Here is a 57,671-nt window from a genome sequence, read left to right as displayed (position 1 = left end):
TGTGAGGAGAGAGGCGCCCGGTTCTGGCCGTGGCGAGAAGGCTCGATATGGCGAAGGGCCAGGTGGCTGCAAGGGCGGCGCGCCCTGCCGAGACCGACCGTGATGCCCTGCTGGCTCGCTTCCGTGCTGTCCGTGACGAGACGATGGCTCTCGCTGCGCACCTTCATCCTGAAGACATGCTCCTTCAGGCGATGGAGGACGCGAGCCCGACGCGCTGGCACCTCGCGCACACGAGCTGGTTCTTCGAAGAATTCCTCCTGCAGCGCTTCGAGGACCACTTCACACCCTTTGACGATCAGTACCGGTATCTTTTCAACAGCTATTACGAGGCTGTTGGCGCGCGCTGGCCGCGCATGAACCGGGGGCTCCTCTCCCGACCGCGGGTGAGCGAGATCGTCCGTTACCGCGAAGCGGTGGACCAGCGAATGGACGCCCTCATCAGCACGCTGGACGCGGCAAGGTTCGCTGAGGCTGCACCCCTGATCGAGCTGGGCCTGCACCACGAACAGCAGCACCAGGAGTTGATCTGTACCGATATCAAGGCGGCGTTCGGACTCAACCCCGTCTTCCCGGTCGCCTTTCCCCTGCCCGGAAATCACCCCGAAGAACCAGAGGCGACCACGGCTGCGAATGAGCGCTGGGTTTCCTTCGAAGGGGGGCTGCACGAGGTCGGGTTCGAGGGCGCGGGGTTCCATTTCGACAATGAGGGCCCGCGGCATCGTCAGTACCTGGAAGACTTTGCGCTGCACGGAACGCCCGTTACGAACGGACAGTTCCTCGACTTCATCGAGGACGGCGGATACCAGACGGCCTCCCACTGGCTTTCCGACGGGTGGTCCTGGGTGCAGGCAGGGAACATCGCTCATCCGCTCTACTGGCACGAAATCGACGGCGCCTGGTTCGAGTTCTCACTACACGGATTGATCCCGCTGCGGCGTGACCGGATTCTCAGCCACGTCAACGCCTATGAAGCCATGGCCTTCGCGAGCTGGGCCAAGGCCCGGCTACCGCGGGAGGCGGAGCTTGAGATCGCGCTTCGCGAGAGCGATCCTGGCGAAGGGCAGTTCCTTGATCCCGGCGGTTTCGTCCATCCCCATCTCGCCGGAAGGGACAAGGGCCTTGGCTCTGCTTTCGGGACGGTGTGGGACTGGACTCAAAGTCCCTACACCCCCTATCCGGGCTACCAGCCCGCCGAGGGGGCGATCGGCGAATACAATGGCAAGTTCATGTCGTCGCAGCTCGTCCTCAAGGGCGGGAGCTGCGCAACGCCGAGGGGCCATGTTCGCGCAAGCTACAGGAATTTCTTCCCGCCGGACGCGCGGTGGCAGTTCACTGGTATCAGGCTGGCGCGGGACCTCTAGGAGACAATCCCGACGGCCAGCTCGATCCAGACCAGAACGGCGGCGAGCAGGATCACGATGCCGCTGACCTTCCTGATGGCACCGCCGCTGCGAAAGATCAGCGACGCTCCCAACAGGCCGACGGCGACAAGGACAACCGCCGCTGCGAAGTCATAAGCGTCCCAGTTCATGGTGCACCTTCCTTACGGGCGCTCTTCAGTCCTTCAGCTCGCCCTTCTTCAGCATGGGGAGGATGACGGAGAAATCCATATCGGGATGCATCTCCGCCGCTCTCTCATAGATCCGCCTCGCATGTTCCCCGAGCGGGATGGCCGAGCCGGAACTCTCCGCCGCGTCATGGGCGAGGCCAAGGTCCTTGAGCATCATCGGCACGGCGAAGCCCGGCTTGTAGCCCCGGTTCGACGGCGCGGACTCGACCGGTCCCGGCGCCGGGCAGTAGCTCGTCATCGACCAGCACTGGCCGGACGCCCGGGACGAGATATCGAAGAAGGTCTGCGCGTCAAGGCCCAAGCGCTCGGCGAGGTTGAAGGCTTCGCAGGTGCCGATCATCGAGATGGCGAGAAGCATGTTGTTGGCAATCTTCGCCGCCTGTCCGTTGCCATTGCCGCCCGCATGGAAGATGTTCTTGCCCATGGCTTCGAGAATGGGCTTGGCCATCTCGAAGTGCTGCTTCTCGCCGCCGACCATGAAGGTCAGCGTGCCCGCCTGCGCCGCTGCAACACCGCCGGATACGGGTGCGTCGACGGCCGCATGACCGCGTTCGCGGGCAATCCTGGCAAGATCGCGCGCAGTTTCGACATCGATGGTCGAGCAGTCGATCATCAGTGTTCCTCGCGGCAGGGTTTCAGGTAGCCCTTCCGTATACACCTGTTTCACATGCTTGCCGGCGGGAAGCATGGTGACGATGGCTTCGACTTTTGAAGCGTCCATGTCGGTGAGGGAGCTGACAGGGTGTGCGCCCGCCTCTTCCGCTGCCTTCATCGCGGCGTCGGAAAGGTCGAAGGCGTGGACCTTGTGACCGGCCTTGACGAGGTTCGCGCACATGCCCGAACCCATATTGCCGAGGCCTATGAAGAGAATGGTCTTGGTCATGATGGTTACCGCCTGTTGTCGCTCATCAGCTTGCGGGAGATGATGACCCGCATGATCTCGTTGGTGCCTTCGAGGATCTGGTGAACCCGCAGGTCACGGACGATCCGTTCCACTTCGTATTCGGAAAGATAGCCGTAGCCACCATGGATCTGGAGGGCGTCGTTCGCGACTTTCGAGCCCATATCGGTGACGAAGCGCTTGGCCATCGCGCAGGCCGATGTCGCGCCGGGATCCCCTGCATCGAGCTTGCGGGCGGCAGCGTAGAGCAGCTCTCGCGCAGCCTCGATCTCCGTGGCCATGTCGGCGAGCTTGAACTGGGTCGCCTGGAAGTCGGCAATGGCCGTGCCGAACTGGGTGCGGTCCTGGGCATAGGCGATGGCGCGGCTCATCGCCTCCTCGGCCCCGCCGAGCGAGGCCGCCGCGATGTTGAGGCGCCCGCCGTCGAGGCCCTTCATGGCGAAGGTGAAACCCTCGCCCTCTTCGCCGAGGCGGTTCTTCACGGGGATGCGGCAGTCGTCGAACATCACCATCCGGGTCGGCTGGGCATTCCACCCCATCTTGCGCTCGTTCTTGCCAAACTCGAGGCCGGGGGTTCCCTTCTCTACGAGGAAACAGCTGATGCCTTTCGGGCCTGCGTCCCCCGTCCGTGCCATGACGATGTAGACGTCCGAGAACCCGGCGCCGGAGATGAAGACTTTCGAGCCATTGAGGACATATTCGTCGCCGTCGCGCTTCGCGGTCGTCTTCAGGCTCGCCGCGTCAGAACCCGACCCCGGCTCGGTCAGACAGTAGCTGCCTATCAGGTCGCAGGACGTCATGCGTGTACCATATTCCTGACGCAGATAATCCGAACCAAAACTGTCCACCATCCAAGTGCACATGTTGTGGATCGACAGGAAGGTGGCGTGACTAATATCGCCCTTGGAAAGCTCCTCGAAGATCAGGACGGCATCGAGGCGGGAGAGGCCCGAGCCGCCGATGTCCTCGCGGGCGTAAATCCCGCCGAATCCAAGCTCGCCCAGCTCCTTCAGGACCTCGCGCGACATCTCTTTCGCTTGTTCCCATTGGGCCGCATTCGGACGAAGGCGGTCGCTCGCATATTGCGCCGCCGTTTCGACAATCATCTGCTGTTCTTCGGTCAGGGTAGCCATTCTCATCCCATTATTATTGCGCCGCAAAATAACCGCGCTGCCCGTCAGGGACTGATAGGCTAAACACACCGAAAGGGCAAAGACCCTGCGGGCTTCAGGCGTTGAGATAAGCCGCGAGACGCTCGCGCTCCGGCTCGGTGAAGACGAGGCCCAGCTTGGTCCGCCGGGTGAGGATGTCGTTCACGGTGCGCGCCCATTCATGCTCGCGCAGCCACGCCACTTCCCGCTCCGTCAGGCCATGGCCGAAGTCCTCGCCCAGGTCGGCCATGCTCTCCGCATCGCCCAGCAGATCGGGCAGGCGCGTGCCGTAAGCCATCAGCATACGCTTCATCACGGCATCCGGCAGGAAGCCGAAGCGTTGCCGCATCTCTTCTTCGAAGCGTGGCCAGTCCTCCAGCGCGACATCCCCGCCGGGCAGGCGCGCCTCCTCGGTCCAGGCTTCGCCCATCTCGATCCTGTCCGAAAGCTTCTCCAGCGCATGCTCGGCCAGTTTGCGATAGGTCGTGAGCTTGCCTCCGTAAACGGAAAGAAGTGGCGCCTCGCCTTCTTCCCCGTCAATGTCGAACGCATAATCCCGTGTCACCGCCGAAGCACTCTTCGCTGAAAGATCATCATAGAGCGGACGAACGCCCGAGAAAGTGCTGGTGATGTCGCTCCTGGTCACCGGACGCCGGAGATAGGCATTGACGCTGTCGAGAAGGTAGTCGGTTTCCTCCTCGCTGATCGCCGCCTTGGCCGGCGGCCCCTCATAGGGCTCGTCGGTGGTCCCGATCAGTGTGCTGTCATTGACCCAGGGGATGGTGAAGACGATCCGCTTGTCCGGGTTCTGGAAGATATAGGCGTGATCCCCGTCATAGACCCGGCGGGTGACGAGATGGCTGCCCTTGACGAGGCGCAGGCGTTTCTTCGGCTCGGCGCCCTTGATGCCGGCAAACAGGTCAGTGACCCACGGTCCGGCCGCATTGACCAAGGCCCTGGCCCGGACAGGCTTGACCTCGCCTTCGATCATCGCCTCCCAGCAGTCGCCTTTACGCTCGGCCGAAATGAACCGGGTCCGGACACGGATGTCCGCGCCGTGCTCTCTTGCGTCGATGGCATTGATGACGACGAGCCGGCTGTCATCGACCTGGGCATCGGAATAGGCGAAACCGCGGGTGAACTGTTCTTTGAGCGCCCTTCCCTCCTTCGCCTTGGTCAGGTCGAGCGCGCGGGAGCGCTCCATCGTGCCCCGCCCGCCGATGTGGTCATAGAGGAAAAGGCCCGTACGGATCAGCCAGACCGGCCTCTGGTTCCGGTCATGGGGCAGCACGAAGCGCAGCGGGCGGACCATGTGCGGCGCCGCGCGCAGCAGGACCTCGCGCTCCCGGAGACTCTCGGAGACGAGCCGGAACTCGTAATGCTCGAGATAGCGGAGCCCGCCATGGATGAGCTTGGTCGACCAGCTCGAGGTGTGGCTGGCGAGGTCGTCTTTCTCCACCAGGAGAACACGCAGGCCCCGGCCCGCCGCGTCGCGCGCGATGCCGACGCCATTGATGCCGCCGCCGATGACAAGAAGGTCGTAAGTCATGCTTTCACCCTAGCGGCAAACCGCTGCGCAGGGATGCCGCATTCTCACCCGGCCGCAAACGCCTAGTTACAGCATATGTCCGAACTGACGGTTTACTATGACGGCGCCTGCCCCCTCTGCGTGAGGGAAATCGCGCTCCTCCGCCGCCTCGACCGGCGGAACCGGATAGCTTTCGAGAATGTCGCGGAGCCTGATGCGCCCGTGTCCTGCCCGGTCGACCGGGAGAAGCTCCTGGCGCGTTTCCATGTGAAGCTGCCCCAGGGCGAGATCGTGGACGGGGCCCGTGCGTTTACCGAGGCCTATGCCCGTGTTCCGGGGCTCGCCTGGGTGCGTCACTTCGGCCGCTGGGGTCCGAGCCGCGTGGCGCTCGATGCCCTCTACGCCCTCTTCCTGAAGCTGCGTCCCGCCCTCCAGCGGATCGCGGGCAAGGGCGCCTAGACGGCATTCCCTGCTGACGAGGGTTTCAGCGCGGCGCGAGATGCCTATTGTCAGGCCATGACCGACGCCATCCTCGCCATCGACCAGGGCACCACCTCGTCCCGCGCCATCATCTTCTCTCCGAAGGGGGACATCCTCGCCACCGCGCAGGAGGAGTTCGAACAGCTCTATCCCGGTGAAGGCATGGTCGAGCACGATCCCGAGGCTATCTGGAGCAGTGTGCTGAGGACTGCGCAGGCCGCCTTCAAGGAGGCACACGCGGCAGGGCACACGGTGCTCGGCATAGGCATCACCAACCAGCGCGAGACGATCATTGTCTGGGACCGGAAGACCGGTGAGCCGATCCACAACGCCATCGTCTGGCAGGACCGCAGGACGAGCGCCTTTTGCCGGAAGCTCGTCGAGGCCGGCCATGAACCGATGGTGCAGCAACGGGCGGGCCTCCTGCTGGACCCATACTTTTCCGCGTCCAAACTGGCCTGGCTTCTCGACAATGTCGAAGGGGCGCGGCAACGGGCCGAGGCCGGCGAGCTGGCGGCGGGCACGGTGGACACATGGCTGCTCTGGAAGCTGACGGGAGGCCGGCACCACAAGACCGATGCGACCAATGCCTGCCGGACCTGCCTCTTCAACCTGGCCGCGCAGGACTGGGACGACGAGCTTCTCAAGCTGTTCGGCGTGCCGAAGGCACTTCTGCCGCAGGTCGAGGACTCCGCAGCCGATTTCGGCTTTGCATCGCCGGAGCTTTTCGGCACTCCCCTGCCGATCCTGTCCATGGTGGGCGACCAGCAGGGGGCGACCGTCGGCCAGGCCTGCTTCCGGCCCGGCGACATCAAATCGACCTATGGCACGGGCTGCTTCGTCCTCGTGAACACGGGCGAGGAGATCAAGCAATCCAAGAACCGGCTGCTCTCGACCGTGGCCTATCGCATTGGTGGCAAGCCGACCTACGCGGTGGAGGGGTCGATCTTCATCGCAGGCGCGGCGGTGCAGTGGCTGCGTGACGAACTCCGCCTACTGAAGAATGCTGCCGAGACGGCCGAACGGGCCGAGCGCGCGCAGGCTGACGCCGAGGTCGTGATGGTCCCCGCCTTCACGGGCATGGGCGCGCCCTACTGGTCGCCTGATGCCAGAGCGGCCGTCTTCGGCATGACCCGTTCGACCGGGCCAGACGAGCTGGCGCGCGCGGCCCTCGAAGGCGTGATCTACCAGACCCGCGATCTCGTCGATGCCATGGCTGCTGACGGCCTGCCGGTGGCGGCGCTCAGCGTCGATGGAGGCATGGCGGCCAATGACTGGTTCGTGCAAAGACTGTCTGACATTCTCGACCTGCCGGTGGATCGCCCGAAAGTGCTGGAGACGACAGCGCTCGGCGCCGCCTATCTCGCCTTCCTGCAGGCGGGCACGTTCGGCTCGCTGGACGAGGTGGCGCAGAACGCCGTTCGGGACCGCAGTTTCGCGCCGAAGATGGAGGCGGAGGATCGTGAGCGCCGGCTCCGCCGCTGGCGCGCCTGCGTGGAAGCCGTGCTGATGGTTGCGAAGGCCGGTTAGAGCCTGTAGCTCAGAAGCCCGCCATAGGGCGGAAGGATGATGCCCCCGTCCTCGCGATAGGCCAGAAGCCCGGTTTCGAGCGGCTTGCCGGCTCGCACAGCGATGCCATCGGGCAGGGCCGCCTCTACCGACGACAGGTTGAAAACGCACAGGATCGCGTCCTCACCGGATTTACGGGTGAAGGCCAGCACGGGCTCCGGGGCATCGTGGAAAGTGATGCTCCCCGACTGCAAGGCCGGTTGGCCCTTCCGCAGCTCCAGGAAATTGCGCGTGAAATGGAGGACGGAGTCCGGGTCCGCCTCCTGGAGGTCCACGGCAAGGAGCTTGTGCCGGGGGTCGATCGGCAACCAGGGCACGCCTAGCCCGAAGCCGACATTCTCCGCCTCCGAAACCCAGGGCATGGGAGTGCGGCAGCCGTCGCGGCCTAGATTATCCGGCCAGAAACGAATGGCCTCGGGATCCTTCAGCATTTCATAGGGAACGTCCGCCTGCGGAAGGCCAAGCTCCTCGCCTTGGTAGATGAACGCCGTTCCCCGGAGGCAGGTCAGGAGCGCGATCAGCATCCTCGCGCATTCAGGCGGCGCGTCCTCTCCGCCCCACCGGGTCAGGACCCGAGCGACATCATGGTTGGAAAACGACCAGCTCGGCCACGCCTCGGGGCTCGTCCATGCTTCGAGGGCAGAGCGGATGAGCCCGGCCGACATCTCTTCGGCATGGAGGAAACTGAAGCTATAGGCCGTATGCAGGCGCTTCGGCCCTTCCGTATACTCCGTGCTCCGCTCGATCGGTTTGTCGCTGAAGACTTCAGCGACAGCCATCTTCGCGTCATGGCTATCGAGAAGCGTCCGGAACCGCTCGATGAACTCGAGGTTCTCCGGGCGCGAGCGGTTATAGACATGCCTCTGGAAGTCGTAAGGCCGCTTGGGCGCTTCTGCCTTCGACGGGGGGTTGTCCCTGAGCTGGTCGTCGTGGAGATAGTAGTTCGCGACATCGAGGCGAAAGCCATCGACGCCCCTCTCCAGCCAGAATTTCGCTGTCTCGAGGATCTCTTCCTGCACCTCCTCGTTATGGAAATTGAGGTCCGGCTGCTCGCGCAGGAAATTATGGAGGTAATATTGCCGACGCCCGGTATCCCATGACCAGGCCGGTCCTCCGAAAACGGACAACCAGTTGTTCGGAGGCGTGCCGTCCTCTTTCGCATCCGCCCAGACATACCAGTCGTCCCGGCCATTCCGGCGCTGGCGGCTGTCCCTGAACCACGGATGCCGGTCCGAGGTATGCGAATAGACCTGGTCGATAATGAGCTTCAGGCCGCGGTCATGCGCCTCTGAGAGCAGCGTATCAAAATCCTGCAGGGTGCCGAAGACGGGATCGACATCGCAATAATCGGCGACGTCATAGCCGAAATCATGCATGGGCGAGGTAAAGAAAGGCGAGAGCCAGATCCCGTCGACCCCCAGGTCGGCCACGTAAGGCAGCTTCTCGATGACACCCTTGAGATCGCCCACCCCGTCACCATTGGTGTCACGATAGCTGCGCGGATAGATCTGGTAGATCACGGCGCCTTTCCACCACAGGTCAGCCATGCTCGCTCCTTCAGCGCACGTCCGGGTAACGGTCCCCCAGCCGCTTGCGCGCGCCGAGGCCCCATCGGATCCCGACATTGAGATACACCCAATTCGCTTTCAGACCACCCCAGGCCGCCACGCGCCGGTCATCGGTCCGCACGATGCGGTCGATCAGCCGGACACGGCCGCGGGAGGTCATCTTCACGCACAGATCGGCCTCCTCCATCACCATCATCTCCGGGTCGCAGCCGCCGACGGCGAGAAAGTCCTCCCTGCGGAAGAACATGGCATGGTCCCCGAAAAGGAGCCTGCAACCTTTCAGGAAAAGATGGGGCCGGAAGATCGCGGGCGCGTACCAGGTCTTCGCCCAGTTGTGCAGCGACGTGAGCCAACGCGTCTGCTGCTCGCCTTCGAGGATCGCCGTGAAGCCGGCAAGCACGGTTTTCTCGTCGGCCATCACCTGGCTGATGATGCTGACCGCATCGTCGGGCAGGATCGTATCGGCGTGAAGGATGCAGACGAGAGGGTGCGCCGCCTCCTCAACCCCCCGGTTGATCTGCCGTGCACGACCTTTCGGGTCTTGGTGGATGACACGGAAGCCTGCTTCTTCCGCGAGAGCGACAGTGCCGTCCTTGCTGCCGCCGTCGACGAGGATGACTTCATCGGCTTGCGGATCAAGCGCATCGAGCGACCGGATGAGCCGGGGGAGCGCACGCTCTTCGTCCAGCGCGGGGATGACGATGGAAAGACCGGTCACGACAGAAGCTCGGGCCACCGTTCGAGGTCTTCAGGGCGATCAAGGTCGTGGAGGGTTTTCAGGACCTTCGGCTTGATGTCCTTGCCGGCCATCCGGGCGAGCGTCGTGTTGTAGACCTTCTCCGTCCCCCAGGGCATGTCCCGGAACAGCGCCTTGCAGGCATGGGGCAGGCCGATGGTCCAGTAGCCGCCGTCATGGGCCGGGCCGATCACGAACCGGTCCTCTTCGAGATGCGCCGCGGCCATGCGCAGATGCTTCGGCTTGAAGTCGGGACAGTCCGTACCGAGAAAGATCACGGGATAGGGATCCGCCGCGGCGAGAAGGCGCTCGCCGAGATCGCCCTCGGGTTGCTCGCGGAACCTGACCGGCCCGAGCCATTTCTTGAACTGCTTTTTCGTGCCGCCCGTGCCCCAGAGCTCGACCATCAGGCCCGAAGCCCTCGCCTTGTCGAGCGTTCTTTCCGTCAGCTTGCGGTGCAACTCCGCCGCGCCTTCTTCACCGAGGGCCGGGATCAGGCGCGTCTTGCATTTACCCGGTTCGGGGTACCGCGCGAGGATAGCGACCCGGACCGTCATGCCGCGCCTTTCTTCTTTCGTGCGCGGATGAAGCCGGCCGCAATGGCATAGGAAACGATCCTTTCCCACCACTCTTCATTGGTGGGCGGACAGCCTTCCCCTGCAAAGGCGCGATAGGCCCTGTCGTCAAATTGCGGGTTGCGCGTAAAATAGCGGGCATAGACCTCGGCGCCGCGCTGGAAGAAACGCCGTTCGGAGGGCGGCAGGCTCCCGATATCGAAGCTTTCGGGGTCCACCCACGCAGGCGACGAGAGGCCGTCGAACTTGAGCAGCGTCTCGGGGAAAGCACGCAGCGGCGTCGGTCGCCCCGAGACCAGGTGGAAGACCTTTCCCTCTGCCTCGTCGAAGCGCCCCGCCATCTGGACGATACCTTCGCAGACATAGTCGATGGGCACGAGGTCGAGGGTCGCATGCGCCGCCGCGGGCATCGTCTTGACCCAGCCCTCGGCAAAGACCTTGAGGATCGGATAGATCGTGTCGAAGCTCCGGGTGCGTCCGTTCGGATGGTCGCCGAGCACGATACCGGGCCGCGCGATGGCCCAACGAACATCGCTTTCGCGGACCAGCTTCTCAGCCCGGAACTTCGTCGCCTCATAGCCATTGGTGAAGCCCTGGCCCTCGTCGAATTCGGTTTCGAGGATCTCCCCTTCCCGGTCGCCAGCGACATAGGCGGTCGAGATGTGAAGGAGTTTCGCGCCAGCTTTCTTGGTCAGCTCAAGGACGTTTTTTGTGCCCTCGACGTTCACGGCACGGTGGAGGTCCGTTTCCTCGGTGAAGTCCGTGACGGCGGCGGAATGGACGATGAAGTCGATATGCGAGGAGAGACCGTCCCATTCCTCCTGGGACAGACCGAACCTTTCTTGCGTGATATTGCCCCTCACCGTCGCGATACCCTCGACAGGTGCATTGTCATTGCGCCGGATGTCGGGGTTGCGGTTGACGAGGCCAATCACCTCCCACCCCGCATCCTTCATGCGGCCGGTGACCTCGCCACCGAGAAGGCCCGCAGAGCCTGTGATCAGGACACGTCCCATGGGTCAGCAGCAGGCGCCGCTCGTCGCCGCGGGATCGGCTTCGGGGCCCTGGAAGGGGATCGACGTCCCGCAGCCGGGGAAGATGCCGTAATGGCGCGAGAAGTCGCCGATGAACTCGAAATGCTCCGCAAACCGCGTGTCGTGCAGCATCAGCCAGGTATTGCCGCAGACCGGAAAGACGCGGCCGGTTTCGATGAAGTGATGGTTGTCGAGAGCGAAGGCATCCTCGAAGCCGGGGATCGTGCCCTTGTAGCGCACGGCCTGTCCATAATCCTCGCATTGGGGCTCGAGGCCCTCGAGCTTGAACAGGCGGTAGGTGGCCGAATAGAAACGGAAGCCCTGCACCTTGGCGAGCTGCACCGGGTCGCCGATGTTCAGTGGGCGGTCCTTCACGAGCCGAGGGTCCGGGAAACCGCATTCCTTGGCAATCCGGTCGAAGTCGCCCCAGTAAAGAGCGCCCGAGATGCACTCGCCATGAAGGACCGGGTCCTCCTGCAGCGCCTTGGGGATCCGGCGGTCGGCATAGACGTCGGAGAAATAGATCTCGCCGCCGTTCTTCAGCAGGCGGTGCGCCTGGCGGAAGACCGCAGCCTTGTCCTGGACAAGATTGATGACGCAGTTCGATACGATGATGTCGAAGCTGCCGGGCTCGAGATCGAGTTCGTCGAGCCTTTCGATATCGCCTTTCAGGAATTCGACATTGGCGAAGCCGAAGCGCTCCGCATGCCAATCCTTGTGCCGGTTGGCGACCTCGAGCTGCTCGGGCGTGGCGTCGACACCGACGATCCGGCCCTGCGGCCCGACGAGCTGCGCGAGCACATAGGCGTCCTGCCCCGAGCCCGAGCCGAGATCGAGGATCGAGGCACCCGCGAGGCATTCAGGCGCGACGAGGCCGCAGCCATAGTAGCGGCTCGTGACCTCCTCATGGACATTCGCCAGCGCCTTCCGGATCGCCGGCGGCGGCGCCTCCGCGGTGCAGCAGGCGTCCGTCAGCAAGTCCTGCGACCCCTGCAGGACCTTTCCGTAATAGTTCTGCGAGTTCTCGATATTCATGTCAGCCCCGGCAGCGACCTTGCTGCGAAAAGATGTTCTTTGACAGCTTCGCGAGGTGGGCTTCAAGGTTACACCGCAAAGTAACTCCGCGGGCAGGCGCGGCGAAGAGTTCTCCATGGTGCAGTTCCCCGATCCCGCTCAGTCCCCCTTCCGCCGTGGTGGCCAGTCCCTCGAACGGGGCAAGTTCGACAACCCCCTCCTGACCAAGGATGGCAAGGAGCGCGCGGTGGTGCCCCTGGCCGGGCTCGATACGCTCTGGTTCAACACCGGCACGCTCTGCAATCTCGCCTGCGCGACCTGCTACATCGAAAGCTCGCCGACCAATGACGCGCTGGTCTACCTCACCGCGCAGGAGGTCGACCGCTATCTCGACGAGATCGAGACGGAGCGGCTCGGCACCCGCCAGATCGGCTTCACCGGCGGCGAGCCCTTCATGAACCGCGACATGATCCCGATGATGAAGAGCTGCCTCGCGCGGGGGTTCGAGGTCCTTGTACTGACCAACGCCATGCGCCCGATGCGCCGGTTCGAAGCGCAGCTGCAAGAGATCGCGGCGCAGCATTCCGATCGTCTCCTGATGCGGGTGAGCCTCGATCACCATACCAAGGACGCCCATGAGGCCGAGCGCGGCGCGGACACCTGGGACAAGACTATTGACGGCCTGCTCTGGCTGCACCGCAACGGCTTCCGCCTTGCCGTTGCCGGGCGCCAGCTCGCCACCGAGACGATGGAGGAGGCGCGGGATGGCTATGACCGGCTCCTCAAGGCAATCGGCATCGAGCTTGACCTTTCCGATCCTGAGCGTCTGGTCGTCTTCCCTGAAATGGATGCGACGCTGGACACGCCGGAAGTGTCCGAAGCCTGCTGGGGCATCCTCGACCTGCCGAAGACGGCCGTGATGTGCTCGTCCTCGCGCATGGTGGTGAAGCGCAAGGGCGAAGCGACGCCGCGCGTCGCCGCCTGCACGCTCCTTCCGTATGACGAGGAATTCGACCTTGGCGAGACCCTGGCAGAAGCCTCCGGGCCCGTCAGGCTCAATCACCCGCACTGCTCGCGTTTCTGCGTGCTCGGCGGGGCGAGCTGCAGCGCCTGACGTTCACGCTTCTTTGCTTTTCTCGTCGTCTCTCAGCTCGTTGGGGCCGCGCTCGCCGGCTTCTTCTTCCTCCAGCTCCTGCTGCACCTGCCCATAGGCCAGGAGCGCGAACAGGAACGTGCCGCCGATAATGTTGCCAAGGAGGGTTGGCAGCCAGCGGAAGACCGCCATCTGCAAAGCGTCATGCTCCCCGGCGAAGACGACAAGGAACAGCTCCACCGTGCCGACAATGACATGCGTGAAGTCTCCAAGAGCGATCATGTAGATCATGATGGTGATGACAGCGACCTCGGAACCCTCCGAGGACGGAAGCATCCAGACCAGCGCCGCGATGAGGAATCCCGCGGGGATCGCCCGGGCAAAGCTCTCCTGGGCGGAAAGCTCGGCCACATGCGCCCCGATCGACAGCGCCGCTTCGAGGATCTCCGGCGGAACCACCCTGCCATGGAGGATCACGAGCGCCGCGATCCCTGCGCCGACCACGTTGAAGAGAAGGCTGAGCCCCCAGAGCTTCGTTGTGCCGAGGATGGTCCTGCGGCAGGGGTCCTTCAGCATCGGCAGCACCGCGGTGATCGTGTTCTCGGTGAAGAGCTGCAGGCGGCTCTGGATGACGATCAGGAAGCCGACCACATAGCCGAAATTCTCGACGGTCGGGCGCCAGGGCGCATCGGGAAGGTAGGCGCGCAGGGCCGCCTCGGCGATCATGGAGAACGAAATCGCGAGCCCCGCCGCCAGCGCCGACCAGACAATGGAGACAGTGGGCCGGAGAAGCTCCGTCCTACCCTCCTCGGCGATGATGGCGTAGACCCTGCTCGGCTCCGAGCGCGGCGGGGACCAGCGGTGCCTCTCTTCGAAATCTGCCACGCGAAGCCTTTCGTTGCGCGAATGACGACAACAGCGCGGGGGGGCCAAGGTTCGCGAGGCGCGGCGTCGTGGACCGCCTACCAGTAGAAACCGAGCGAGAACGCGGTTTCCAGCGCCTCGTCGTAGGCGGTCGAGACCCGCACGTCCCATCGCTGCCCTGCTCCAAGGCGGAGTTCCGCCTTGCCGAACAGGCGGCTTTCGTCATCTTCGTCGAGCCCCTGCAGGATGCCGCCTTCGATCTGGAACGCTGCCGCGCGGCGGTTGATCACGAACCCTGCGGCGGGGCGGATATGGGCGAGGCTCTCGGAGTGACGCCCCGCCTCGATGCGCCCCGAGACGAGACCATAGAGGGCCACGCCCTCGGCAAGCTCATAAGCCTTGCCCACACCGAACTCGCCATAGCCCAAAAGGCACTGGTCACAGGCAAGGTCCCGGTCCTCGGCACCGAAGCGGACCCGCCAGGCAAGGCCGCCCGCATCTGGGGCATCGGCAGTCCGTGGGCTGAGATTCGTCACCCGAACAGCCTCGAGGCTCCTGAGATCCACCTTGCCGTCACGGATCACCAGCCGCGTGTCCGCCATCGCCAGCTCGCTATAGGGAACCGTGCCGACCGTGGCAGAGAGAAAGTCGAAATAGGCCGGCCTGATCCGCAGCTCCGTCCCCTCCCCCAGCGTGTCATTGGCAAGCGCGGATACCTGCACCAAGGATGGCCGCTGCCCCGTATGCGGAGGGACCTGGCGCTCCGGCACAGGAGCAGTGGACGGCGGAAGCTTGAAACGCTCGATCGTCACCTCTTCTAGACGCGCATCTTCTTCCGGCGTATCGGCAGCATAGGCGTAGTGGTCGAGAAGGACGTTGTAGGCCGCAGACGGATCATCGAGCGGCGCCTGAGCCAGTGTCGCTCTCACCGAGACATCGGGTGCAGCGATGACACGATCGACAAAGGCCCGCCCGTCGGCCTCCAGCGCGCGGTAGCCTTCGAGGAACAGCGTCTCGCGCGAGGCGAGGCGCTTGAAGTCCGCGATCTCGTCTCCGCCATCCGCCTCATCGCCGGTCAGCTGGTGGAACACGTCGATCGGCGTCACCCAGAGCTTCGTATTCGGAACGAGATCGCGATCGACCACAAGCTCCAGCGTCTCCGCGATGCGGTAGGCGCAGTTCTGGCGCATGAAGTAATAGCGGTTCTCGCTCTTCAGGAGCTCGTAGACATGGGCCGTGACCAGCCGCGTTTCCTCCGGCGTCAGATCGAGGCGGTATTGCCATATGGTCCGGAGCTCGATCTCGCGGTAGCGCTGCGCCTGGTGGTAGAACTGGATCGTCGAATAGGTCGACTGGTAACCGCCGAACAGGCCCTTCACGAGATAGGGCAGCAAAGCATCGTCCTCGGACGATGCGGCGCCATAGTTGATGGCGCGGTCGAGGACATTCTCCACGGGCTCGTCATCCCCTGCGCTATGGAAGCGCATGAGAAGGTGCCCGAACGCAGACCCTGGGTTCGACAGGTAGCCTGAAATGAACAGCACCGAGACGCTGTCCGTCGCACCGCCGTCTAGAAACTCCGAGAACGCCGGACACTGATCGAGAGGATCGGCAACGGCCAGCCCCTGTTGCCGCAGGAACGTCGCCCGGCCGGGGTAGCGGCAGAGGACGTGTGCCTCCGGCTGCTCGGTCATCGGCGCCGCAAGCCCGGCGAGCGTGGCCCGCAGCTCGGCTTCGGGGTTCTTCCGTCCGTCCTCGGCAAGGAAGAAGCCATCAGAGATGATATCGCTCTTCACGCCGCCAAAGGCGCCGCGCTTCCAGCGGCCCAGGATCCGCCACTCTTCGGACTCCGAAATCCGCGTGATGTCCGCCGCGCTGGCGGCGAGTTCCGCACGCGCGGCACCGGACATGGCCAGAGCCAGCAAGAGAATCAGAACGAAGCGCCCACCCATTCGCCGACCTTGCCCTGCGTTGTGCTTGAAGAGGAGTCGAAAAAGGGCGCGGCCGACGCCGCGCCCCGCATCCTTACACGGATAGTTTCTCGAGGCTTACGACTTCGCAGCTTCGAGGGCCGCGAAGTAGAGCGCCTGGGATTTCTCTTCCGAAGCGAGGACAGCGCCCATCTCGGCACGCAGGGCCGCGGTGAAGGCCGCTTCGTCTTCGGCACCGACCATCGTGGCAAGCGCTGCAATGTTGTCGCCATACCCCTTGGCCAGCTCGGCTTCGAGGGTCGGGTAGGTCCGCTCGATGAACACCGCCATGGCGACGTTCGACGTGCCTGCACAGGTATCCGGCGACGAGGCGGCCGAGATCACGGCGGTGGTGCCCAGATCCCAGATGATGTTCGAGATGCCGGCGCCAACCTCGAGATTGTCATCCGGGAAGATCATCGCGCCGATGCCGCAGTCGAGCCACGGATTTGGAGCGTCGCGCATTTCCTGCGCTTGGGCTGCATTGAACGTCAGGGCAACGGCAGCGGCCGAAGCGATAGTCAGAAGGCTTTTCATCAGTGTTTCCTCTGTTCCTGCCAATGACACGCACAGGACATCAGAACCGGGAACCGGCCTCCCCCCGCACGCGCATCTGGCGTAACATGAGCCGGATATTCCGCCATGGGTTTTCTGTATTTCGATGTGCAGAATGTCGGAACCGCCATTCCGATAGGAAACGCCTATCGCGACCATGGGAACCGTTAGGGGCTATTGTATGGAAACACCTTTGGGCTACTTCTCTGGGCGATAGGTTTGACCGCGGTGGGCGGCCGGGCCTTTTTTTGCTGAGGAGCATCCCGCTTGGCTATCGAGCATAGTTCACCGCCGTCCGCCCGGCACATCATTTCCCTTGTTGTCGAGATCCTGAAGGGAGAGCGCAGTTTCCTCGCCCTTGCCGTGATCTACGGGATCGGCATCTCGCTGCTGTCTCTGGCGACGCCGATCGCGGTGCAGGTGCTCATCAACTCCGTCGGTTACACCGGCCTGACGATCCCGCTGATCGTCCTCTCAGGCACGCTCTTCGGCCTCCTTCTCGCTTCAGGCCTCCTCAATGCGCTGCGCGTCCACCTGATGGAAATCTTCGCCCGTCGGTTCTACGCGCGGATGACCTCGGAGATCGCCCTGCGCGCGCTCTATGCCCAGAACCCCTTCTTCCAGGACGAGGGCCGCGGCGCCCTCTTCAACCGCTATTTCGACATCATGCTGGTGCAGAAAGCGGTGCCGGTGCTCATGATCGGCGGCTTCACCGTCATCCTGCAGGCCGGCGTCGGCTTCGTTCTGACGAGCTTCTACCATCCGCTCTTCCTCGCCTTCAACGTGGTGGTGATCGCGCTCATCTGGCTGATCTGGCTCGTCTGGGGGGCGTCTGCCGTGCGAAGCGCGGTGCAGCTCTCCCATTCCAAGCACCAAGCGGCATCTTGGCTACAGGGGCTTGCGAGCTCGAATGGCTATTTCAAGTCCGACCAGCACGTTGCCTATGCCCTTCAGCGTACGGACAGCATGACCGGGGACTATGTCGAGAAGCATTGCCGGCATTTCCGTCGGCACTTTGCCCAGACGGTCAGCTTTCTCGTTCTCTACGCCCTCGCCAGCGCGGCGCTTCTCGGCCTCGGCGGCTGGCTCGTGATCCAGGGCCAGCTCACCCTCGGCCAGCTCGTCGCGGCGGAGCTTGTCCTGTCGGTGGCCTTCTTCGGCGTCAGCCAGCTTGGCAGCTACCTCACCTATTTCTACGACCTCTGCGCCGCCTGCGAGGAGCTGTCCCTGTTCTGGACCATCGACCAGGAGGAGCCCGCGGGCGTCGAGCAGCCGAGCCACTCCGATGCGTCCCTTGTCTTCGATGGCGTGCGCGGTGAAGCGCGAGGCCGGGAAGCCTGCTTCAATCTCGAGATCGCCTCGGGCACCAAGCTGCAGGCGGCCGCATCGACCCACGGGACCCAGCGCCTCTTCACCAACCTCCTCAAGCGCTTTGTCGAACCGAAGGGGGGCGTCCTCACCCTTGGTGGCGACGACATACGCGCCATGGAAGTCCATGCCCTGCGGCGCGAAGTGGTGGTCCTTGACCGCCCGAACCTCGTGGAGATGCCGATGCGTGAGTACCTGCGTCTTGCGAACCCCGATGCCTCCTCGGCGGAGATGCTGCAGGTCCTGCGCGACGTGGGCCTTCTCGATTCGATCGAGGATCTGGACAACGGTCTCGATACGGAGCTCTCGGCTACCGGATGGCCGCTTTCGACGGCAGAGGCGATGCGCCTGAAGCTTGCTGCGGCGATTCTCTCCCGGCCTTCCGTTCTTGTCCTCAACCAGCTCTTTGACACGATGCCGAAGGATGTCCTTTGCCGCGCGCTCGCCAATGTCAGGACCGATGGCGGCACCCCTTCCACCGTGATCGTCTTCACCTCCCGTGGCGAGGACCTCGGCATTGGCAGCTATCTCTATCTCGAGCCGGAACGCCAGAGGGTCTTCGAGGATCACCGGAGCTTCTACGATGCCATCTCCAGCAGGCCCCGGCCGGTTCCGCTCGAGCCTGTCAGCAGGGAGGTCTGACGATGCCTTTCCGTGAACGCCATATCCGGCACTTCAAGACCCTGGATTCCATCCGCGTGCCCCGCATCATGCGGGTTGTCGCGGGAATGCTGGTTTCTGCCGTCCTGGCCCTGGTCCTGTTCCTGGCATTTGTCCCTTGGGTCCAGACGACATCCGGGCCGGGGGTCGTGACCGCGCTCGATCCCAATGACCGGGTACAGGAAATCAACGCCCTCGTCTCAGGCCGGATCGACAAGTGGTATGTTCGCGACGGCTCCCATGTGAAGGCTGGCGATCCGATCCTCCGCCTCGCCGACAACGACCCGAACCTGATCGAACGTCTCAATGCGGAGCAACAGCAGCTCGTCCAGCAGCGCGATGCCGCAGCGGCGGCTCTGGCCACCGCCGAGATCGACCTCAGGCGGACCGAGAGCCTTTTCAGGGAGGGTCTCGCCTCCCGCCGCGACTTCGAGCAGGCGAGCATCAGGGTCGACGACCTGCGCGCGCGCCTCGCCTCCGCCGAAGCAGCCCTGACGCGCCAGGCGGTCGAAGCCTCGCGCCAGTCGCAGTTCCTGATCCGTGCACCGAGGGACGGGACGATCCTCCGGCTCGACGCTGGCGATACGTCGACCTTCATCTCCGCTGGCCAGACCGTCGCGACTTTCCAGCCGGACAATGCCGAGCGCGCTGTCGAGCTTTACATCGACGGCCGCGACGTCGCCCTTGTCTACCCCGGCGCGCCCGTGTCCCTTCTCTTCGAGGGCTGGCCAGCGGTCCAGTTCTCCGGCTGGCCGTCCATCGCCCGCGGGACCTTTGAAGGGGAGGTCATCTCCGTCGACCCCACCGCGCAGCCCGATGGCCAGTTCCGGGTCCTCGTGGGCCAGGCCCCTGATGCCGAGATCCCTTGGCCCGACGCCAGCTTCGTCCGCTTTGGCGCCACCGCCCGCGGCTGGGTGCTGCTGGAGACCGTGCCGCTCGGCTACGAGCTCTGGCGGCAGCTCAACAATTTCCCGCCGCGCTACACCCAAGGCGTGAACGGTCAGCAGGCGGAGCCTTCGGCAAGATGATGGCGCTGCGTCTTGTCCTTTTCCTGTCGCTCCTGCTCGGGCCCTCCCTCGCGCAGGAGCCTCTGCTCCCGTACATGGTCAGCCAGTCCGCCCGCACCCACTATCCTGCCGTGCTCGCAGCCGAAGCCGAGCGGAGGTCTGCCGAGGGTTCGCTCCTCTCCGCACGCGGCTCTTTCGACACCCGCGTGGAGAGCGAGGCGCGCGCCCGTCTCGAAGGGTTCTATTCAGGCGACATCCTGACCACGACGGTCAAGCGTCCGCTCGGCCCCCTCGGCGCGGAAGTTTATGGCGGCTACCGTATCTCCGACGGCGATTTTCCAACTTACGAAGACTATTATTTCACCAACCGGGCCGGAGAGGGAAAGATCGGCATCCTCTTCTCCCTCCTTCGCGACCGCAGCATCGACGCCCGGCGCTTCGGCGTGGCGCAGGCGGAGCTGGGGCTCGAGCTTGCCGAGCTCGACCTCCTCCTGACGCGGATCAATGTCCAGCGGGAGGCCCTCATTGCCTATTGGCGCTGGGTCGCCGCCGGGCGCGAGCTTGCCGCCTATCGCTCGCTTCTCACCCTCGCTGAGGAGCGCGACCGGGCCCTGCGCCGCGAGGTGGCATCCGGTGCCCGGGCGGAGATCTTCCTGACCGAGAACGCCCAGAACCTGACCCGCCGTCGCGAACTCGTCCGTCAGGCCGAGCGGGACCTCGCGCTGGCCGCCAACCGGCTGTCACTCTTCCTGCGCAGCGACGACGGCACGCCGATCATTCCGGACCCGGATCGCCTGCCGGAGAGCTTCCCGCTCACCCCGGCCGTGCCGAGCGCCGATGCCTATGCCACCCTCGCCATGCGGCCCGAGCTTCGTGCCCTCGCGCTCGAGCGCGACCTGGCGGAAAACGAACGCCGCCTCGCCCGGAACGACCTGCAGCCGCGCCTTGATGCCCGGATCGAGGCCCTCAACGACTTCGGCGATATCGGACCCGGTGGCGCAAGCCGTGACCCGGCCGAGCTGGTTGCAGGCGTCACCCTCTCCGTCCCGATCGGAAGGCGCGAGGCCAGGGGCCGCCTTCGGTCCGCAGAAGCCGAGATCGAGGCACTCGAACAGCAACGCCGCCTCCTCCGTGACCGGATCGAACAGGAACTCAGCGACATCATCATCACGCTGAACACCGCCCGTGACGTGCTCGCCCTTTCCCGTCAGGAAGTCGAGCAGGCCAGCATCATGGCGCGGTCGGAGAACGAGCTTTTCCGCGGCGGCGCCAGCGACATCTTCCGCATCAATCTGCGCGAGGAGGCCCTTGCCGACTCCCGCGTCCGGCTCGCCCGTGCCGAGTTCGCCTTGGCGTCAGCCGATGTCACCTACCGGGCGGCGGTGCTGGACATTGACAGTCTCGGCCTCGGCGAGCGCTGAGCAGTTCGGTTGCGGGCTGCCCTCCCGCCGGCTTACTGTTTCTCGGTAACAAGAGCAGACGAGGGAGAACACTCGTGAGGAAACGCCTGACAACCAGCGCCCTGGCCCTGACCCTTATGGCGGGCGCCGCCCATGCCGAGACCCTGCTGCTCGGTGACCCGGCGATCAGCGGCGACAGGATCGCCTTCACCTATGCCGGGGATATCTATGTCGCAGACCGGGACGGGCAGAACGCACGGCGCCTGACATCCCATCAGGGTTCGGAGCATACACCCCATTTCTCCCCCGATGGCTCGATGATCGCCTTCACCGGTGACTATGACGGCAATCAGGACGTCTATGTCGTCGATGCCGATGGCGGCGTGCCGAAGCGGCTGACCTGGCACGGCGAGGACGACATCGTGCAGGGTTGGTCCGCAGACGGATCGGCTGTCGCCTTCTCCTCGCCGCGTGAGACCAATCATGGCCGCTCGGACCAGCTCTACCATGTCAGCCCAGAAGGCGGGATGCCGGTCCGCCAGATGGATGCCCGCTTCGTCATGGGCGACTGGCACGAGGACGGCGAGGTCATTGCCTATATCCCGACCCGTGTGGCTTACAACGGCCTGTTCGGCGGCTCTTCCGGCTGGACCGGTTACAGGGGCGGCGCCAGCCCGTCGATCATCGTTCTCAATCCCGACACTGAAGAAATGACGGAAATTCCCGGCGACAGGACAACCGAAATCTTCCCGATGTTCCATGGCGACGATATCGTGTTCCTCTCCGACCGCGACGACAGCAAGCGCTTCAATGTCTATCGCTGGGATGCAGCCAGCCAGGAGGTCGAGCAGCTGACGGATGAAACCGACTGGGACATCATCGCCGCCGACATCCACGGCGACACGCTGATCTTCGAGCGTGGCGGCCGCCTTGCCCTGATGGATCTCGACAGCGGAGAAGAGACCCCCCTCCAGATCACGCTGAACGCTGATCTCCCCCAGCTCCAGCCCGGTTTCAAGGACGCCACCCGCAACATCGAAACGATCGCTATTTCTCCCACCGGGAAGCGGGCCATCGTGACCGCGCGCGGGGATGTCTTCACCCTTCCGGTCAAGGACGGCTCACCGCGCAATCTCACCGCGGAAGGCGGCGACCGTGCCTATTCCGGCCTTTGGTCCCCCGATGGCCAGCGCGTGGCCTATGTCCACGACGATGGCGAAACCCAGAGGCTCGTCCTGCGCAGCCAAGTCTATGACGGCGAGGCGGAAAGCCCCGGCCTGTCCGACGGCATCGCTTTTATCCGTTCCCTGATTGAGGGTGACTCTGCCGAGGCGAAGAGCTTTGACCTCGGTGATGGCTTCCACCAGCTTCTCGCCTTCACGCCCGACAGCGAGAGCATCATCCTCCAGGACGACCAGCTCCGCCTGCGGAGGATCGACCTCGATGACGGCGACAGCGACACCCTCGCCACCCATGAGCGCCGCGCGGGATTCGAGGTCTCGATCTCCCCGGACGGCCGCTGGCTTGCCACGTCGGTCGAGAAGGAGAACTTCATGCAGGACCTCGTCCTGATCGACCTCGAAAGCGGTCGCAGGCGTCAGGTCACGGTGTCTGACGGCATGGCCGACACGGGCGCTCCGGCGTTCAGCCGTGATGGGAAGTATCTCTACTTCACCGCCTCGACGAACTCGGGCCCGGCCCAGGTCGGCCTGGATCTCTCTTCGCAAGAGAAGCCCTACCGCGCCGGCATCTATGTCGCGGTCCTCTCTGACGAGGGCATGTCCCCGATGGCTGAAGGAAAGGGCGACGAGCCTGCGAAGCCTGGGAGAGACGACGAAGAAAAAAACGGCGAAAATGGCGAGGAGGATACTGGCGAGGAGGTGAAGACCGATCTTGACACGGATGACCTCATAACGAGGATCGTCGCCCTCCCCGTTCCCGAGGCGAGCTACTACAACATCCGCACTGTTGACGGCGGGGACCTCCTCTACCTGATGGCCGAGCAACCGGGGGCCGCGGTGAATCCTCCCGGTACGCCCTTTGCTGCCGGCACGAAGATGATGCGCTTCAGCTTCGATGACAAGAAGGCGTCCGAAGTGACAAGCGGCGTCTTCGGCTTCGAGGTCAGCCATGACGGCAAGCATATGATCGCCGTGAAGCCCGGTGGCCAAATGCTGGTCGGCGAGACCAAGCCGGGCGCCGAGCTCAAACCGCTCGACAGTTCCAGCATGCGCGTCATGGTCGACCCGCGGCAGGAGTGGGAACAGATCTTCGACGATGTCGTCCGCATGGAGGCGAAGTATTTCTACGACCCCGACATGCATGGCCTCGACTGGCAGGCCATGGCCGAGAAATACCGCCCCTTCCTGGACCATGTCGGCCGACGCGAAGACCTCAACACGGTCCTTGTCCAGATGATTGCCGAAATGCAGGTCGGACATAACCGTGTGGGTGGCGGCGATGTCTGGCGGGGCGAAGGTCCCGGCGTCGGCCTTCTCGGGGCTGACCTTTCCCCGGCTGGCGAAGGCGTCAGGATCGACCGCATCTATTCGGGCGAAGCATGGAACCCGTTCCTTCAAGGCCCGCTGGCCGAGCCCGGCCTCGATGTCGAGGAGGGAGACTTCATCCTCACCGTCAACGGCAAGCCGATTGGCGAAGACGGCAACATCTTCATGCATCTTCAGGGTACGGCAGGCCAGCAGGTGGTGCTCGGCGTTGCCGACAACCCTGAAGGCCGCGGTCTCCGCCCTGTGACCGTCAAGCCCGTCGGTGGCGAAGGGCTCCTGCGCCTGTGGTCCTGGGTCGAGGACAACCGCCGGATGGTCGAGGAGGAAACCGACGGTCGGGTCGGGTATGTCTACCTTCCGAACACGGCGGGTGCTGGCTACACCTTCTTCAACCGTATGTTCTTTCCGCAGTCGGGGCGCGACGGCATGATTATCGACGAACGCTCCAATGGCGGTGGCCAGGCTGCGAATTATATCACTGATGTCCTTGGCCGGAGCTATCTCGCCGGCTGGAAAGACCGCGTCGGCGCCGTTTTCAACACACCGGGCAGCGCGCATTACGGGCCGAAGGTGATGCTGATCGACCAGGACGCGGGTTCGGGCGGGGATTTCCTACCCTACGCCTTCCGCGAGGAAGAACTCGGCACGCTGATGGGTACCCGCACCTGGGGCGGCCTGATCGGCATCTCCGCCAACCCGTCGCTGATCGACGGCGGCTTCCTCACCGTCCCCTATTTCCGGTTCTTCGACGCCGACGGGGAGTGGTCGGTGGAGAATGAAGGCGTCGCCCCGGACGTCGAGGTCAAGCTCGACCCGGTCGCCACGAACAAGGGCGAAGACAGCCAGCTCAACGCCGCCATCGACAAGGTCATGGAGGACCTCGAAGGCTGGGTCGACCCGGTCCCGGACGAAGCGCCCGCCTATCCGACCGAGCTTGGCCAGTAAGGCCCCGCTCTTTCCAGAGCTCCAGCACAAAAAAAGGGCGGCCTCCGGGCCGCCCTCTCTTTTTCTTTGCCGCTGCGGGCTAGCGCTTGTCGATCGGGACGAATTCGCGCTGGCTTTCGCCGGTGTAGGCGCTCAGTGGACGGATCAGCTTGTTGTTACCAAGCTGCTCGATCACATGGGCGGTCCATCCGGTGATCCGGCTCATGACGAAGAGAGGCGTGAACATCGGGATCGGGAAGCCCATCAGGTAATAGGCCGGGCCCGCCGGGAAATCGAGGTTGGGGTAGATACCCTTGGCTTCGACCATGGTATCGTCGAGAATCCGGCTCATCTCCCAGTACTTCTTGGCCTCGTCCGTGCCCGTCACTTCGACCATCTTCTTGAAGTACTCGGTCATGGTCGGAACGCGGCTGTCGCCGGAGCGGTAGACCCGGTGGCCAAAGCCCATGATCTTCCGCTTCTCCTTGAGTGCCGTGAGCATCCACTCGCGCGCGTTTTCCGGCGAGCCGACTTCCTTCAGCATGTGCATCACGGCCTCGTTCGCGCCGCCGTGGAGCGGGCCCTTCAGCGCGCCGATGCCGCCGACGCAGGCCGAGTACATGTCTGATGTCGTCGAGGCGATCACACGCGCCGCGAAGGTCGAGGCGTTGAAGGAGTGCTCCGCGTAAAGAACCATTGAAACATCGAAGCACTTGACGACTTCCGGTGCCGGCACCTCGCCAAAGCACATGTGGAAGAAGTTTTCCGACCAATTGAGATCCGGGTTCGGGGCAATGGGGTCCTTGCCCTCGCGATGGCGGAACTCCGCCGCGACCATCTCCGGGATCCGCGCATACATCCGCACGGCGAGATCATAGAGCCCCTGCTGATTGAAGCCCCCCTCGTCCATGCCGGATCCGACATTCGCGTCCTTGTCTTCCTGCCCCGCGAAGGAAAGCGAGGTCCGGATCATGTCCATCGGGTGCGCGTCTTTGTTGTACTTCCGGATGACATCGTGGAGATCCTGCGGAATTCCGCGCTCGGAGCGTTCCTTGGCCCGGAACTCGTCCAGCTGTGCCTTCGTCGGAAGCTCGCCGTTCCAGATCAGGTAGGCAGTCTCCTCAAAGCTGCCATTCACCGCGAGATCCTGCACGGCATAGCCGCGATAGGTCAGCGAATTGGTCTCCGGCACAACTTTCGAAATCGCGGTATCGTCGGCAAGGACTCCCGCGAGGCCGTATTTCACTTCATCGGACATCGAACGTTTCCCTTGCTGTCATTCGGTCGGCGTGTCGCCGACCTCGAAATTGAAGATGTTCTGGTCAAACTTCGAATACTCTTCATACCGAAGATATTCATAGAGCGTCTTGCGGTGCTGCATCTTGTCGAGGATCGCGTTCTGGTCGCCTGCCTCGAGGATATGGTCGAGGCCGCGCTCCACTTCGCCCATGGCGAGGCGGAAGGTCGTCACCGGATAGATCACGATGTTGAAGCCGAGGTCTTCAAGCTCTTTCCTCGTCAGGAGGCGCGACTTGCCGAACTCGGTCATGTTGGCGAGGATCGGCACATCGATCGCTTCACGGACGGCTTCGAATTCCTTCTCGGACTTCATGGCCTCAGGGAAGATCATGTCCGCGCCTGCATCGACATAGGCTTTCATGCGGTCGATCGCCGCGTCGAGGCCCTCGACAGCGCGCGCGTCGCTCCGTGCAATGACGACGAAATTGGGATCGCGCTTGGCATCGACGGCGGCGCGCACCCGTTGCAGCATCACGTCGGTCGGCACGATCTCCTTGCCGTCGAGGTGGCCACAGCGCTTCGGCATCACCTGGTCTTCGATGTGACAGCCGGCGATGCCCTTTTCTTCCAGCATACGGACAGTCCGCGCTGCGCTCATCGGCTCGCCGAAGCCTGTATCGACATCCATGAAGGTCGGCAGGTCGGTGACACGGGCGATCTGCTCGGCGCGGTCGGCAAACTCGGTGAGTGTCGCGATACCGATATCGGGCAGGCAGAGATCCGCCGTCAGCATGGCCCCGCCGACATAGACGGCGTCATAGCCCTTGTCCTCGATCATCCGCGCCACATAGGGGCTGAATGCGCCAGGCACCTGGTGCAGCTTGCCGTCGTTCAGGATCCTGCGGAAGTCTTCGCGCTTTTCCGCCGCGTTCTTCTTGGTAAAGAGCATTCTCTAGCCTTTCTTCATCGCCGCCATCTGGTCCCCGATACGGGCACCCATTTCGGCAGCCAGCGCCTGCAGGCCGCTCATCGGGCGGATCATCACTTCAAAATCGATGATCTTTCCGTCCGCATCAAGACGGATAATATCGACGCCTTTGACCTGTTTATCGCCCACCTTCGCGGAGAATTCGAGGACGGCGGAGCCATTCTCCGCATCCTCGAACTCACGGTGATAGGTGAAGTCCTCGAAAACCTCGATCACCGTGGACAGCGCGAGGCAGAGGGCAAATGCCCCCGGATAAGGCGTATGCGCCACCGGAGAGCGAAAGACCGCCTGCGGATGAACGATATCGGCAAGCGCCTCCATGTCACGGGTCGCGACAATCCGGTGCCATTGCTTGATCGTCTCGCGGGCGGCCTCGTTCATCAGAAAATGCCTTTCCGGAGGTTTTCCTCCAGATAGCCCTGCGGCGCGACCGGGTTGAGGGTCAGGATCTCTTCCGGGGACAGGTCCGGCAGGCGCTGGACCAACTCGAGGAAGCGGTCGCTCTCGGACTTGTCGAGAATATCTTCCGTAAGCGTCACGAACTTCCTGATATACTCCTCGCGGCCGAAGGGGCGGGCGCCGTCCGGGTGGGCATTGGCAAGGGCTTTTTCATCCTCGAGCACCGTGCCGTCCTTCATGGTGACCACGACCTTGGCGCCGAAGGCTTTCTCTTTCGGGTCTTGGCTGTGGTAGCGGCGCGTCCACTCCGGGTCCTCGGTGGTCGAGATCTTGTGCCACAGCTCCACCGTATCGGGGCGCTGGGCACGTTCGGGGGCATACGAACGGACATGGTGCCACTCACCGTCCTGGAGGGCAACGGCGAAGATATACATGATCGAGTGGTCGAGCGTCTCCCGCGAGGCGTGGGGGTCCATCTTCTGCGGGTCGCCCGAACCGGTGCCGATCACGTAGTGGGTATGGTGCGACGTGTGCAGAACGATTGACTCGACATTCTCGAAGCCGCCAGCATCGCGGATGCGCGGCCCCATGTCGAAGGCGAGGTCGATCAGCGCCTGGGACTGGTACTCGGCCGAATGCTCCTTCGTGTAGGTCTCGAGGATGGCGCGTTTGCTCTCACCGGCGCCGGGCAGAGGCACGTGGTAGGTCGGCTCGTAGGGCGACTTGCCCTGGTCGCGCGCCGTGCGGCCGTTCAGGATGAAGCTGATGATCGAGTCCTCGCCCTCATAGATCGGAGACGGAGCACCTTCGCCGCGCATGCAGCGGTCGACGGCCTCGATGGCCTGCTTGCCGGCATAGGCCGGGGCGAAGGCTTTCCATGAGGAAATTTCGCCCTTGCGCGATTGCCGTGTGCTGATGGTCGTATGAAGGGCCTGCTGGATCGACTGGAAGATGACTTCCTTGTCGAGGCCGAGCAGCGTGCCGAGGCCGGCCGAAGCCGAGGGGCCGATATGGGCAATATGGTCGATCTTGTGCTCGTGCAGGCAGATGCCTTTGACGAGGTTGACCTGGATTTCGTAGCCCGTGGCGATGCCGCGGATGAGGTCCTTGCCGCCCTTGCCCATCTGCTGGGCCACGGCGAGGATCGGCGGGATGTTGTCGCCTGGGTGCGAATAGTCGGCCGCCAGGAATGTGTCGTGGAAATCGAGCTCGCGCACGGCCGTGCCGTTGGCCCAGGCTGCCCATTCGGCGCACACGCGGGTGTCGGTGGGCAGGCCGAAGAGGGTCGCGCCGCCATTGCGCAGATGCGCCTTGGCCTGGGCGCGCGCCGTCTTGATCGGGCCGCGGTTGAGCGAGGCGATGGCCACCGAGGCGTTATCGATGATCCGGTTGATGATCATCTCGGTAACATCGTCGTCGACCTCGACCGGGTCGGCGGCCACTTCGGCCATCTTCCATGCGAGCTGGTCTTCGCGCGGCAGCTTATCCTTGGACGGATGGGCGCGAACGTCGTGGATTTTCATAATCAGTCAGTCTTTCGTCTTCGTGCGGGCGGCGCCTGAGCGCCTGTTCAAATGATATATCTTTTGCGCCAATACCCCGCTATCACTGGCGGGGCGAATGAGCAACGCGGCTACTGCATCGTCGGGATGATGAAGCTCTGGTCGCCGATATCCCCTTCGGGCCAGCGCTCGGTGACGGTCTTGATCTTGGTCCAGAAGCGGACGCCCTCGGGCCCGTGCTGGTTCACGTCACCGAAGGCCGAGCGCTTCCAGCCGCCAAAGGTGTGATAGCTGACGGGCACCGGGATCGGCACGTTGATGCCGACCATGCCGACCTGCACCTTGGAGGCAAACTCGCGGGCAGCAGCGCCCGAGCGGGTGAAGATGGCCACGCCGTTTCCGTACTGATGTTCGGAAGGAAGGCGGGCGGCTTCTTCGAGGCTCTCGGCACGGACGACCTGCAGAACCGGGCCGAAGATCTCCTCCTTGTAGGACCGCATTTCCGGCTTCACGTGATCGAACAATGACGGGCCGATGAAGTAGCCTTCCTCATGGCCCTGCAGTTTGAAACCGCGGCCATCGAGCTTGAGATCGGCGCCCTCGTCCACACCCATCTGGATGTAGCTCTCGACCCTTTCTCTGTGTGCGGCGGAAACGACGGGGCCGTAATGGGCGTCGGGGTCGGTGGAGATGCCGACGCGCAGTTTCTGCGCTTCTTCCATCATCGCCTCGACGAAGGTGTCGGCCGTCTTCTGTCCCACGGGCACGGCGACGGGAAGGGCCATGCAGCGCTCGCCCGCCGAGCCATAGGCGGCACCGACGATGTCCTTGACGACCTGGTCCATATCGGCGTCCGGCATGATGATGCCGTGGTTCTTCGCGCCGCCCATGGCCTGGACGCGCTTGCCGTGCTCCGCACCCTGCCTGTAGACATAATGCGCGATATCCGAAGAGCCGACGAAGCTGACGCCCTTGATATCAGGGTGCTGAAGGATTGCATCGACCGCCTCCTTGTCGCCATTGACCATGTTGAGGACCCCGCCCGGCGCCCCCGCTTCCATGAACAGCTCGCAGAGCCTCAGCGGGACCGAAGGGTCCTTCTCGGATGGCTTGAGGATGAAGGTGTTCCCGCACGCCACCGATACGGCAAACATCCAGCAGGGGATCATCGCCGGGAAATTGAAAGGCGTGATGCCCGCCGTCACGCCAAGGGGCTGGCGCATGGAATAGACATCGATGCCCGGACCTGCACCCTCCGTGTACTCCCCTTTGAGGAGGTGCGGGATACCGCAGGCGAACTCGACCACGTCGAGGCCGCGCTGCACGTCTCCCTTGGAGTCGGAGATGACCTTGCCGTGCTCGGAGCTCAGGAGCTCCGCCAGCTCGTCCATGTTCTCTTCGACGAGGCGCTTGAAGTTGAACAGGACCCGCGCGCGACGCTGCGGGTTCATGGCCGACCAGCCGGGAAGAGCCGCCTTGGCGGCTTCGACCGCGCGACCGACCTCGTCCGTGGTGGCGAGGGCGACACGGCCCTGCACCTGGCCCGTGTTGGGGTCGTAGATATCGCCGAAGCGGCCGGACTGGCCCTCGACCCGTTCGCCGTTGATGAAGTGCGTGACCTCGCGCATGGCGTTTCTCCCTGGTATTTTTGTTTTCTGAGCGCGCCTTTAGGCCACCAGCTCGGTCAGCGCGACCCCTGCATCAGCGATCCGGTCGCGATCCACCGAGGCGCGATCACCGATGAGTTTCCGGGCCATAACGAAGTCCCTAGGCGCGTTGACAGCATCCACAGCAAGAAGCTGCGCGCCTTTCAGGTAGACGACTGAGAAGGCGCGGGTACCAGGGTCTCCGCGCACGATCGTGCTATCGTAGCCGTGCAGGAGGCCGGCTGTTTGCAACTTGAGGTCGTACTGGTCGGACCAGAACCAGGGCACCTGGTCATAGGGTTTTTTCTCGGCAGCGATCGCCCGGGCCACGGTCATGCCCATGTCGTTGGCGTTCTGGACGCTCTCGAGCCGGATCTCGCGGCCTCCGGCATAGGCGTTCCGGTGCAGCGCGCAGTCGCCGATCGCGAAGACATCGGGCAGCGAGGTCTGGCAGAACGCGTCCACCCGGACGCCGTTCCCGCCTTCGGCGCCGGCCTCGAGAAGCGGTTCGACAGCGGGCGTGATGCCGATCCCGACGATGACCATCTGGGCCGGAATGACGGACCCGTCGGCCATACGAACGCCCTCGACCGCTTTCCCGCCGAGGATGCAGTCCACCTGCGCCGCGAGCCCCAGGTCCACCCCCTGCCGCCGGTGCTCGTTCTCGAAGAAACGGCTGAGCGGTTCTCCGGCAACCCGTGCAAGGACCCGGTCCTGGGCTTCGAGCAGCACAACCTTCTTGCCGAATTTGCGCAGCACCGCCGCAGCTTCCAGCCCGATATAGCCGCCGCCGATGACCACCGCCTGATCGAGCGCGCCGATCTCGGACATCATCCTGTCCGCATCTGCGCGGGTCCTGACTGTGTGAACCCCCGGCAGGGCCTCGCCATCGCAGGACAGCCTGCGTGGATTGCCGCCAGCGGCCCAGACGAGCCTTCCGTAGCCGATGACTTGCCTGTTCGCCGTTGTGACCTCCCGCGCCTCCGGATTTACGGAATTCACTGTTTCACCGAGGAGAAACTCGACCTCGCGCTCGGCCCAGAAGGTTTCGGGCCGGATCAGCAGACGGTCGAAACTCTTCTCCCGCGCAAGGTACTCCTTTGACAGGGGCGGGCGCTCATAGGGCAGCTCCGGCTCCGCCCCGATGACGAGGACAGAGCCCTCGAACCCCAGCTTGCGCAGGTTGGCGGCACAGGACGCGCCGGCATGGCCAGCCCCGACGATCACGACATCTGCAGAACGCACCATCACTCATCCTTCGGTCTTGGCCGCCGTCTAGACCAACCACCGGGGCTTGTCGCCATGACCGCGATGCAATCGTGCACCTGCAGCAGGGCGCTGACTCAGGTTGCATTTTCGTGCATAAAAGCAGGGTCAGGGGAGACATCTGCCATGAAGCGCGCAATCTTATCCGCTTCGGTCGTCGCATTGGCCTTGCTTGGGCAAGCCCATGCCTATACCGGCCCGGGGCTCGGCCTCGGCACCATCATGGTGGTGCTCGGGTTCATCGGTTCCATCTTCGTCGCGATTTTCGCGGCCGTCTGGTATCCGATAAAACGGATGTTGCGGAAGAAGAAGACCGCCTCCGCCGACCAGCCGGCCGCCGTGAGCCCCCTCGCCGCAGGCGAGCCTGCCAAGATGGACGAGCCGCCGCGCGACCAGGCGACCGCTCCGGGCACCGCCGAATAGATGCCGGCCTCCTTGGTGGTGGCCGTCCTGACGGTCATCTCTGTCGAGCTTTTCCTCCGCCTGCCGATCCTCGCCACCATCGGCACGGTGTCGGGTTCTGCCCGCCGCTCCTTCGAAGTGATCCGGGCGAAGGCGATCTCCGACCATTGGAAAGAGCAGGTCCTGCCCGCCTATTCGGGCCGGATGATGGCGGGAACTGTCAGGCTCGCTGTCCTCCTTGTGCTGATGTTCACGCCGTTCATCCTTGCTGGCATCCTTTCCTCGCTGGGCGGTGGTGAGCTTTACGCCTTCATGACGAGCCTTCCCGGCATCGCCCTCTCGGTCGTGGTCGCGATGGTCTACGGTTTCGCGCGGAGGCGTTTTGTCCGCCACTGAATACAGCCTTCTCGACAGGTGGTTCCACAGGCTGACGCTGGCGGGCAACGCCGCGCCGAGCGCGCTCTTCGACGTGGAGAAGACCCTTTTCGGCAAGGACCTTCCCGACGTGACGTCCGGGCACCATGTCTTCGTCGCAGGCCTTGCGCGCGCAGGCACGACGCTCCTTATGCGGACGCTTTACGAGACCGGCGCCTTTGCCTCCCTGACCTACCGCGACATGCCCCTCGTGACCGCGCCCAATCTCTGGCAGCGGCTTTCAGGACGCGCACAAAAGGAAGGCGAGGAAGCCGAGCGCGCCCATGGCGACGGTATGCTGGTGGATTTCGACAGTCCCGAGGCTCTCGAAGAGGTCTTCTGGCGCAGCCAGGTTCGTCCGTCCTATATCGGCGGCGAAGCGCTGCGGCCCGTGACCGTCAGTGGCGAGACGATTTCGGACTTCCGCGTCTATGTCGCGCTCATTCTCCGGCGCTACGGGCGCCAGCGCTATCTCGCCAAGAACAACAACGCGATCCTCCGCCTGCCCGTGATCGCCGCCGCTTTCCCGGAAGCGACGATCCTCGTCCCCTTCCGCGACCCCGTCGCCCAGGCCCGGTCGCTGCTGACCCAGCACCGGCGTTTCCTCGAAACCCACGCAGCAGACCGCTTCTCGCGGGACTATATGGGCTGGCTCGCGCACCATGAGTTCGGCAGCGATCACAGGCCGTTCGTCTTCTCTGCGACTGCCCCTCCGCCGCCTACGGACGAAGCCGAGAGCCTTGATTACTGGCTGGCACGGTGGAACGAAGCCTACCGTTTCCTTCTCAGCCAGGCAGAGGGCCTTCCCGGCAGGGTCCGGTTCTTCTCCTACGAGCGGTTCACAGACGATCCGGGAGGGGTAAGGGACAGGCTCTTCGACCTCCTCGGCCTCCTCGCGCCGTCGCAGCCCATGGAAGTCCGAAAGCCTGCGCCGGTCGTGGTGGACGGCAGTCCCCCGCACCTTCCAGCGGCGCAGGCGACCTATGCCGAGCTGAACGACCGGGCGCTCTGACCGCCAAGCCAGCTCTCCAACAGCCGCTCCCTCAGCACGAGATCCGCCACTGCCGCCTCCGGCGTCTTGAGGAAGAAACGGACCTGCGAACGCGGCGTGATCTGGCCCAGCAAATAGGTGTCCACCGTCGCGACCGAGAGGATGCGTGCGTAGCCGCCCGTGGTTTGCGCGTCCGGGCCGAGGATGATCGGCTCACCACCCTCAGGGCACTGAATGGTTCCGGGAAAGACTGCCGCGCTATTCATTGGCGGGGCTGGGCGAAGGGAGACAGGGTTGTCCTTGAGCCTGATGCCCATGCGATCGATCTGGGTCCCCGCCATGAAGGGCTTTTCGAAGATCTCCCTCCGCGATTTCGCCGTGAGGCGCTCGAACTCCGCAGACGGAACGACACGCAGGATCGTGCTCGTTCCAAACACGGAACGCAGCTCGGCCGGGGTCGCGTCCCCCTCATGCGCTGGCCCTTGTCGGCCAAGCGCCAGTCGGTCCCCCTCACGCAGGGCGCGGCCTTCATGGCCTCCGAAACCGCCAGGCAGGTAGGTCGAAGGCGAGCCGAAAGCAGTTTTCACATCAATCCCGCCGCCTGTGGCAAGATAGATCCGCATACCGCGCTGGGCAGGCCCGATCGCGACACGCTCACCAGCCCCCACCCGGAGGGCGCGATGCATAGCCTGCGGACGTCCGTCGATCGTGACCGAGGCATCAGCACCGGTCACGGCGACCAGCCTCTCCTCCGTGAACAGGCATTCAAAGTTCCCAAAAGTCACTTCCAAGCCCGGAGCACGAAGGTCATTCCCGCACAGACGGTTCGCCATCGCAAGGGAGAGGGGGTCCGCAGGCCCCGACCAGGGCATGCCGAAATGCCTGAGGCCGGTGCGCGGCGAGCCCTGAACCGTGGTCTGGACGCCGGGTTTGAGAACATTGAGGGTCATTGCGGCACGAACCTCACCCGCCTGCCAGGTTCGAGCACGAAAGGCTGTTCGGCGTCGGCATCGAAGAGCGCCATGCCCGTCCGTCCAACCAGCGGCCAACCGCCCGAGCCATCCAGCGAGTAGATTCCGGAAAAACTGCCGCCGATCCCCACCGATCCCGCCGGGACCCGCAGCCTCGGCTCGGCCAGCCTCTCGGTGGCAAGCCTCGGGTCAAGACCGCCGAGATAGGCAAAACCGGGAAGGAATCCGAGAATTTCGACCGTGTACTGGGCACCTGAATGAAGCGCGATCACCTCGTCCGGCGAAAGGTCGCACGCCCTCGCCACCCGGCCAAGGTCAGGGCCGTCCTCGCCGCCATAGCGCACCGGGATCTCCACGAGCGGCGCTGCGCGCTCGTCGATCGGCGTGCTCCGGCCTGCGAACTCTTCGAGAACCCGCCCGGCTTCCTGCAAGGTCTTTCGCAGGGGATTGACGAGAACCGACACGCTGTCGAGGCCGGGCACGACCTCCTCGAACATGACCTCCTGCCGCAGGCGTTCGGCAATCCCCCGCGCCTCGGCAGCGCTCGCGACGCCAATCGTCAGGGCCCGGTCCGAAAGGATGGTAACGCGGCGATCAGCCATAGGGCGCCCTCACCTCGACGCCCTCCTCCTCAAGCAGCGAACGGACCGCACGGGCCGTCTCCAGGGCGCCGTCCGCATCCCCATGCAGGCAGATCGTCTGGACCCTGAGGGCGAGGGTCCCTCCGCCGGGCAGCTCCATCGGCAGCCCCTTGGCAAGGCGGAGCGCTTGCTCCGCGCGCCGGGCCTGGTCCGCGATCACCGCTCCCTGCTCGCTCCGCGGAGTGAGACTGCCATCCGGCCGGTAGCTCCGGTCGCAGAAACCCTCGGCAACGAAACGGATCCCGGCCTCCGCCGCCGCACGCGCAAGCTCTGACGACGGAGGGCCGACCAGCGCGGCCCCCTCAAGGTCGCCTGCGGCCACCGAAGCGAGAACAGCGGCAAGCTGCGCCCTTTTGGCCGCGTCATTGTATAGCGCGCCGTGGGGCTTGAGATGGGTCAGCGTCACGCCTTCCTCCGAGGCAACACGCGCCAGCGCCCTCACCTGCTCCGCCAGGCTGTCCGTCAGCTCACGGATCCCGATGTCGAGGCTCCTGCGACCAAAGCCGTCGCGATCGGGATAGGACGGGTGCGCTCCTGCGCAAACACCCGCCTGTTTCGCCGCGCGCAGGGTTGTCCGCATGCTGTCCTCGTCGCCTGCATGGCCGCCACAGGCGATGTTGCAGCTTGAAAGATACCGCATCATCGCCGCGTCGCTCGGCACCCCCTCCCCAAGGTCCGCGTTCAGGTCGATCGTCGTCATGGCCAGACCCCGAAAGCGCGCGCGACGCCCCTGAGCCCGAAGAACAGCGTGATGAGGACCACGCCACCGCCAAGGACATTGCTCAAGGCCCCGTTGGCGTGTTCGCCCAGGAGCGTGCGCCTGTTCATCATCACAAGGAGGAACACCCCGACGATGGGCAACAGGAGACCGTTCGCCGCCTGCGCCAGCAAGATCAGCGTCTCCGGCCTGACGCCGAGGGAGCCGGTCACCGCGCCCGCGGTCAGGACCACAAGGGCAGTCACCCGGAAGATCGTCCGTGTCCGCGCGTGGATGCCACCGCCGAACAGCTCCCCGGCCACATAGCCCGCCGCCATCGGTGCTGTGATCGCCGAGCTGAGCCCGGCGGCGAGAAGACCTGTCCCGATTACCCAGCGGCCCGCCGCCCCGAAGGCAGGCTCGAGAGCCGATGCAAGTCCTGGAATGCCCCCATCGGAACCGCTCGACGCCGCCCCACTGACAAGGATCGCGGCGGATACCAGCCCGCCAAGTCCCACCGCCAGCACGGTGTCGCGGCGTGCGGCCCGGACGGCACCCGCTCCCTCGAACCGGCGCTTCGCTGCAGCCGCGTGGAGAAAAAGGTTATACGGAACGATTGTCGTCCCAAGCAGCGCGATCAGCGGCAGCAATGCTCCATCCGGCACCCGCGGCACGAGGCCCTTTGCAATCGCGGTCGGCCCCACCCCTGAAAACAGCGCAGCGATCAGGAAAGCCGTCGCCATGATCATGACAAAGACGATCAGCACGCCCTCGACGAGCTTGTATTTCCCCGGCAGCAGGATCCCCGCCGCCACCAGCGCCAGGGCCGGAACCACGACCCTCCGGTCCAGCTCGCCCAGAAGGCTTTCCGCGCCTAAGGATGCCCCGACAAGGTTGCCTCCTTCATAGGCGATGTTGCCGATGACGATTGCCGTCAGGACGAGCCCGAGCGCGGCAAAGCGCAGGCGGCCCTTGCCCGAGGCCGAGGCCAGCGCCTCGCCCAGCCCGCTGCGCGCGCCGGCGCCCAGCCTTGCCGCCATCTCCTGCAGCACGATCGTCGCGACCGTCGCGAAGACCAACACCCACAGGAGCACCGTGCCGAAACCCTGCCCGGCCAGCACGCAGGTCGTGACGGTGCCCGGCCCGATGAAGGCCGCTGCGACGAGCACGCCGGGACCGAACCCCTGCCTCGCTGTTTGTCCTTGGTCGCCCATCGGGAAGAGTTAGCCGCGACGCACCGGGAAGTCCAAAAAGGCGGCAGCGCTAGCGAAAGCTCTTGAGGGGCAGGTCGTTGTCCGCCGCAAGCGCGTCGACTTCGGCCACCGTCTTGCCCGAGAAAAACTGCCTCGGATCGTCCCCTGCCAACGCTGCGAAACGCATCGCGAAATGCGGCTCGATCGCGGCACAGGCGACAAAACCGTCTTTGAGCGGATAGATCGCATAGGCGTTGAGCGCGCCGGAGAGAACGCCGCCGTCCACCGTCAGGCCGTGGCGCACTGGCTGGGCGAAGCGCTCGGCAGCCTGCTTGAGGCCGACCACCGCGTGCCGGGCGGCTTTCCCGCGCTCCCGCGCCAGGAGCAGCGACAGGCTCGCGGCCACCGCATCATCCGCTCCGGCCATATCTGCAATGACCGTGCGCGGCATGGCCGTCCCGTCCACCAACCCGACCTCCGCCTGGTAGGTCAGGTCGTGGCCGGGCACATCGGGATTCTCCGTGTCCCCCACGATCTCGACCCAGCAGAGGCCCGGATTGAGGCTTGCCAGCGCCTCCTCCGTAATGCCGAGGCGCTGCAACCCGCTTCGCCTGTGGCTCGTGATGAGGAGATCGGCATCGCGAAGATGGGCGTCGAAGCGCTCCCGGTCTTCGGATGCGCGCAGGTCCAGTGATTCAACCGCTGCGGATGCTCCGCACACTTCGTCATACCACGCCTTCGCGCCCATGGAGAGAAGGTCCCCCGACGGCGGCTCGATCTTGAGCACATCCATGCCGAGCGCAGCCAGCCGAACGGTGGCGACCGGGCCTGGAAGGTTGGTGGCAATTGACACCGCGCGGAAGCCGGACAGCGGCAAATCCTCTGACTGGGGCACCCCGAAACCTCTCGACAAACCTGCCCTGAGCTTGACGTCCGCCCGGCCTCCCGTCAACATGTTGAACGTTCATCATGTAATTGCAGCAGGGATCACGCCATGTCCGCCAGCGAGAAAAAAGAGGCCTTCAACCCTGTCCCGGAGGTCCAGCCGCTGATCGGGCGGACCCTGTTCAACGAGACCCATGAGGCGTTCCGCGAGACCGCGCGCCGCTTCTTCGAGCGCGAGGTGGCCCCCAATCACAGCCGCTACGAGGAACAGGGGCATGTCGACCGCGATCTGTGGAACAAGGCCGGTGAGGCGGGGCTTCTCCTGACCGCCATCCCGGAGGAGTATGGCGGCCTTGGCGGCGACCGGATCGTCAGTGCCGTGATCATGGAGGAGCAGGCGCGAGTCGGTGCTTCCGCGGTGGGCTTCTCCCTCCACTCCGACATCGTTGCGCCCTATATTTTCAATTTCGGCACGGAAGAGCAGAAGCAGAACTACCTTCCGAGAATGGCCTCCGGCGAGCTTGTCGGCGCCATCGCCATGACCGAGCCCGGCACGGGCTCCGACCTGCAGGGCATCAAGACGCGTGCCGAGGACAAGGGCGACCACTGGCTTCTCAACGGCTCCAAGATCTTCATTACCAATGGCTATCTCTGCGACATCGTCATTGTCGCGGCGAAGACCGGCAATTCCGGCCAGGGCAGTGCCGACACCAGCCTCTTCATCGTCGAGGCTGGCCTTGACGGCTTCACCAAGGGCACGCCGCTCAAGAAGATCGGCATGAAGGGCCAGGACACCTGCGAGCTTTTCTTCTCCGACGTGAAGCTGCCGAAAGACGCCATCCTCGGGGCACCGGGCACGGGCTTCGGTATGCTGATGAAAGAACTCGCCTGGGAGCGGCTCCTGATCGCGATCCTCGCCCAGGGCGCAGCCGAGTTCGCCTTCGAGCACACCCTCGACTACGCCAAGAATCGCCAGGCGTTCGGCCGCCCCATCGCGAGCTTCCAGGTCCAGCGGCACAAACTCGCCCAGCTCGCCTCGGAGGTCAGTCTCGGTCGTGTTTACACGGATGAATGCCTGCGCGCGGAGGTCGAAGGCCGCCTCTCTCCTGCCGGGGCCGCTTCGGCCAAGTGCTGGGTGTCGGAGATGTGCAGCCGCGTGATCGATCAGTGCGTGCAGATTCACGGCGGCTATGGCTTCATGTGGGAGTATCCCGTGGCGCGCGCCTTTGTGGATAACCGTGTGCACCAGATCTACGGCGGAACCAATGACATCATGCGTGAGCTGATCGCGCGCAGCCTGTGAGCGCAAGCACAGCGCGACCCGCGCGGCGGCGGCAGGCCGACCGAAGCGAGGCGATGCGCGCCCGTCTGGTCGAGGCGACGCTCGACTGTCTTGCGACGAATGGTTACGCCCGCCTTACGATCAGCAGCATCGTCGAGCGGGCTGGCGTTTCGCGCGGCGCGCCGCTCCACCATTTCCAGTCCAAGCAGGCCCTCATCGAAGCGGCAGCCGACCACCTCTTCCGCCGCGTCTCCCGCAAGGTGTCCTCGGCCTATGAGGACGCCGTGGGCGCCGAAGATCCCGTCAGCGCCTTCCTTACCCGGCTCTGGCGCGACATCTTCACCGCTCCCGAAGGCGCGATGCTCGCCGAACTCAACCATGCAAGCCGGCACGAGCCCGACCTCCAGTCGATCATGTCATCGCTCTGGACACGGATTTATCGCATCGCCTCCAGGGTTTCGGCGCGCTACGTCCGTACCCGGCAGGGGACCGTCCCACCGGAGCGGATCGCGCTTCTCACCCAATGGCTGATGCGGGGGATGGCGCAGGATTTCCACCTCGGCGCACCCGACGCCCTTTTCGAGCGCTATCTCGAACACTGGCGCGCGCTTCTCGACAGCGCCCTGCCTAGGCAAGCTGCTCGCAAGACTTGAAACTGATCCACATCAGGAGCAGGCGTTCGCGTCAGGGAACCCCTCACAGGGGATGTCGCTGAAGGTTTCGCCGTCGAAGACGCTGCATGATGGCGTCAGGTGGGAGGGGACGGCATCGCTTCCGAAATAGGTCAGCTCCGCAGGCGGATTGGCGATGAAGAGCGCACTGTCTTCGCGCCAGTCCCCGCCGTGGCCGGTCGTTGGCCCACTGACCATCTTTCCGCCATCGCCATTGACGACGACATGCGCCTGGCACTCCGTGCCGCAGCCGAAGCTGACGAGGATGTAGCCCCCAGCGAAATTCACGGCCTCCGGACCCGGCAGTTCGCGGCCCAGCTCTCCCAGCAGCGCGGCCGCATCATCAGCCAGAGGCTGCGTCACCGCTTCGTTCGCGGGATAGGCGGCAAAGAGGCCCTCCACCGCCGCGCCGAGGCCTTCATAGGCGTCGCCGGTGACGGGACAGGCGGCGGCATCTGCTTGGCTCAGCGCCGCTGCCAGCGCGAGGACGGGATGGATCATGGCTGCTACCCGGAAGCTTTCCGGGACGACCTTTGCCCTCCCGCCCCTGCCCGTCAATCGCCGGACACAACGGTCAGTGGGATGAGGCGAGTTCCGTACGCGTCCGAAGGCGTTCGGCAAGCCGTCCGACATCAGGCGTCACATAGCCGGCGATGACCCTTTCGGCTTCCGCCAGCGCTTCGGCCTCGTCCATCTCGCCCTCTTGCACGGCTGCGGCGAGGCCGAGAAGCGGGCGGTAGAGTTCCTCCGTCTCGCCCTTCAGCGTGATCGCGAAGCGATCGTTCGCTTCCTCTATTTCCTGCCAGATATCGCGTACACCGGCCCAGTAATTGGCGGTCGCAGCCCAGTATTCGTTCGCGACCGACACAGGAAAGTCGTCATACCGACGATAGGTGTTCACCCCGATCTCACGGACGAGCGCCATGGGATCGCCCGACAGGACGAGCTTGGCGTTGTCCTGCTCATGGACCCAGCCCCACTGGGTGATGACATGGCGGTTCACCGCGTCGATGGCGTGATAGTCGTCACGCGTCGTCATGTCCCGGCGAGGCAGGGGTCGCCATTCCTTATCCGGCATCCATTCGGCAAGCCCGCCCTCATAGCGCCACGCACCAACGGCACCATAGCGCGGAGCATCATCGACCTGGTAGACAGTCTGGGACCAGGCGCCCTTTCGCTCCGCTTCCGGAACGTCACGCCATTCCCAGGCATTGCCGCCAATAAAGGTCAGTACCCGTTCAGGCTGGTAACGCCAGTCCTGCCGCCAGTGCTTCACGACAAAGGGCTGGTCTTCGGGCCCGACCACCAGCAGATGCTGCAGGCTGATGAAGTCGCCGTCATCCTCGATGACCCGGACGACCTCGTAGCCGCCCGAAAGCTTGGGCTCCTTGAGCTCGTAATCGGGATCGAAGGCCACCGTCTCCTCGAAGTCGAAGGTGACCTTGTAGTTCCCCGCCATGGCCAGGATCGATTCCCGGTCGCGGGCGAAGGTCTCTTGGGTGGCCGCACCGACCTGGAGGGCACCGGAAGGGCCGGCCTCCGAAGCGGTGGTGCAGGCGGAAAGCGCCGAAAGACCGAGCAGGGCAGCCATGGCGGCACAGGGGAAACGACGGCTCATCGTCCTTCTCTCCAAAGTTCGTCAATGGGTGGGCTGATACTGCTCTTGCGACTCACTTGCAATAGCAAAACACATCAGCCATAGGGGCTCCTGCGAATCATTCTCATCTCCTGGAAAGGACGCTGCCGTGCCCAGCCTCTCCCGCCGCCTACTGAGCATATCCCTGCTTGGCTCCACCTTCCTTGCCCCCGGCCTCGCGCACGCACAGGATGCGGGCGAGCTCCCCGTTTCGGATCAGCAGGCTGAAGAACCCGAAGATGTGATTTCTGTCTACGCTACGCTCAATCCTCTCCCCGCTTTCGATTATCCCGGTCAGGTGTCCGTCGTGGAGAAGGACAAGATCCTAGACTTCAACCCGTCGACGCTCGCGGATGTCTTTGCCGCGGTTCCCGGCGCGCAGTTCGACCAGGGCCCCAGAAGGACCGGTGACGCGCCAACCATACGGGGTCTCTCGGGAAGCGGTGTGCTGATCTTTCTTGACGGCGCAAGGCAAAGCTTCGTCTCTGGCCATGATGGACGGTTCTTCGTCGATCCGGCGCTGATAGAAACCGTCGAAGTCGTCAGGGGGCCGACATCCTCCCTTTATGGCTCTGGTGCCCTGGGCGGTGTCATCGCGGCACGGACAGTATCGGCCGACGACCTGCTGGACCAGGGAGAAAACATTTTTGTCGAGCTGGCTACTGGCTATCAATCCGTCAACGAAGAAAGCCGCGCCAGCGGGACAGGCGCATGGCGCTCGGCCGACGGCATGGTCGATCTCGTCGGCCACCTCACCTATCGCCAGTCTGGCGACATCGAGCTCGGCAGCGGGCTGGCCCTTCCGGCGGAAGACGAGATCCTTTCCTCCCTGCTCAAGGCCGCCTTCCGACCGAGCGACCACCTCGAGCTCTTCGGATCCTGGATCCGCTATGGCGCCGACTCGAACGACCCCCAGAACCCGCAAGGCAACAATATCGCAGGCCCCGGCAACGCGCTGGTCTTCCGCGACGCTGAAAGCAGCACCCTGCAGGGCGGCCTGCGGTTTGATCCGTCCGGGAATGAACTCGTCGATCTCAACCTGACTGTCTACCGCAGCGAGAACAGCGTCGAGGAGGACGAGGCCACAAATCCGCGCACCACGGACCGCCATGTCGAGACGGTCGGCCTCTCCCTCGACAACCGCTCCCGGTTCGCCCTCGGCCCGATGGCCGGCCTCACGCTCACTTATGGCGCGGAATATTTCGAGGACGAGCAGTCCGGCGCCGACAGCGCCAGCATGGACGGGCGGCGCGGCGGCGTGCCCGATGCGACCACGGAGTTCCTTGGCGCCTTCCTCCAGGCCGACCTGACGGCAGCAATGCCGGGACCCCTCCCCGGCGAGATTTCCCTCGTGCCCGGTGTCCGTTGGGACCATTTCCGGACCAGCGAGCCGGGCGGCGCCTTCGACATCGACCGGTCACGCCTGTCCCCGAAAGCCGGCTTGACCTACAAACCAATCAGTCAGCTGATGGTTTTCGGCACCTATGCCGAAGGTTTTCGTGCGCCATCGTTCAACGAAGCTTTCGCCGACGGCACGCATTTCAACATCCCCGACCTGTCAGCGCCTCCCGGTCCCTTCGGTCCGTCCTTTGTCGCCAACCTCTTCATCCCCAACCCCGATCTCCGGCCAGAGACCTCGCGCACATGGGAAGGCGGTGCAGGGATCGACTTGTCCGACCTCCTCTCTCGTTCGGACAGGCTGACCGCGAAGGCCTCCTACTACCGCTCCAATGTCGATGACCTGATCGGTCTGGACGTGGAGATCCCGGCGGGCTGCTTCAGCCCCGCACTCGCTGCCTTCGCGCCCTGCGGCACGGGTCCGGCATTCGGGAATACCAGCCAGAACGTCAATATCCGCAACGCTGAGATAGAAGGCTTCGAGCTCGAGTTCTCTTATGACGCTCCGTGGGCGTATCTACGGGGAAATTTGGCCATGATCGAAGGCGCTGACGCAGACAGCGGAGAATTCCTCGAAGGCGTTCTTGCGCCCGATACGCTGTTCCTCGATGGCGGCCTGAAATGGCAGGCCGCAGACCTCCGCCTAGGCACCCGCCTGACGGCCGCGGAAAAGTTCGATCGCGTCAATGACCCGATCGAGGAACGGGACGGCTTCACCGTCGCCGACATTTACGCCGTGTGGCAACCAAGCTCTGGCCCGCTCGAAGGTGTCCGCCTCGACCTTGGTGTCGATAACGTTGCGGACACGAACTATGAGGTCGTGAATGCTGGCGTCAGCCAGCCCGGCCGCAACCTCAAGGCTACACTCAGCTGGCGGAGGGGTTTCTGACGAGTCCCGATGAAGGCGGGGGGGCCCAGGTTGGACATGCCCGCCACGGCGTTCTTCTCAAACGAATGTTTCCTTCGCTGCATTGTATTTTTTCGATCGGATTACCGGCGCTATGCCGCTCGCTGAGCAGCACCGAGGCCAAGACATGCGCAAGCCCCGTCCTTTCCGTATCATCGATGGTGGTCGGAGCGGCGCTGCCGTCCTGAAGCTCGAGGGTGCAACGGCCGACCTCCAGGACTCCCTTCCCCGCCTGCTGAGCGCGATCGGTGCCCCAGCGGCCGATCTCACGACGGAAGGTTCCGGGCGCGTCTGGCGGAGCGCATCCCAGCACGCGCGCGCCGAGGTCTCGGTCACGACGGCCGAAGGCCTGCCGGGCATCGCGTCTGCGTCCGGCCGGGGCATCAAGCTTTCATTCATCAGCCTCCGGTCATTCGACGAGCACGCGCTGGAGCGCGCATTGTCACTCGCCCTGGTCGCCCAGCCGGAGGCGCGCCTTCACACGATCCTCCGGGATCCGGCGGCTCGCGCGTGGCTATCATCGTGCACGGACGAGAGAGCGATCGCCAACCATCAAGCCGCTGACTGCGCAAGGCTCCTGGCCTCCGAGGACATCGCGGCGGGCATCGTGATTGGCGAAGAGCCCACCGTCGAAGTCCTCATCGCGATGATCGTGGGCCGCTATGGTCTCGGCCCGTTCGTCGCGCGAACAGGCGTCTCGGCGAATGGCTTCCTCGCCAGCGCCCTGACCGATGACGGCCAGGGGTCCATCGGAGCGACGCTGCGGGCACTGATTGACGCGCTGCTGCACCTCGGGCAGGTCCGTGCGGCGTGTCTCCTGCACAATGCCCTTCTCAAGACCCTAGAGGACCGTTTTTGTACGGATGGCATGCCCTCGGCATCGCCCTGCGCACTTCAGGTCTCCGAGCGGCGATTTATCAGTGAGATGATTGACCGGATCGGTCACGCCCCCCGCCAACTCGAGCCTCGCGCCTATGAGGGTGCGGAAACAGACGCGCAGGCTCGTCCTGCATTGACCCTCGTCGGATAGGAAAGGCCGGCATCGCCTAGAAATACCCGTTGCGCTTCTGCGCCTCGAGCGACCCTGAATCGCTGACCCGCCCACGCCTTTCCGATACCGAGGCCCTCAGGGTCTCATAGGCGATTTCGGCATTGGTCTTCGCCTTCGAAGCGATCGCCCCCGTCACGGGCCAGCACCCGAGCGAACGGAACCGCACCGTCTCGCTGCGCGGCTTCTCTCCACCGTACCAACGCATCCGTGCGTCATCATCGACGACGATCAGTGCACCATCACGCTCGACGACAGCACGGTCGGCGGCGTAGTAGAGCGGTGCTAGCTCTATGTTCCGTGCCGTGATGTAGGTCCAGAGGTCCTCTTCGGTCCAGTTTGAGATCGGGAAGGCCCGGATCGTTTCTCCGGGCCTGAGCTTCCAGTTGAAGATCGACCAAAGCTCCGGACGCTGATTTCGAGGCTCCCAGCCATGGCCCTCGCTGCGGACAGAGACAATCCGCTCCTTCGCGCGCGAGGCCTCCTCGTCGCGACGGGCACCGCCGAAGATCACGTCATACCGTCCGTCATCGAGAGCCTGCTTGAGGGCCTCGGTGCGCATCATGGTCGTATAGACGTCCCCGTGATCGAACGGATTGAGGCCCTTGGCCAGGCCGTCCCGGTTGTGATGCACAATCAGCTCGAAGCCGTGTTCCGAGGCGAAGCGGTCTCGGAATGCGAGCAACTCGCCGAACTCCCAGGTGCTGTCGATATGAAGCAGCGGAACCGGCGGCGGGGCGGGCCAGAACGCCCGGACAACGAGGTGCGCGAGGACCGTGGAGTCCTTGCCTGCCGAGAACAGGACCACCGGATTCTCGGCCTCCGCTACGCCGTCCCTGATGATGTGGATCGCCTCGCTTTCCAGCTCGAGCAGGCGTCGGGACAGTGTCATGCCGCATCCCTCTCCGTGCCGGCCTCGGCCAAGGGCGAGGCGTCGCTCCATGAGCCATGTCCAACATATCGGCGGAAGCTCCAGCCCTCGTCTTCGATGGCGATCAGGGTCAGCCACTGATTGTCGAACAGGTCGGCCACGTGCTGGTGCTTGGCCAGAACAGCGTCGATTCTCGCGATTGGTGCCTCGATGACCGCGGTGAGCCGGAGGGGCTGGTGGTAGAAAGCCGTTCCGGTGTGGACGGACTGGAGCGGCAGGCCACCGCGCAGATCACCGGCATTGCCTTCAAGAACGCCGACTCCGCCGACGACATTATGCAATGTCTTGTCGCCGCTGCCGAAGGCCTCGTTGTTCACGGTCGAGGCATAGTATTGCAGGTTGATCCAGCTCGCGACCACCAGCGGCGCGGTCATGATGAGCTCGAGCACGGAATTGTCCGTATCCGTCCGCCATTCATAGGAATGCAGGAATGCCCTGCCTTCGAGATCGATCCCCCTGCTTCTCTTGCGCGGCGCCGCGATGAAAGCGGCACAGCCCGCTAGGCCCCATTCCGGGCGTATCTGCGACCAGTCGCGGCTCCTTGCAGCCATCATCCGGTCCGTGTCCTTCCCCACCGGAAGGCCAAGCTCGGCGGCACGCTCCCGGCGTGTCATCCGCCCGGCATCGACAAGGTTCCGGCGAAGCATGGCGAGATCCTGCGCGTGGCTCTCCGGAACAGCGTCCAGGTCGAGGATCGTGACGTCATCGGTGACGGTATCATGCAGCGCTGCGACAAAGACGGTATCCTCGGGAAGGCCCCTGTCCCGATCGGCCAGCGCACGCCGGACACGGGCATCGTTTAGCACGGCAGCCGCGACCCTCGCATTGCTATCGCCGGCATGGCCACCGCAGGCCCCGCAATCGAGGCCAGCGGCATACGGATTGTTGGTTACCGTTGCACCATGGCCAGCAAGCAGGACGATACGCGCAGGGTCGGGGCCGAGCGCCATTCCTGAGATCATCGCTTCGGCAAGCGCAATCCGGTCATCGAGCGGGATACCATGCACCGGATCCACCCCATACGGATCAACGGAAAGACTGGCCGGCTTCCTCTTCCGGTCACTCGGCAGAAGGATGCTGTCCCGTGCGAGGGCGGAGGCGAAACCGACACCCATCGCCTCCACGAAGGAGAACGACGCCACCGCCGCGTTCTTGAAATGCTTCCACGCGCCAAGGGCAGACCGGCGCAGCTGGAGGAGCGCGGCGTTGCCGCCCTCCACCACTTCCACCGTGTAGCGGGGCTCGAGCAGGACGGGGCACTGGGCCTGCACCTCTCCGGAGACCGGATCTTCAACGGCCAGTGGAAGGCCGAAGAACCCCGCGAACCCCAGGGTCTCGATCGTCGGGTCGGCGGCCTCGAGTGCCCTACGGAAACGTTCGGAGCGCACGTCGATGCAGAACACAGCCTGCGCCGAGGGCCGCTCTTTTTGGGGTTTGAGCGACGCAATGCGTGAAGCTCCATGAAGATCCCTGACGAGACGCCTTTGGTAGGCTCGCTCGAGCGCGCGGTGGGCGAGAAGGTCGACCTCCTCGGTCCTTTCGTCGGCTTTCTCCGAATAGGCTTCGCTGATGGATTGCGCCCATTCCACATCGGGCTCTTTCGCACGCAGGCAGTTGAAAAGGCACAGGTCAAAGGCAGCGCGAATGGCGAGGAGATCCATGAGCTGGTCGGGCTTCCCGCCCTTCAGCTCATCGCCCCAGCCTCGATAACGCATATGCCCGGCCCAGCCAGCGACAGTCGAGAGCAGGCGATGGAAATAGGCCGCCCGGCTCTCCTCGGGAATATTCAGTATCGTGACCACCAGTTTCAGTGTTGCCAGGGGTTCTGACGGGAGGATCGCAACCTCGGCACGAAACCCGTGAAGACCCAGCAGCTCCGGTGAGCGGTCAATCGATGCCTGGGCGCGCCACGCGGCGTAAGGGGTCCGATCAGCCCACGGATAACGCCATAGCGCCTGTCCCTGATCGAAGTACCCGGCCGCCCAGAAGGAAATCTGGTCGACCACGAAGGACGCCCAGTCTTGTCCCGACAGATCCGATATCAGGTCAGCAAAGCTTGGCAGCACCCGGTCATCGCGCTCGGCCCGTTCCTTGGATAGCTCCCCGACAGCCTCTTCGGGGCTGATCCGGCCGGACATGCCCAGCTCGCCGATTGCCGCTTCGATATCGTCCAGCGTGAAAACGCCTTCGGCGAACGCATCCCGGTAATAGGAACGCGGCATCAGCAGGCTCTGCCCATTTGCACGGCGGACCGCCCTGTTCGCCTTGGAGAAGGCCGTCGAGGACATACCCTGCATCGGGTTGACGGCCACGAAATCCTTCAGTGGCCATATCGGCGCGATCAGTTCGCATGCGGATAGCGCAGCTTGGCGGAGCTCCTTGTCGCTCGCCAATACTCCGGGATCTGCAAAATCGACGATGGTCATGACGAGGTCTCCAGGCCGTCAGGCGGCGCGTTTGAGGCGAAGGGAACCGATTGCGCGGTCGTTGAGGGCATTCGCGTAGAGCCCGCGAGCGAGGTGCACATAAGCGCGCTCGTTCAATCTCTTTGCTGCCGAGAAGGCGCCCGACTGGAAGAGGGCGACCGCCACGAAGGACGCCACCACAAGGGCCATCAGAATGCCCGCAAAGAGGCCCGGCTCCCGAGGTGCGGGCACGACACCGGCGAGAAGCGCGGCGGCGCCAACCTGCAGCAGGAAATAGGAAAGCGAGGCTGCGGCGCTGATGAGGAGACCGACCACGAACGTGCCGGGCCCCCGCGCGCTGCGAATGAGGTAGACGGAGAGCCCGGCCATGAAGATCGCACCCAGCGCCATGATGGCCGGGGTCTTGGCGACGGTTCCGTCGAGCGCTGCCCCGATGCCGGCATAGACCGCTCCGGCCGCAGCCAGTCCGAAAAGCACGGTGATCGGCCTCGCAGGGCTTGAGGGCTGGCGCGATGCGACCGCCAGGACTGCCCTGCCCGAAGAGAGGAAGGCATGCGCTTTGTAAAGCGAATGCGCAACAAGATGGAGCGCGGCGGCGCTGAACACCCCAAGCCCGATCTGCAGGAGCATGAAACCCATTTGGGCTATCGTAGAATAGCCAAGGCTCACCTTCACGCTGGTTTGCGTCAGCATACAGATCGTACCGAACAGGGCTGAAAAGCCTCCGATGACAACCAGGGCATTCATGGCAACAGGGTTGAGCACCAGCACATCGGCAAACCGGATCAGCAGGAACCCTCCGGCATTGACGATCCCGGCATGAAGCAGCGCCGAGACCGGCGTCGGAGTCTCCATCACCTCTGTCAGCCAACCATGACTGGGAAACTGGGCACATTTGAGTGCGGCAGCACCGACGAGGAAGAAGCAGGCGATACCGGTGATGAGCGACCCGTCCGGCGCAGCGGAAGCGGAAGAAAGGATCGTGCTGATACGGAACGAGCCGAATTCCAACGCAATCAGGGCTGCCCCGGAGAGGAGCCAGAGATCTCCAAGGCGGGCAAAGAACATCTTCTTCCGTGCTGCAACGATCGCACGCGGCCTGTCCCTGTGGAACAGCAAGAGGCTGTGCAGGGCGGCGCTCGCGCCAATCCATGCGAGGACGAGAATCGTCAAGTGGTTGGTGCTGACGAGGGTAGCCACCGCGGCGAGGGCAAGCGACATCCGTGTGAGGAACAAACGCCTGCGCGGATCGCCATCGAGATAGTTTATCGAGAAACGCAGGATGACAAGGGCAAGCACACCGACCAGCAGCAGGAGCCCTGCGCTCAACGGGTCGGCAAGATAGAGGCCTGCCAGCACCGTCGACCCTCCCGGTGGGCCGGAGAAGGCAGCGAACCCTGTCAGCAAAGCGCCGGCCAGCGCGGCTATCGACGCCGCGACAGCCAGGCGAGCGTCCCGGCCACTCCCGCCAAACCTCCAGATCCCGAGGGCCGCAAGAAAAAAGCAGGCCCCGGTGAATGCGGGGGCCAGTTCCAGTATCGCTTGGTTCATATCCACTCCGCTCAGTGCGGGGAGGGATTTACCTGCGCTTGCTCAATCAATATAATTCAATGTGACGATGATATTGTTCTTTTTTCGCGAAGGCCGATGACGACGCTCAACTACCACCACCTGCGTTACTTCTGGGCCGTCGCCCATGATGGCAACCTCACCCGGACGGCACAGAAGCTCAATGTCTCCCAGTCGGCGCTGTCCTTCCAGATCAAGAAGCTTGAGGAACGCCTCGGCCAGAAGCTCTTTGAGCGGAAAGGAAAACAGCTGGTCCTGACCGAGGCAGGCGCGATAGCCCTTGACCATGCGGACGTGATCTTTTCCACCGGAGAGGAGCTTCTCGACACGCTCCTGCAGCGCAACGAATCACAGGCGAAGATCCTCCGTGTGGGCGCGCTCTCCACCCTGTCACGGAACTTCCAGATGCAGTTCCTGCGACCTCTCATCGGCGAAGAGGACATCTTTCTCTCGATCCGTTCGGGGAGCCTTGACGAGCTGGTCTCTCTCCTGATCGCGCAGAAGCTGGACGTTGCGCTGACGGATCAAATCCCCGCGCGGACGGGGGAGAGTCCGTGGATTGTCCATCCGCTTGCTGAGCAACAGGTCAGCCTCGTCGCTCCTGCCGGCTTTCGCCGGGGAAGGCGAAGTCTCGAACGTCTCCTTTCAGAAGAGCGGCTGATCGTTCCGTCCAAGGACAGCAGCATCAGGATCGGGTTCGACGGGCTGGTGGAGCGCTTGGGGATCAAGCCGAACATCTTCGCAGAGGTCGATGACATGGCCCTGCTCCGGGTCCTCGCGCGTGAAGAGGTCGCCCTCGCCGTTGTTCCGCCCATCGTCGTGAAGGACGAACTCGCTTCGGGTCGCCTGATTGACGTTCTCGACCTGCCCGGCCTCACGGAGGCCTTCTACGCGATCACCATGTCACGCAGGTTCCCCAACCCGGCCCTTCGCATGGTCATGCAGAAGGCCGCAGACCAGGACAAGGACGCCCTTGGAAAGGCCTAGCCCGCCATGCGCCGAGCCCCGCCGGCCCGGCGGAGAAAACCCAAGCGCAGCGCATCGGACGAAACGACAAAACGAGAAAGTGGTGCCAAGGGCGGATTCTAACTTCGACGCCTACCCTCTGATTATACGACAAATATTCTAACCCTCTACGACACGTTACCCGCCTCAGTACCCATGTTTCTAGTATCGAGTTCCGCGGTTATGGAACGTGACGGCCGATCGAAAACAACCGCGCTCTAACGTCTGATCGGGATACTCAACGGATTTCTCCAGACGCTAACTGCACCCAGGGCTTTTGTCGACTGACAGTACTCGTAAGGTGCTGATGCAAACTTGCGGGGGCGAGACAATGCGCATTGTGGGTTTTTTCGTACCGGTTATTGCTGCGCTTGCATATTTCACCATTCTCTTCAATGAGTTCTCAGACGTTCGCAGCTTTCCCACAAACCTCTCGCAGGACTCCACCACAGATGCATTCCTTGTCGTGGACGTTGGTCTTCTGAAGGCCGACGAAGGGGTGGTCTGCCCGCTCGGTTTAGACATCGCCCGAAACGGACAGTCGGTAATCTTCGACAGTGCAGGCGATCGGGTCGCTTCATTTGGGTTGAATAGGAGCACTCCGGTAGGGTTGCGCGAGCTGGAACTCAGAAACGGTGAGATCGCCACCGCTTTTGCGGCCATTGGCTCGGGGGCGTTCGTGGCGACACAATACGAGACGGGACAACCGGGCAGGCTCATTTATGTGGACGCCGGAGCCGTCAGTGCGCCGAAGCCAAGCTGGACGCAGGCGGAGCCCAAATTCAAATTGCTCGGAGTTGACGCTGGCGCCCTAGCGACCGGATCGACCGGTAGTGCTTTCCTGCGGATCGCAGACTTCGAGCCGAGTATCGAACGTCAGATCCTCTCGAACGGCTTCATTTCGATCTCCGACGAGCGAGGCAGATTTGTCAGCGTTGATTGGGAGAGTGATTCAGCCTACGGACTGGCTTTAACGACAACGTTCGACGATGATGCCTCTCGGCAGTCATTCTTTGTTTCAGACCACAAGATTGAGAGCCTCCGCGGACTTGGCCTTGACACGAGGGGCCGAGCCTACCTGCTTGTTACCGAAACGGTTCCACATCCAACAGAGATCCGTCTCGAGCAAACTGTAATCCGTCTCGATCAGAGTTCTGATAAAGGCATAGCCTTTTTCTTTGTTCCGAGGTCGCCGTTATGTACTCCGACTCAAAACGTGGCGATCTCTGCTGACGGAGATGTCTTTTCGCTACAGTTACTCCGCGATGAAGTCGTCATCACAAAACTACACGTAAAGCCCGCCTGGTACTCCAATATCCGATGGGGGGCGCGATGGCTACCAAACAGATTCGGACGCTCGGGGTCGCATAGCCCACGGAAGGTCGCTGAACAGGCGACGGCAGAAAGCCAGGCGCAATCGATAGCCGAACCGCCCGCTGAATTCTCCGAGATCGAAGGAAGATCTATAGCTCCTGATATCCAAGCTGTTCCGGAGACGGAGCGGTTGGAATCTAGCCGAAGGCGTATTGCAGCGATGAAAAGCCTTCTCCGTGAGAGTTTCGTACGGCAGTCAACCCAGCAAGGGGTCACCCGCAGGGATGTGATAGCGAACGCGTGCACATACCTCCACCTCCCCTGGAAAATGCCTGAGCGTAGCTACTCGCCATCTACAGACTTCTGTTTCGACTCGAGGGCTTTTTCAGATAAATGTGAGGATAGCGACAGATGTTCGCTACCTTATTGGTCACGACCCAAGCGATTTAAGTCTTATACTGACGAGCTGCTCGTCTCGCTTCCTTACGCGTGGGCCGGCGCCGACTGGCCGTGGGAGTTCATTGATAAGATCGAGGCTGGTCGACCTGCAGGCGATGTTTGTACCGAGATGATAATCCGGGAACGAACGAATTCCATCAACGACGTTTACTCCGCTGGACTCGATTGCTCAGGATTCGTTCAACGCGCTTGGGGTTGGGAGGGAGTGCGCTATTCGACGAGAAGTTTGGGGTCAATTGCCGATCCAATCGACAAAGAGGCGCTGCGACCCGGTGATGTTTTGAACAAGCCGGGGAGTCACGTGCGAATGTTTCTTCGCTGGACATCTCCATCCACGATCGAGTTCATAGAATCATCGACCTTCTGTGGTGGCATCTGCCGCAGAACTCTGCCCTGGGATACCTTCGACGGATACATCCCGATGCGTCCTCGACACCTCATACCAGACGAAGCGATCACTTCCGGAGAAGTTGATGAGCTATGTAGCGCTCCCGCAGCCATGTTCAGAGAATTTGCGGAGTCGAATCGATGATCCCAGCAAACAAATCTGTCCTCTTAATCTTGGCCCTGACACTTTTCTGTTCGAGTTGTAGCTCCTTAAACCAGCGGGACACCTCTCCTGGCGCTGTCAGTGTCGCTTTCAGGTCTGACTGTCTAAAGTCTCCCCGTGCAAGCGAAGATTCTGAAAAATTCGCTGGCTGGGGGGCAGTTCTCGCGCCGATCTTGATCCCTCAGCTCGTCGACTCAGGCTTTAATTTTGTCGACAAGAAGCTCGATGCGATCTCAGGACCCTCAGAGGTCACAGCAAGGGGCTCGGCCAATGACTACTTTCTAACCGAAGTGGATGGCTCTTTCACTTACTCAATCAATGATGGGCTTGGTTGTGTACTAATTGCGGTCGGCGGAGAGACTTCGTCGAACCCGGCGAGCGATGCGTTCGCAGGCTCAGCGCTATCTGGATTGGAGGGCGCGTTCGACGTTAGCGGTCTCCCTTCGGGCTCCCTGCCAAAAGTTTACATCGAAGCGCGGATCGTGGCCGGCGAAACAATGGATGTGTTCGCCCTGGAGCCTGAGTACATTTATTATCGCAAGTCATTAGGCTCCGGCTGGATGCGCGCGAACCGGCGGGACCTGATAGTTGATTTCTCGTTCGACTCTGCTGCCGATCCCACAGCACGACAAACCCGACTGGTCATCGATCAAATGAGGCCAGGCGAAGAGCGGGACAAGCTGGCCTTAGCCTCTGAAAAGGCACCTTGGCTCCCTATATTCACCCCATCGGGCGGCGATCAGCAACGCCTGCTTTCCATGTGTTCGCTACGGACCTGCAAAGCTCAACCGTTCACACTCGCAGTTACAGTTGCCGAAACCTCGAATGCCTCCGTGGCACTGCAGTCTGCGGTGGAGCTAGCCAGTACGCTGAGGGACGTCTCGAGACCGCAAATCGAGGCGGGTCTCGCTGCCGCAACTTTCGGTGAAGGAGCCTATGATCCGACCGACCCCCAATGGGTCCAGCGACGAAGTAACGCTCGCCAGGCCTGCGAAAAGGTGGCGAAGGTCAGGTCATCACTTCAGTCAGATCTGTCCGCACCAGAGCGCGCGACCGTTTCTGCATTGCTGAATGACGCAATTGATGAGGCCAAGGCACCTTACACGGCCGCAGGACTAGATTGGTGGCTGGTGGTACCTCACGCACAGACAGGGTGTGGTTGGATATGAAACAGATCTTCGCTTTCGCGTTAGTCCAGACGACTTTTTGCATCTTCGTAGGAGCTTTTGCTTCGGCGCAGTCACCAGCCCGCGAGACGGACGAGCGAGACACTCGCTATGATATCATAGAGGATCCACGCGGAGTCGTGCTATCGTCTGCAATTTGGCCCACCAGGCTCGGTGAACTGGATGTCTGTTGGGCGGATCCACTTCCTCGCCCGCGGAAAGAACGGGCGGAGGTACTCCGTAAGCGGAAAATCGTTAGGGATGTTGTTCGCTCGACTATTGAGGCCGAGACGCGACTAAAGTTCGATTCTGTTTGGCCGCCTTGTGAGACGGATGCTGAGTACGATGTGCGCATTGCCGTGATCGACTCGGAATCAACTCTGACCGCCGAGGTTGGACGCCAGTTAGACGGCCCAACTGACGTACGCCTCGCGTTCTCATTCCATGCCTGGCAACGTTCTCTACAAAGAAAATCTGGGCTCGAGCTCGAGGACTGGCCCTTTATCAACTGCCGTGACGACGCCAACGTTGACCAGTGTATAGCATCCTCCGCACTTCATGAATTCGGACACGTCGTGGGACTCCTTCATGAGATGGGGCATCCAAGTTTAGAAAGAGGCGAAAACTCCGAGACTGCAGAGGCCGAATGCCTTCAGCTATTACAGAAAACCTTCTGTGCGAAAAGTGGCGGGCAATCCTGTGGAACTTTCGCTTCCGGGTTCAGCGCCGAAGAGATCGAGGCACTCACTGAGTACGACCCTGATTCATTCATGAACTACTGTCGGCCAGGGCGTTTTCAGATGTGTACTATTCAGGATGGTGTGCCTGACTGTACCCTAAGCGATCTCGACAAAAGTACTTTAAGACAGCTCTATTGTCCGCCCGGGAACACTCCGTGTACGAGATTTGGAGAGTAAAATGGCTGTACGCGCCCTTTGGACTGTCGCATTCTTGCTGTATTCTGTCTCCGTAGCAGAAGCCCAGCAGCAAGATGAAAAGCGCTTGCTCATAGAAAAGCAGCTCCAAGCAAACCTGGTTGCCCTTGAGGTAAATGGCACGGTGAGGACGCCCGAAGGAACAGTTCGATGCGAGCCCATCTATGGCAGCGGCTTTATTCTGAATTCCCAATTTATCATTACAGCCCGCCACCTACTGACTGACCTAAAATGCGCCCGCCGACAAGACTCGATTATCGAGCTTCCACCTCCGAAAAATGAATACCTGGACGCTATCGAGATTAAAGCGAGAATCGGCGTGAAGAATCCGCAGGCGAAGGGAGCGGATAAAAAGGAGTTCGCAGCTGAGAGAAGCGATTTAATCGATGCCGAGGAAGCACGCGCCAAAGCATCAGATCTCGCCATACTAGAAATCGATCGCGAAGATTGGAAGATCGATCAGCTCGGAGACGGGACGTCCCCGATCTGTATCGATAAGCTCAATTCATCCACTGAACTATTCGTGTACGGATACCCTCGAAGAGGTGAGCGGGAAATTTTTCGTGGAACGGCTGGGAGTGACCGGAATGTTGCAGGTCGTTATCTGCAAGAAATGACGCTGCTGGAGGGTGATCTTACCGAAGGCTTGAGCGGCGCACCGGTCATCGTAATCAACGACGATGGCGTCGCTGGCATTGTCGGCTACGCGCGAAGCCAAGATGCCCATTTCGGTTCGTTTAAGTATATGACGCCACTGGCGAGGGTAAAATCGCTCCTAGATGCGACGCAAGCAGAGGCTAAGAAATGCTCGCAGCTGAAGTTAGGAGACGAGGCGCTTCCTGAAGAGTGGCTAGAAGCAGAGTTCCGCTTCCGACCTACCTCTCCGGCCGAACGCCGGTCCGTCTTACAGTATTTTAGCCCCGAACTAGCAAATCTCATTCCGGATGATCGCAACCCGCCCTTCCGCCTTGTTCAAGATCATCCATGGGTTGCCGACAACGTCTTTACCCTGAGCAGTCCGAATACTGCTCATATTAGCGGTGGGAAAATAAGACTTCGTGCGCCTCAGGTCGGAGGAGTTCTCAGCGCACGGATACAACCCAATTTTGATGACGTTGCAGGCTTTGCAACCAACGGCCCCGTAGCCCTTGAGCGAACCGCGACGAAACTCTGTCTACTACGGACTGAAAGGCGGATAGCTGAAAAAGCAACCTTCTCCTGCACAGAGCCCCGGTGGTGTGAATCGATTGACCGAATTCCTGGATACCTGCTTATCGACCGAGATGCAGACTGTTACCCGAGCCGAGCACAAGGGTTTCGAGGCAGAATCGAAACGAGCTCTCAGATCGAGTGGTGGACATCTACGAGGCGAACAGATCTTGACGAGAGAGAGCTCTATTCGGGAGTTCAAACCACCTCAAAAGACTTAAGTGAGCAGCGTTCAGGGTGGATCGTTCCTTCCTTCTCGACGAGCTGTCGCCTTCTGACGCAGAAGAGCGAGCCCTTCATGCTGATGTCCATCGAACTATCACCGCTCACCGACATTGTTGCCCCTACCACATTTACATATCAAACCTATCTGAATGATGTTCCCCTTTTCGAAGAGGGGCTGAGGGGGAGCGAGAGGCGCCTACCTTACGATCCAGGCCAGGGCATCTCTCTCGAATTCGCTGTTCCCATGCTCAGATTTGCCGGCGCTAACGCGGGCTATGATGAGATGCTTGTCGTCTTCAATTTCTATCAAGGCGATCGATTTGTCGGTACACGTGTTATATCGAGACCAATTGCCTTCATGCGCACCGACAAGAACCCAGTCTCTGATGATGGGCTTGACGAAGGCGAATACCCGTCGGTCCTGCAAAGTTATTCTGACGTACCCTTCTCGTGGAAAGCGACGGCCGTCTGGGACAACAACTATCGGACATCCAGAGCGAGAGACCTCGTGATGGTCGCGTCGGGTTTCAGCGACGAAATGCAGAAGCGCGTAGAGCAATTCAATGCAGCCAGTTTCACCTTAGCCGTTCCGCCCAAAGAGCAAGTTGAGGCCTTAGCCACTAAGAAACGGGCAGAGAACGGGTGGGAAGATGCGCCGTTGCCTTGGGATCTTTTCACCCTCAAGCCGTCCACGACTTACAGAGTTGGATTCATCCGACGACCAGACCTCCCTGGGACCAGATTTTCTGATGGAGTCGTGGCGGGGATCTATGATCGCAGCGGAGTCTTACGCTTCATGTTCCATCCCCTCGAAGCGGAATATGTTCTGCTCCCGTGGGCAAAGGAGAACATAGAACCGAGCAGCTGGCAGTACGCGCTCCCAGCAAAGCCGCCCACGCAAGCCGAAATTGGATGCCCCCAGCCCGGGTTACTATTTCAGGTATCTGCTCAGTAGCGCCAGGTACACGCTGAACGAAGGACGCCCCCGTCATTTATTTCCATCTATGACGCGTCCTCGCTTTGACTTGTCGTTCTACGGGGGCCACTTCGGGTATTGTGCTCTGAGCGGTTTTTTCAGGTTTTTTTCCCGGTTTTTCCTTGGAAGACGGCGCCAGGATTTGGCAGCTTTGACCCGTCCCCTTTGAACGCAGCCAGTCTGAGTGAAAGAATGGCTTGTCTGCAGGAGAAGAGCGATGGGCGCGAAGCGCTACAAACCCGAGGAAATCATCTCG

47 protein-coding genes are annotated in these 57,671 nt (G+C 62.9%); 19 read left to right on the top strand and 28 right to left on the bottom strand.

Annotated features, from left to right (window positions below):
- Positions 1–47: 47 nt before the first annotated feature.
- Entirely contained in the window at positions 48–1,361 is a 1,314-nt protein-coding gene (gene egtB / locus IE053_RS14220; RefSeq protein WP_189577276.1) for an ergothioneine biosynthesis protein EgtB, read from the top strand.
- Here the strand turns inward: egtB and IE053_RS14215 are convergent.
- The 4 genes from IE053_RS14215 to glpD all read right to left on the bottom strand — a co-directional run bounded on the left by IE053_RS14215 (position 1,358) and on the right by glpD (position 5,171).
- Complete coding sequence (locus tag IE053_RS14215; RefSeq protein WP_189577274.1) at positions 1,358–1,531, bottom strand: hypothetical protein; 174 nt, start codon at positions 1,529–1,531, stop codon at positions 1,358–1,360. The genes egtB and IE053_RS14215 overlap by 4 nt on opposite strands.
- A 25-nt stretch (positions 1,532–1,556) precedes the next feature.
- Positions 1,557–2,453 carry a 3-hydroxyisobutyrate dehydrogenase gene (mmsB, locus tag IE053_RS14210; RefSeq protein ID WP_189577272.1) on the bottom strand — a complete coding sequence of 299 codons (897 nt, stop codon included), beginning with the start codon at positions 2,451–2,453 and terminating at the stop codon, positions 1,557–1,559.
- A 5-nt stretch (positions 2,454–2,458) separates the two neighbouring features.
- A complete protein-coding gene (locus tag IE053_RS14205) occupies positions 2,459–3,610 on the bottom strand; it encodes an acyl-CoA dehydrogenase family protein (protein WP_189577270.1) in 1,152 nt (383 codons plus the stop codon).
- A gap of 88 nt (positions 3,611–3,698) precedes the next feature.
- Positions 3,699–5,171, bottom strand: coding sequence for a glycerol-3-phosphate dehydrogenase (gene glpD, locus IE053_RS14200; protein ID WP_189577268.1), 1,473 nt, complete (start codon positions 5,169–5,171; stop codon positions 3,699–3,701).
- 75 nt (positions 5,172–5,246) lie between these two features.
- Here glpD and IE053_RS14195 point away from each other — a divergent pair, with 75 nt between their 5' ends.
- Both IE053_RS14195 and glpK read left to right on the top strand, forming a co-directional pair.
- The gene (locus IE053_RS14195) at positions 5,247–5,609 is read left to right on the top strand and encodes a thiol-disulfide oxidoreductase DCC family protein (RefSeq protein ID WP_189577266.1); all 363 of its coding nucleotides are present in this window, start codon (positions 5,247–5,249) and stop codon (positions 5,607–5,609) included.
- A gap of 57 nt (positions 5,610–5,666) precedes the next feature.
- On the top strand, positions 5,667–7,160 hold the full coding sequence (glpK, locus tag IE053_RS14190) for a glycerol kinase GlpK (RefSeq protein WP_189577264.1): 1,494 nt from the start codon (positions 5,667–5,669) through the stop codon (positions 7,158–7,160).
- On the opposite strand, the gene IE053_RS14185 is transcribed toward glpK, so the two are convergent.
- From IE053_RS14185 to IE053_RS14165, 5 genes are read right to left on the bottom strand one after another with little or no spacing between them, the layout of a single operon-like run.
- Positions 7,157–8,746 (bottom strand): alpha-glucosidase, encoded by a 1,590-nt coding sequence (locus tag IE053_RS14185; protein ID WP_189577262.1) that lies wholly within the window; start codon positions 8,744–8,746, stop codon positions 7,157–7,159. The genes glpK and IE053_RS14185 overlap by 4 nt on opposite strands.
- A gap of 10 nt (positions 8,747–8,756) precedes the next feature.
- Complete coding sequence (locus tag IE053_RS14180) at positions 8,757–9,485, bottom strand: glycosyltransferase (protein WP_189577260.1); 729 nt, start codon at positions 9,483–9,485, stop codon at positions 8,757–8,759.
- On the bottom strand, positions 9,482–10,060 hold the full coding sequence (locus IE053_RS14175) for a TIGR04282 family arsenosugar biosynthesis glycosyltransferase (protein WP_189577258.1): 579 nt from the start codon (positions 10,058–10,060) through the stop codon (positions 9,482–9,484). The genes IE053_RS14180 and IE053_RS14175 overlap by 4 nt, the downstream gene beginning before the upstream one ends.
- On the bottom strand, positions 10,057–11,094 hold the full coding sequence (locus IE053_RS14170) for an SDR family oxidoreductase (protein WP_189577256.1): 1,038 nt from the start codon (positions 11,092–11,094) through the stop codon (positions 10,057–10,059). Before IE053_RS14170 ends, IE053_RS14175 begins: the two co-directional genes overlap by 4 nt.
- Before the next feature lie 3 nt (positions 11,095–11,097).
- Positions 11,098–12,147, bottom strand: a complete 1,050-nt coding sequence (locus tag IE053_RS14165) for a methyltransferase domain-containing protein (protein WP_189577254.1) — start codon at positions 12,145–12,147, stop codon at positions 11,098–11,100.
- A 115-nt stretch (positions 12,148–12,262) separates the two neighbouring features.
- Here IE053_RS14165 and IE053_RS14160 point away from each other — a divergent pair, with 115 nt between their 5' ends.
- Positions 12,263–13,240 (top strand): radical SAM protein, encoded by a 978-nt coding sequence (locus tag IE053_RS14160; RefSeq protein ID WP_189577252.1) that lies wholly within the window; start codon positions 12,263–12,265, stop codon positions 13,238–13,240.
- Between the two features lie 3 nt (positions 13,241–13,243).
- On the opposite strand, the gene IE053_RS14155 is transcribed toward IE053_RS14160, so the two are convergent.
- The 3 genes from IE053_RS14155 to IE053_RS14145 form a co-directional block, all read right to left on the bottom strand.
- Entirely contained in the window at positions 13,244–14,104 is an 861-nt protein-coding gene (locus IE053_RS14155; protein WP_189577250.1) for a formate/nitrite transporter family protein, read from the bottom strand.
- Positions 14,105–14,181: 77 nt separating this feature from the next.
- On the bottom strand, positions 14,182–15,993 hold the full coding sequence (locus IE053_RS14150; protein ID WP_189577248.1) for an Lnb N-terminal periplasmic domain-containing protein: 1,812 nt from the start codon (positions 15,991–15,993) through the stop codon (positions 14,182–14,184).
- Between the two features lie 138 nt (positions 15,994–16,131).
- The gene (locus IE053_RS14145) at positions 16,132–16,590 is read right to left on the bottom strand and encodes a DUF3015 family protein (RefSeq protein ID WP_229786263.1); all 459 of its coding nucleotides are present in this window, start codon (positions 16,588–16,590) and stop codon (positions 16,132–16,134) included.
- 285 nt (positions 16,591–16,875) lie between these two features.
- On the opposite strand from IE053_RS14145, the gene IE053_RS14140 reads away from it, so the two are divergent.
- The 4 genes from IE053_RS14140 to IE053_RS14125 all read left to right on the top strand — a co-directional run bounded on the left by IE053_RS14140 (position 16,876) and on the right by IE053_RS14125 (position 24,495).
- Positions 16,876–18,618: an ABC transporter transmembrane domain-containing protein gene (locus IE053_RS14140; protein WP_189577246.1), complete on the top strand. Its 1,743-nt coding sequence runs from the start codon at positions 16,876–16,878 to the stop codon at positions 18,616–18,618.
- Positions 18,619–18,620: 2 nt separating this feature from the next.
- On the top strand, positions 18,621–19,664 hold the full coding sequence (locus IE053_RS14135) for an efflux RND transporter periplasmic adaptor subunit (RefSeq protein ID WP_189577244.1): 1,044 nt from the start codon (positions 18,621–18,623) through the stop codon (positions 19,662–19,664).
- The gene (locus tag IE053_RS14130; RefSeq protein WP_189577242.1) at positions 19,661–21,064 is read left to right on the top strand and encodes a TolC family protein; all 1,404 of its coding nucleotides are present in this window, start codon (positions 19,661–19,663) and stop codon (positions 21,062–21,064) included. The genes IE053_RS14135 and IE053_RS14130 overlap by 4 nt, the downstream gene beginning before the upstream one ends.
- Before the next feature lie 74 nt (positions 21,065–21,138).
- Positions 21,139–24,495, top strand: coding sequence for a S41 family peptidase (locus IE053_RS14125; RefSeq protein ID WP_229786262.1), 3,357 nt, complete (start codon positions 21,139–21,141; stop codon positions 24,493–24,495).
- 79 nt (positions 24,496–24,574) lie between these two features.
- Here the strand turns inward: IE053_RS14125 and IE053_RS14120 are convergent, their stop codons facing one another.
- From IE053_RS14120 to IE053_RS14095, 6 genes are all read right to left on the bottom strand, one after another.
- On the bottom strand, positions 24,575–25,732 hold the full coding sequence (locus IE053_RS14120; protein WP_189577240.1) for a bifunctional 2-methylcitrate synthase/citrate synthase: 1,158 nt from the start codon (positions 25,730–25,732) through the stop codon (positions 24,575–24,577).
- An 18-nt stretch (positions 25,733–25,750) separates the two neighbouring features.
- On the bottom strand, positions 25,751–26,662 hold the full coding sequence (gene prpB / locus IE053_RS14115; RefSeq protein ID WP_189577238.1) for a methylisocitrate lyase: 912 nt from the start codon (positions 26,660–26,662) through the stop codon (positions 25,751–25,753).
- Positions 26,663–26,665: 3 nt separating this feature from the next.
- Positions 26,666–27,082, bottom strand: a complete 417-nt coding sequence (locus IE053_RS14110; protein WP_189577235.1) for a nuclear transport factor 2 family protein — start codon at positions 27,080–27,082, stop codon at positions 26,666–26,668.
- Positions 27,082–28,623: an MmgE/PrpD family protein gene (locus tag IE053_RS14105; protein ID WP_189577233.1), complete on the bottom strand. Its 1,542-nt coding sequence runs from the start codon at positions 28,621–28,623 to the stop codon at positions 27,082–27,084. Before IE053_RS14105 ends, IE053_RS14110 begins: the two co-directional genes overlap by 1 nt.
- 110 nt (positions 28,624–28,733) lie before the next feature.
- Positions 28,734–30,230, bottom strand: coding sequence for a CoA-acylating methylmalonate-semialdehyde dehydrogenase (locus IE053_RS14100; RefSeq protein ID WP_189577231.1), 1,497 nt, complete (start codon positions 30,228–30,230; stop codon positions 28,734–28,736).
- Between the two features lie 39 nt (positions 30,231–30,269).
- Positions 30,270–31,496, bottom strand: coding sequence for an NAD(P)/FAD-dependent oxidoreductase (locus IE053_RS14095; RefSeq protein WP_189577229.1), 1,227 nt, complete (start codon positions 31,494–31,496; stop codon positions 30,270–30,272).
- Positions 31,497–31,640: 144 nt separating this feature from the next.
- Here IE053_RS14095 and IE053_RS14090 point away from each other — a divergent pair, with 144 nt between their 5' ends.
- Genes IE053_RS14090 through IE053_RS14080 form a run of 3 tightly spaced genes read left to right on the top strand, consistent with a single transcriptional unit; the run spans position 31,641 to position 33,342 of the window.
- Positions 31,641–31,937: a hypothetical protein gene (locus IE053_RS14090; protein WP_189577227.1), complete on the top strand. Its 297-nt coding sequence runs from the start codon at positions 31,641–31,643 to the stop codon at positions 31,935–31,937.
- Positions 31,938–32,312 carry a hypothetical protein gene (locus tag IE053_RS14085; protein WP_189577225.1) on the top strand — a complete coding sequence of 125 codons (375 nt, stop codon included), beginning with the start codon at positions 31,938–31,940 and terminating at the stop codon, positions 32,310–32,312. It abuts the gene before it with no gap.
- Positions 32,299–33,342, top strand: coding sequence for a sulfotransferase (locus IE053_RS14080; RefSeq protein WP_189577223.1), 1,044 nt, complete (start codon positions 32,299–32,301; stop codon positions 33,340–33,342). Before IE053_RS14085 ends, IE053_RS14080 begins: the two co-directional genes overlap by 14 nt.
- Here IE053_RS14080 and IE053_RS14075 read toward each other — a convergent pair.
- The 5 genes from IE053_RS14075 to IE053_RS14055 are packed head-to-tail and all read right to left on the bottom strand — an operon-like array spanning position 33,312 to position 37,778.
- Positions 33,312–34,271: a 5-oxoprolinase subunit C family protein gene (locus IE053_RS14075; RefSeq protein ID WP_189577221.1), complete on the bottom strand. Its 960-nt coding sequence runs from the start codon at positions 34,269–34,271 to the stop codon at positions 33,312–33,314. The two genes, IE053_RS14080 and IE053_RS14075, sit on opposite strands and share 31 nt — an antisense overlap.
- Positions 34,268–34,894, bottom strand: coding sequence for a 5-oxoprolinase subunit PxpB (pxpB, locus tag IE053_RS14070; protein WP_189577220.1), 627 nt, complete (start codon positions 34,892–34,894; stop codon positions 34,268–34,270). Before pxpB ends, IE053_RS14075 begins: the two co-directional genes overlap by 4 nt.
- Positions 34,887–35,633: a 5-oxoprolinase subunit PxpA gene (gene pxpA / locus IE053_RS14065; RefSeq protein ID WP_189577211.1), complete on the bottom strand. Its 747-nt coding sequence runs from the start codon at positions 35,631–35,633 to the stop codon at positions 34,887–34,889. Before pxpA ends, pxpB begins: the two co-directional genes overlap by 8 nt.
- A complete protein-coding gene (locus IE053_RS14060) occupies positions 35,630–36,844 on the bottom strand; it encodes an NRAMP family divalent metal transporter (RefSeq protein ID WP_189577209.1) in 1,215 nt (404 codons plus the stop codon). The genes pxpA and IE053_RS14060 overlap by 4 nt, the downstream gene beginning before the upstream one ends.
- A gap of 49 nt (positions 36,845–36,893) precedes the next feature.
- Positions 36,894–37,778, bottom strand: coding sequence for a CoA transferase (locus IE053_RS14055; RefSeq protein WP_189577207.1), 885 nt, complete (start codon positions 37,776–37,778; stop codon positions 36,894–36,896).
- A 39-nt stretch (positions 37,779–37,817) separates the two neighbouring features.
- On the opposite strand from IE053_RS14055, the gene IE053_RS14050 reads away from it, so the two are divergent.
- Positions 37,818–39,011 (top strand): acyl-CoA dehydrogenase family protein, encoded by a 1,194-nt coding sequence (locus IE053_RS14050; RefSeq protein WP_189577205.1) that lies wholly within the window; start codon positions 37,818–37,820, stop codon positions 39,009–39,011.
- Positions 39,012–39,064: 53 nt separating this feature from the next.
- Positions 39,065–39,643 carry a TetR/AcrR family transcriptional regulator gene (locus tag IE053_RS14045; RefSeq protein WP_189577203.1) on the top strand — a complete coding sequence of 193 codons (579 nt, stop codon included), beginning with the start codon at positions 39,065–39,067 and terminating at the stop codon, positions 39,641–39,643.
- A 12-nt stretch (positions 39,644–39,655) separates the two neighbouring features.
- Here IE053_RS14045 and IE053_RS14040 read toward each other — a convergent pair whose 3' ends face one another.
- Positions 39,656–40,162, bottom strand: coding sequence for a hypothetical protein (locus tag IE053_RS14040; protein WP_189577201.1), 507 nt, complete (start codon positions 40,160–40,162; stop codon positions 39,656–39,658).
- Positions 40,163–40,235: 73 nt separating this feature from the next.
- Positions 40,236–41,279, bottom strand: coding sequence for a DUF6607 family protein (locus IE053_RS14035; protein ID WP_189577199.1), 1,044 nt, complete (start codon positions 41,277–41,279; stop codon positions 40,236–40,238).
- 127 nt (positions 41,280–41,406) lie between these two features.
- Here IE053_RS14035 and IE053_RS14030 point away from each other — a divergent pair, with 127 nt between their 5' ends.
- Together IE053_RS14030 and IE053_RS14025 are read left to right on the top strand one after the other, a co-directional pair.
- Positions 41,407–43,584: a TonB-dependent receptor domain-containing protein gene (locus IE053_RS14030; protein WP_189577197.1), complete on the top strand. Its 2,178-nt coding sequence runs from the start codon at positions 41,407–41,409 to the stop codon at positions 43,582–43,584.
- 145 nt (positions 43,585–43,729) lie between these two features.
- Positions 43,730–44,632 carry a hypothetical protein gene (locus IE053_RS14025; RefSeq protein ID WP_189577195.1) on the top strand — a complete coding sequence of 301 codons (903 nt, stop codon included), beginning with the start codon at positions 43,730–43,732 and terminating at the stop codon, positions 44,630–44,632.
- A 16-nt stretch (positions 44,633–44,648) separates the two neighbouring features.
- On the opposite strand, the gene cysD is transcribed toward IE053_RS14025, so the two are convergent.
- Genes cysD through IE053_RS14010 form a run of 3 tightly spaced genes read right to left on the bottom strand, consistent with a single transcriptional unit; the run spans position 44,649 to position 49,558 of the window.
- Complete coding sequence (cysD, locus tag IE053_RS14020) at positions 44,649–45,542, bottom strand: sulfate adenylyltransferase subunit CysD (RefSeq protein WP_189577193.1); 894 nt, start codon at positions 45,540–45,542, stop codon at positions 44,649–44,651.
- Positions 45,539–48,007 carry a YbcC family protein gene (locus tag IE053_RS14015; RefSeq protein ID WP_189577191.1) on the bottom strand — a complete coding sequence of 823 codons (2,469 nt, stop codon included), beginning with the start codon at positions 48,005–48,007 and terminating at the stop codon, positions 45,539–45,541. The genes cysD and IE053_RS14015 overlap by 4 nt, the downstream gene beginning before the upstream one ends.
- An 18-nt stretch (positions 48,008–48,025) precedes the next feature.
- Positions 48,026–49,558 carry a proton-conducting transporter transmembrane domain-containing protein gene (locus tag IE053_RS14010; RefSeq protein WP_189577189.1) on the bottom strand — a complete coding sequence of 511 codons (1,533 nt, stop codon included), beginning with the start codon at positions 49,556–49,558 and terminating at the stop codon, positions 48,026–48,028.
- Positions 49,559–49,654: 96 nt separating this feature from the next.
- On the opposite strand from IE053_RS14010, the gene IE053_RS14005 reads away from it, so the two are divergent.
- From IE053_RS14005 to IE053_RS13990, 4 genes are all read left to right on the top strand, one after another.
- Positions 49,655–50,563, top strand: a complete 909-nt coding sequence (locus IE053_RS14005; protein ID WP_189577187.1) for a LysR family transcriptional regulator — start codon at positions 49,655–49,657, stop codon at positions 50,561–50,563.
- Between the two features lie 349 nt (positions 50,564–50,912).
- Positions 50,913–52,886, top strand: a complete 1,974-nt coding sequence (locus IE053_RS14000; RefSeq protein WP_189577185.1) for an NlpC/P60 family protein — start codon at positions 50,913–50,915, stop codon at positions 52,884–52,886.
- A 191-nt stretch (positions 52,887–53,077) separates the two neighbouring features.
- Positions 53,078–54,073: a hypothetical protein gene (locus tag IE053_RS13995; protein ID WP_189577183.1), complete on the top strand. Its 996-nt coding sequence runs from the start codon at positions 53,078–53,080 to the stop codon at positions 54,071–54,073.
- A gap of 915 nt (positions 54,074–54,988) precedes the next feature.
- Positions 54,989–57,394 (top strand): S1 family peptidase, encoded by a 2,406-nt coding sequence (locus tag IE053_RS13990; RefSeq protein WP_189577181.1) that lies wholly within the window; start codon positions 54,989–54,991, stop codon positions 57,392–57,394.
- Positions 57,395–57,671: the final 277 nt, after the last annotated feature.

Origin of the sequence: Parvularcula lutaonensis (genome assembly GCF_014651915.1) — a bacterium.
In the GTDB taxonomy this organism is placed as follows: Bacteria; Pseudomonadota; Alphaproteobacteria; order Caulobacterales; family Parvularculaceae; genus Parvularcula; species Parvularcula lutaonensis.
The sequence above is the reverse complement of the archived record's forward strand: the minus strand, read 5'-3'. Positions and strand labels throughout refer to the sequence as shown.

Excerpts from the sequence above, each read along its gene's own strand:
- egtB (WP_189577276.1), top strand. The coding sequence starts at position 48 with ATGGCGAAGGGCCAGGTGGCTGCAAGGGCGGCGCGCCCTGCCGAGACC.
- IE053_RS14215 (WP_189577274.1), bottom strand. The coding sequence starts at position 1,531 with ATGAACTGGGACGCTTATGACTTCGCAGCGGCGGTTGTCCTTGTCGCC.
- mmsB (WP_189577272.1), bottom strand. The coding sequence starts at position 2,453 with ATGACCAAGACCATTCTCTTCATAGGCCTCGGCAATATGGGTTCGGGC.
- IE053_RS14205 (WP_189577270.1), bottom strand. The coding sequence starts at position 3,610 with ATGAGAATGGCTACCCTGACCGAAGAACAGCAGATGATTGTCGAAACG.
- glpD (WP_189577268.1), bottom strand. The coding sequence starts at position 5,171 with ATGACTTACGACCTTCTTGTCATCGGCGGCGGCATCAATGGCGTCGGC.
- IE053_RS14195 (WP_189577266.1), top strand. The coding sequence starts at position 5,247 with ATGTCCGAACTGACGGTTTACTATGACGGCGCCTGCCCCCTCTGCGTG.
- glpK (WP_189577264.1), top strand. The coding sequence starts at position 5,667 with ATGACCGACGCCATCCTCGCCATCGACCAGGGCACCACCTCGTCCCGC.
- IE053_RS14185 (WP_189577262.1), bottom strand. The coding sequence starts at position 8,746 with ATGGCTGACCTGTGGTGGAAAGGCGCCGTGATCTACCAGATCTATCCG.
- IE053_RS14175 (WP_189577258.1), bottom strand. The coding sequence starts at position 10,060 with ATGACGGTCCGGGTCGCTATCCTCGCGCGGTACCCCGAACCGGGTAAA.
- IE053_RS14170 (WP_189577256.1), bottom strand. The coding sequence starts at position 11,094 with ATGGGACGTGTCCTGATCACAGGCTCTGCGGGCCTTCTCGGTGGCGAG.
- IE053_RS14165 (WP_189577254.1), bottom strand. The coding sequence starts at position 12,147 with ATGAATATCGAGAACTCGCAGAACTATTACGGAAAGGTCCTGCAGGGG.
- IE053_RS14160 (WP_189577252.1), top strand. The coding sequence starts at position 12,263 with ATGGTGCAGTTCCCCGATCCCGCTCAGTCCCCCTTCCGCCGTGGTGGC.
- IE053_RS14150 (WP_189577248.1), bottom strand. The coding sequence starts at position 15,993 with ATGTCCGGTGCCGCGCGTGCGGAACTCGCCGCCAGCGCGGCGGACATC.
- IE053_RS14145 (WP_229786263.1), bottom strand. The coding sequence starts at position 16,590 with ATGAAAAGCCTTCTGACTATCGCTTCGGCCGCTGCCGTTGCCCTGACG.
- IE053_RS14135 (WP_189577244.1), top strand. The coding sequence starts at position 18,621 with ATGCCTTTCCGTGAACGCCATATCCGGCACTTCAAGACCCTGGATTCC.
- IE053_RS14130 (WP_189577242.1), top strand. The coding sequence starts at position 19,661 with ATGATGGCGCTGCGTCTTGTCCTTTTCCTGTCGCTCCTGCTCGGGCCC.
- IE053_RS14120 (WP_189577240.1), bottom strand. The coding sequence starts at position 25,732 with ATGTCCGATGAAGTGAAATACGGCCTCGCGGGAGTCCTTGCCGACGAT.
- prpB (WP_189577238.1), bottom strand. The coding sequence starts at position 26,662 with ATGCTCTTTACCAAGAAGAACGCGGCGGAAAAGCGCGAAGACTTCCGC.
- IE053_RS14110 (WP_189577235.1), bottom strand. The coding sequence starts at position 27,082 with ATGAACGAGGCCGCCCGCGAGACGATCAAGCAATGGCACCGGATTGTC.
- IE053_RS14105 (WP_189577233.1), bottom strand. The coding sequence starts at position 28,623 with ATGAAAATCCACGACGTTCGCGCCCATCCGTCCAAGGATAAGCTGCCG.
- IE053_RS14100 (WP_189577231.1), bottom strand. The coding sequence starts at position 30,230 with ATGCGCGAGGTCACGCACTTCATCAACGGCGAACGGGTCGAGGGCCAG.
- IE053_RS14095 (WP_189577229.1), bottom strand. The coding sequence starts at position 31,496 with ATGGTGCGTTCTGCAGATGTCGTGATCGTCGGGGCTGGCCATGCCGGC.
- IE053_RS14090 (WP_189577227.1), top strand. The coding sequence starts at position 31,641 with ATGAAGCGCGCAATCTTATCCGCTTCGGTCGTCGCATTGGCCTTGCTT.
- IE053_RS14085 (WP_189577225.1), top strand. The coding sequence starts at position 31,938 with ATGCCGGCCTCCTTGGTGGTGGCCGTCCTGACGGTCATCTCTGTCGAG.
- IE053_RS14075 (WP_189577221.1), bottom strand. The coding sequence starts at position 34,271 with ATGACCCTCAATGTTCTCAAACCCGGCGTCCAGACCACGGTTCAGGGC.
- pxpB (WP_189577220.1), bottom strand. The coding sequence starts at position 34,894 with ATGGCTGATCGCCGCGTTACCATCCTTTCGGACCGGGCCCTGACGATT.
- pxpA (WP_189577211.1), bottom strand. The coding sequence starts at position 35,633 with ATGACGACGATCGACCTGAACGCGGACCTTGGGGAGGGGGTGCCGAGC.
- IE053_RS14060 (WP_189577209.1), bottom strand. The coding sequence starts at position 36,844 with ATGGGCGACCAAGGACAAACAGCGAGGCAGGGGTTCGGTCCCGGCGTG.
- IE053_RS14055 (WP_189577207.1), bottom strand. The coding sequence starts at position 37,778 with ATGTTGACGGGAGGCCGGGCGGACGTCAAGCTCAGGGCAGGTTTGTCG.
- IE053_RS14050 (WP_189577205.1), top strand. The coding sequence starts at position 37,818 with ATGTCCGCCAGCGAGAAAAAAGAGGCCTTCAACCCTGTCCCGGAGGTC.
- IE053_RS14045 (WP_189577203.1), top strand. The coding sequence starts at position 39,065 with ATGCGCGCCCGTCTGGTCGAGGCGACGCTCGACTGTCTTGCGACGAAT.
- IE053_RS14040 (WP_189577201.1), bottom strand. The coding sequence starts at position 40,162 with ATGATCCATCCCGTCCTCGCGCTGGCAGCGGCGCTGAGCCAAGCAGAT.
- IE053_RS14035 (WP_189577199.1), bottom strand. The coding sequence starts at position 41,279 with ATGAGCCGTCGTTTCCCCTGTGCCGCCATGGCTGCCCTGCTCGGTCTT.
- IE053_RS14025 (WP_189577195.1), top strand. The coding sequence starts at position 43,730 with ATGCGCAAGCCCCGTCCTTTCCGTATCATCGATGGTGGTCGGAGCGGC.
- cysD (WP_189577193.1), bottom strand. The coding sequence starts at position 45,542 with ATGACACTGTCCCGACGCCTGCTCGAGCTGGAAAGCGAGGCGATCCAC.
- IE053_RS14015 (WP_189577191.1), bottom strand. The coding sequence starts at position 48,007 with ATGACCATCGTCGATTTTGCAGATCCCGGAGTATTGGCGAGCGACAAG.
- IE053_RS14010 (WP_189577189.1), bottom strand. The coding sequence starts at position 49,558 with ATGAACCAAGCGATACTGGAACTGGCCCCCGCATTCACCGGGGCCTGC.
- IE053_RS14005 (WP_189577187.1), top strand. The coding sequence starts at position 49,655 with ATGACGACGCTCAACTACCACCACCTGCGTTACTTCTGGGCCGTCGCC.
- IE053_RS14000 (WP_189577185.1), top strand. The coding sequence starts at position 50,913 with ATGCGCATTGTGGGTTTTTTCGTACCGGTTATTGCTGCGCTTGCATAT.
- IE053_RS13990 (WP_189577181.1), top strand. The coding sequence starts at position 54,989 with ATGGCTGTACGCGCCCTTTGGACTGTCGCATTCTTGCTGTATTCTGTC.